The sequence below is a fragment of the Streptomyces sp. CC53 genome (assembly GCF_001865245.1).
Classification (GTDB): domain Bacteria; phylum Actinomycetota; class Actinomycetes; order Streptomycetales; family Streptomycetaceae; genus Streptomyces.
Map to the genome: position 1 here is coordinate 1 of NZ_MKXB01000148.1, position 56,965 is coordinate 56,965.

The 56,965-nt window shown below is 73.6% G+C and carries 51 protein-coding genes, 1 pseudogene and 1 riboswitch (1 of these 53 cut by a window edge); of the genes and pseudogenes, 33 read left to right on the forward strand and 19 right to left on the reverse strand.

The features are described from left to right. Positions 1–201: 201 nt before the first annotated feature. Positions 202–1,284: a nicotinate-nucleotide--dimethylbenzimidazole phosphoribosyltransferase gene (gene cobT / locus BJP40_RS15760; protein ID WP_177204397.1), complete on the reverse strand. Its 1,083-nt coding sequence runs from the start codon at positions 1,282–1,284 to the stop codon at positions 202–204. A 498-nt stretch (positions 1,285–1,782) separates the two neighbouring features. Then, positions 1,783–2,982: a bifunctional adenosylcobinamide kinase/adenosylcobinamide-phosphate guanylyltransferase gene (locus BJP40_RS15765; protein WP_071280916.1), complete on the reverse strand. Its 1,200-nt coding sequence runs from the start codon at positions 2,980–2,982 to the stop codon at positions 1,783–1,785. Positions 2,983–3,085: 103 nt separating this feature from the next. Between BJP40_RS15765 and BJP40_RS15770 the strand changes: the two genes are divergently transcribed. Further along, positions 3,086–3,292: a hypothetical protein gene (locus BJP40_RS15770; protein WP_071280917.1), complete on the forward strand. Its 207-nt coding sequence runs from the start codon at positions 3,086–3,088 to the stop codon at positions 3,290–3,292. A gap of 16 nt (positions 3,293–3,308) precedes the next feature. Here the strand turns inward: BJP40_RS15770 and BJP40_RS15775 are convergent, their stop codons facing one another. The 3 genes from BJP40_RS15775 to BJP40_RS15785 form a co-directional block, all read right to left on the reverse strand. Continuing rightward, positions 3,309–4,403 carry a S1C family serine protease gene (locus BJP40_RS15775; RefSeq protein ID WP_071280918.1) on the reverse strand — a complete coding sequence of 365 codons (1,095 nt, stop codon included), beginning with the start codon at positions 4,401–4,403 and terminating at the stop codon, positions 3,309–3,311. Positions 4,404–4,873: 470 nt separating this feature from the next. Beyond that, a complete protein-coding gene (locus BJP40_RS15780) occupies positions 4,874–5,626 on the reverse strand; it encodes a bifunctional 2-polyprenyl-6-hydroxyphenol methylase/3-demethylubiquinol 3-O-methyltransferase UbiG (protein ID WP_071280919.1) in 753 nt (250 codons plus the stop codon). Positions 5,627–5,667: 41 nt separating this feature from the next. After that, complete coding sequence (locus BJP40_RS15785; RefSeq protein ID WP_175499887.1) at positions 5,668–6,264, reverse strand: DUF3043 domain-containing protein; 597 nt, start codon at positions 6,262–6,264, stop codon at positions 5,668–5,670. Between the two features lie 255 nt (positions 6,265–6,519). Here BJP40_RS15785 and BJP40_RS15790 point away from each other — a divergent pair, with 255 nt between their 5' ends. The 4 genes from BJP40_RS15790 (at position 6,520) to BJP40_RS15805 (ending at position 9,835) form a co-directional block, all read left to right on the forward strand. Then, positions 6,520–7,320, forward strand: a complete 801-nt coding sequence (locus BJP40_RS15790) for a PspA/IM30 family protein (RefSeq protein ID WP_079171213.1) — start codon at positions 6,520–6,522, stop codon at positions 7,318–7,320. 28 nt (positions 7,321–7,348) lie between these two features. Beyond that, positions 7,349–7,630, forward strand: coding sequence for a hypothetical protein (locus BJP40_RS15795; RefSeq protein WP_071280921.1), 282 nt, complete (start codon positions 7,349–7,351; stop codon positions 7,628–7,630). A gap of 241 nt (positions 7,631–7,871) precedes the next feature. After that, positions 7,872–9,098 (forward strand): sensor histidine kinase, encoded by a 1,227-nt coding sequence (locus tag BJP40_RS15800; protein ID WP_071280922.1) that lies wholly within the window; start codon positions 7,872–7,874, stop codon positions 9,096–9,098. Then, a complete protein-coding gene (locus BJP40_RS15805) occupies positions 9,095–9,835 on the forward strand; it encodes a response regulator transcription factor (RefSeq protein ID WP_071280923.1) in 741 nt (246 codons plus the stop codon). The genes BJP40_RS15800 and BJP40_RS15805 overlap by 4 nt, the downstream gene beginning before the upstream one ends. A 360-nt stretch (positions 9,836–10,195) precedes the next feature. Here BJP40_RS15805 and nadA read toward each other — a convergent pair whose 3' ends face one another. Then, complete coding sequence (nadA, locus tag BJP40_RS15810; RefSeq protein WP_071280924.1) at positions 10,196–11,374, reverse strand: quinolinate synthase NadA; 1,179 nt, start codon at positions 11,372–11,374, stop codon at positions 10,196–10,198. 286 nt (positions 11,375–11,660) lie between these two features. Here nadA and BJP40_RS15815 point away from each other — a divergent pair, with 286 nt between their 5' ends. Next, positions 11,661–12,017: an iron-sulfur cluster assembly accessory protein gene (locus tag BJP40_RS15815; RefSeq protein WP_071267922.1), complete on the forward strand. Its 357-nt coding sequence runs from the start codon at positions 11,661–11,663 to the stop codon at positions 12,015–12,017. A 767-nt stretch (positions 12,018–12,784) separates the two neighbouring features. Here the strand turns inward: BJP40_RS15815 and BJP40_RS15820 are convergent. Next, a complete protein-coding gene (locus BJP40_RS15820) occupies positions 12,785–14,227 on the reverse strand; it encodes a hypothetical protein (RefSeq protein WP_071280925.1) in 1,443 nt (480 codons plus the stop codon). A gap of 148 nt (positions 14,228–14,375) precedes the next feature. Beyond that, entirely contained in the window at positions 14,376–14,582 is a 207-nt protein-coding gene (locus BJP40_RS15825) for a hypothetical protein (protein WP_071280926.1), read from the reverse strand. A 178-nt stretch (positions 14,583–14,760) separates the two neighbouring features. Here BJP40_RS15825 and BJP40_RS15830 point away from each other — a divergent pair, with 178 nt between their 5' ends. Then, on the forward strand, positions 14,761–15,735 hold the full coding sequence (locus tag BJP40_RS15830; RefSeq protein ID WP_071280927.1) for a carbohydrate kinase family protein: 975 nt from the start codon (positions 14,761–14,763) through the stop codon (positions 15,733–15,735). A gap of 344 nt (positions 15,736–16,079) precedes the next feature. On the opposite strand, the gene BJP40_RS15835 is transcribed toward BJP40_RS15830, so the two are convergent. After that, entirely contained in the window at positions 16,080–17,474 is a 1,395-nt protein-coding gene (locus BJP40_RS15835) for a cysteine desulfurase/sulfurtransferase TusA family protein (protein WP_071280928.1), read from the reverse strand. A 254-nt stretch (positions 17,475–17,728) separates the two neighbouring features. Between BJP40_RS15835 and coxB the strand changes: the two genes are divergently transcribed. The 4 genes from coxB (at position 17,729) to BJP40_RS15855 (ending at position 22,216) form a co-directional block, all read left to right on the forward strand. Then, positions 17,729–18,697, forward strand: a complete 969-nt coding sequence (gene coxB / locus BJP40_RS15840) for a cytochrome c oxidase subunit II (protein WP_071280929.1) — start codon at positions 17,729–17,731, stop codon at positions 18,695–18,697. Further along, complete coding sequence (ctaD, locus tag BJP40_RS15845; protein WP_071280930.1) at positions 18,694–20,442, forward strand: cytochrome c oxidase subunit I; 1,749 nt, start codon at positions 18,694–18,696, stop codon at positions 20,440–20,442. The genes coxB and ctaD overlap by 4 nt, the downstream gene beginning before the upstream one ends. Then, entirely contained in the window at positions 20,439–20,837 is a 399-nt protein-coding gene (locus BJP40_RS15850; protein ID WP_071280931.1) for a cytochrome c oxidase subunit 4, read from the forward strand. Before ctaD ends, BJP40_RS15850 begins: the two co-directional genes overlap by 4 nt. A 122-nt stretch (positions 20,838–20,959) precedes the next feature. Next, on the forward strand, positions 20,960–22,216 hold the full coding sequence (locus tag BJP40_RS15855; RefSeq protein ID WP_071267473.1) for an Ig-like domain-containing protein: 1,257 nt from the start codon (positions 20,960–20,962) through the stop codon (positions 22,214–22,216). Positions 22,217–22,270: 54 nt separating this feature from the next. Here the strand turns inward: BJP40_RS15855 and BJP40_RS15860 are convergent, their stop codons facing one another. Beyond that, a complete protein-coding gene (locus tag BJP40_RS15860) occupies positions 22,271–22,672 on the reverse strand; it encodes a response regulator transcription factor (protein WP_071280932.1) in 402 nt (133 codons plus the stop codon). A 217-nt stretch (positions 22,673–22,889) separates the two neighbouring features. On the opposite strand from BJP40_RS15860, the gene BJP40_RS15865 reads away from it, so the two are divergent. The 6 genes from BJP40_RS15865 to BJP40_RS15890 all read left to right on the forward strand — a co-directional run bounded on the left by BJP40_RS15865 (position 22,890) and on the right by BJP40_RS15890 (position 30,124). Continuing rightward, a complete protein-coding gene (locus tag BJP40_RS15865) occupies positions 22,890–23,510 on the forward strand; it encodes a heme-copper oxidase subunit III (protein WP_071267469.1) in 621 nt (206 codons plus the stop codon). A 63-nt stretch (positions 23,511–23,573) separates the two neighbouring features. Then, a complete protein-coding gene (locus BJP40_RS15870; RefSeq protein WP_071280933.1) occupies positions 23,574–24,383 on the forward strand; it encodes a c-type cytochrome in 810 nt (269 codons plus the stop codon). After that, entirely contained in the window at positions 24,380–25,429 is a 1,050-nt protein-coding gene (locus tag BJP40_RS15875; RefSeq protein WP_071267465.1) for a ubiquinol-cytochrome c reductase iron-sulfur subunit, read from the forward strand. The genes BJP40_RS15870 and BJP40_RS15875 overlap by 4 nt, the downstream gene beginning before the upstream one ends. Continuing rightward, positions 25,426–27,075, forward strand: coding sequence for a cytochrome bc complex cytochrome b subunit (locus BJP40_RS15880; protein WP_071267463.1), 1,650 nt, complete (start codon positions 25,426–25,428; stop codon positions 27,073–27,075). Before BJP40_RS15875 ends, BJP40_RS15880 begins: the two co-directional genes overlap by 4 nt. Positions 27,076–27,244: 169 nt before the next feature. After that, complete coding sequence (trpD, locus tag BJP40_RS15885) at positions 27,245–28,309, forward strand: anthranilate phosphoribosyltransferase (RefSeq protein ID WP_071280934.1); 1,065 nt, start codon at positions 27,245–27,247, stop codon at positions 28,307–28,309. Positions 28,310–28,452: 143 nt separating this feature from the next. Beyond that, a riboswitch (SAM riboswitch) is annotated at positions 28,453–28,570 on the forward strand. A 177-nt stretch (positions 28,571–28,747) separates the two neighbouring features. Next, entirely contained in the window at positions 28,748–30,124 is a 1,377-nt protein-coding gene (locus tag BJP40_RS15890; protein ID WP_071280935.1) for an aminotransferase class V-fold PLP-dependent enzyme, read from the forward strand. A 78-nt stretch (positions 30,125–30,202) separates the two neighbouring features. Here the strand turns inward: BJP40_RS15890 and BJP40_RS15895 are convergent, their stop codons facing one another. Both BJP40_RS15895 and BJP40_RS15900 read right to left on the reverse strand, forming a co-directional pair. Then, positions 30,203–30,484 (reverse strand): Lrp/AsnC family transcriptional regulator, encoded by a 282-nt coding sequence (locus tag BJP40_RS15895; protein WP_071267460.1) that lies wholly within the window; start codon positions 30,482–30,484, stop codon positions 30,203–30,205. Further along, positions 30,481–31,200 (reverse strand): rhomboid family intramembrane serine protease, encoded by a 720-nt coding sequence (locus tag BJP40_RS15900; protein WP_071280936.1) that lies wholly within the window; start codon positions 31,198–31,200, stop codon positions 30,481–30,483. The genes BJP40_RS15895 and BJP40_RS15900 overlap by 4 nt, the downstream gene beginning before the upstream one ends. 214 nt (positions 31,201–31,414) lie before the next feature. Between BJP40_RS15900 and BJP40_RS15905 the strand changes: the two genes are divergently transcribed. The 5 genes from BJP40_RS15905 (at position 31,415) to BJP40_RS15925 (ending at position 37,319) form a co-directional block, all read left to right on the forward strand. Further along, a complete protein-coding gene (locus BJP40_RS15905; protein WP_071267456.1) occupies positions 31,415–31,657 on the forward strand; it encodes a hypothetical protein in 243 nt (80 codons plus the stop codon). Positions 31,658–31,766: 109 nt separating this feature from the next. Beyond that, positions 31,767–33,131 (forward strand): NYN domain-containing protein, encoded by a 1,365-nt coding sequence (locus BJP40_RS15910; protein ID WP_071280937.1) that lies wholly within the window; start codon positions 31,767–31,769, stop codon positions 33,129–33,131. Between the two features lie 338 nt (positions 33,132–33,469). Then, entirely contained in the window at positions 33,470–34,522 is a 1,053-nt protein-coding gene (locus BJP40_RS15915; protein ID WP_071267491.1) for a C40 family peptidase, read from the forward strand. A gap of 444 nt (positions 34,523–34,966) precedes the next feature. Further along, a complete protein-coding gene (locus tag BJP40_RS15920) occupies positions 34,967–36,013 on the forward strand; it encodes a C40 family peptidase (RefSeq protein WP_071280938.1) in 1,047 nt (348 codons plus the stop codon). 55 nt (positions 36,014–36,068) lie between these two features. Further along, the gene (locus tag BJP40_RS15925) at positions 36,069–37,319 is read left to right on the forward strand and encodes a hypothetical protein (RefSeq protein WP_226962692.1); all 1,251 of its coding nucleotides are present in this window, start codon (positions 36,069–36,071) and stop codon (positions 37,317–37,319) included. On the opposite strand, the pseudogene BJP40_RS15930 reads toward BJP40_RS15925, so the two are convergent. Then, positions 37,289–38,543 (reverse strand): annotated as a pseudogene (locus BJP40_RS15930) (glycosyltransferase 87 family protein). The gene BJP40_RS15925 and the pseudogene BJP40_RS15930 overlap by 31 nt on opposite strands. 118 nt (positions 38,544–38,661) lie before the next feature. Between BJP40_RS15930 and BJP40_RS15935 the strand changes: the two are divergent. Beyond that, positions 38,662–39,804 carry a glycosyltransferase family 4 protein gene (locus BJP40_RS15935; protein WP_071280940.1) on the forward strand — a complete coding sequence of 381 codons (1,143 nt, stop codon included), beginning with the start codon at positions 38,662–38,664 and terminating at the stop codon, positions 39,802–39,804. A gap of 304 nt (positions 39,805–40,108) precedes the next feature. Here BJP40_RS15935 and BJP40_RS15940 read toward each other — a convergent pair whose 3' ends face one another. Then, entirely contained in the window at positions 40,109–41,914 is a 1,806-nt protein-coding gene (locus BJP40_RS15940; RefSeq protein ID WP_071280941.1) for a long-chain fatty acid--CoA ligase, read from the reverse strand. Between the two features lie 269 nt (positions 41,915–42,183). On the opposite strand from BJP40_RS15940, the gene BJP40_RS15945 reads away from it, so the two are divergent. The 6 genes from BJP40_RS15945 to BJP40_RS15970 all read left to right on the forward strand — a co-directional run bounded on the left by BJP40_RS15945 (position 42,184) and on the right by BJP40_RS15970 (position 47,457). Continuing rightward, positions 42,184–42,960, forward strand: a complete 777-nt coding sequence (locus BJP40_RS15945) for a metallophosphoesterase (protein ID WP_079171214.1) — start codon at positions 42,184–42,186, stop codon at positions 42,958–42,960. 57 nt (positions 42,961–43,017) lie between these two features. Continuing rightward, a complete protein-coding gene (locus tag BJP40_RS15950) occupies positions 43,018–43,461 on the forward strand; it encodes an SRPBCC family protein (protein WP_071267440.1) in 444 nt (147 codons plus the stop codon). Positions 43,462–43,947: 486 nt separating this feature from the next. After that, positions 43,948–45,078: an ArsA-related P-loop ATPase gene (locus tag BJP40_RS15955; protein WP_071280943.1), complete on the forward strand. Its 1,131-nt coding sequence runs from the start codon at positions 43,948–43,950 to the stop codon at positions 45,076–45,078. Positions 45,079–45,111: 33 nt separating this feature from the next. Further along, entirely contained in the window at positions 45,112–45,609 is a 498-nt protein-coding gene (locus tag BJP40_RS15960) for a DUF5304 domain-containing protein (protein ID WP_071280944.1), read from the forward strand. Between the two features lie 77 nt (positions 45,610–45,686). After that, a complete protein-coding gene (locus BJP40_RS15965) occupies positions 45,687–46,628 on the forward strand; it encodes an ROK family glucokinase (protein WP_071280945.1) in 942 nt (313 codons plus the stop codon). Positions 46,629–46,695: 67 nt separating this feature from the next. Continuing rightward, positions 46,696–47,457 (forward strand): endonuclease/exonuclease/phosphatase family protein, encoded by a 762-nt coding sequence (locus BJP40_RS15970; protein WP_071280946.1) that lies wholly within the window; start codon positions 46,696–46,698, stop codon positions 47,455–47,457. Between the two features lie 4 nt (positions 47,458–47,461). Here BJP40_RS15970 and BJP40_RS15975 read toward each other — a convergent pair whose 3' ends face one another. Beyond that, positions 47,462–48,187 (reverse strand): hypothetical protein, encoded by a 726-nt coding sequence (locus tag BJP40_RS15975; protein ID WP_371258644.1) that lies wholly within the window; start codon positions 48,185–48,187, stop codon positions 47,462–47,464. A gap of 70 nt (positions 48,188–48,257) precedes the next feature. Continuing rightward, complete coding sequence (locus tag BJP40_RS15980) at positions 48,258–49,037, reverse strand: carboxylesterase (protein ID WP_071274147.1); 780 nt, start codon at positions 49,035–49,037, stop codon at positions 48,258–48,260. A gap of 220 nt (positions 49,038–49,257) precedes the next feature. On the opposite strand from BJP40_RS15980, the gene BJP40_RS15985 reads away from it, so the two are divergent. From BJP40_RS15985 to BJP40_RS16000, 4 genes are all read left to right on the forward strand, one after another. Further along, positions 49,258–49,998 (forward strand): 1-acyl-sn-glycerol-3-phosphate acyltransferase, encoded by a 741-nt coding sequence (locus BJP40_RS15985; protein ID WP_071274180.1) that lies wholly within the window; start codon positions 49,258–49,260, stop codon positions 49,996–49,998. Positions 49,999–50,033: 35 nt separating this feature from the next. Continuing rightward, complete coding sequence (gene macS, locus BJP40_RS15990; protein ID WP_071280947.1) at positions 50,034–51,239, forward strand: MacS family sensor histidine kinase; 1,206 nt, start codon at positions 50,034–50,036, stop codon at positions 51,237–51,239. A 20-nt stretch (positions 51,240–51,259) separates the two neighbouring features. Further along, positions 51,260–51,901, forward strand: coding sequence for a response regulator transcription factor (locus tag BJP40_RS15995; protein ID WP_071274183.1), 642 nt, complete (start codon positions 51,260–51,262; stop codon positions 51,899–51,901). A 175-nt stretch (positions 51,902–52,076) separates the two neighbouring features. Then, on the forward strand, positions 52,077–53,075 hold the full coding sequence (locus BJP40_RS16000; protein ID WP_071280948.1) for a 2-hydroxyacid dehydrogenase: 999 nt from the start codon (positions 52,077–52,079) through the stop codon (positions 53,073–53,075). Here the strand turns inward: BJP40_RS16000 and BJP40_RS16005 are convergent. The 3 genes from BJP40_RS16005 to BJP40_RS16010 all read right to left on the reverse strand — a co-directional run. Beyond that, the gene (locus BJP40_RS16005) at positions 53,024–54,961 is read right to left on the reverse strand and encodes an anthranilate synthase family protein (RefSeq protein WP_071280949.1); all 1,938 of its coding nucleotides are present in this window, start codon (positions 54,959–54,961) and stop codon (positions 53,024–53,026) included. The two genes, BJP40_RS16000 and BJP40_RS16005, sit on opposite strands and share 52 nt — an antisense overlap. Positions 54,962–55,055: 94 nt before the next feature. After that, positions 55,056–55,130, reverse strand: a complete 75-nt coding sequence (locus BJP40_RS36330) for a trp operon leader peptide (protein WP_107408116.1) — start codon at positions 55,128–55,130, stop codon at positions 55,056–55,058. Positions 55,131–55,229: 99 nt separating this feature from the next. After that, positions 55,230–56,965 carry the 3' portion of an N-acetylmuramoyl-L-alanine amidase gene (locus BJP40_RS16010; RefSeq protein ID WP_071280950.1) on the reverse strand. 1,048 nt of this gene lie beyond the right edge of the window, so 1,736 of the gene's 2,784 nt are visible here — the last part of the coding sequence; the start codon falls outside the window, past its right edge; it ends in the stop codon at positions 55,230–55,232.

The following is a 56,965-nucleotide window of genomic DNA, read 5'->3' on the forward strand; positions in this document are numbered from 1 at the left end:
CCGGGCGGGAGCGCGGCGCCCCGGGGGGCGGTCCGGCGCGCACGGGCGGGAGCGCGGAGGCCCGGGGGCGGTCCGGTGCGTGCGCCGCCCTGCTGCGGGGCCGCGTCCGGCGCGGGTCGCGGTGCGGGTTCGTGCCGAGGCGGCCTGCCCGCCGTGCACGGTCGCGCGGCCCGCCGTCGGCGCGGAGGTCTCCCGGGGACCTCAGTCCGCTGCGCCTTCCGCCGGTGCACCGTCGTCCCGCGGCTCGTCGGGGCGCTCCGGAAGCTCCGCCGCGAGCGCCGCGGCGGCCTGGACGAGCGGCAGCGCGAGCAGCGCGCCGGCCCCCTCGCCGACGGTGACGCCGTGGTCCAGCAGCGGAACGAGAGCCATCCTGTCCAGCGCCTTCGCCTGAGCGGGCTCCCCGCCGACCTGCCCGGCCAGCCACCAGTCGGGCGCCCGGAACGCCGCCCGCTGCCCCACCAGGGCGCACGCCGCCGACACGACCCCGTCGAGGACCACCGGCATCCGCCGTACCGCCGCCTGCAGCAGGAACCCCGTCATCGCCGCGATGTCGGCCCCGCCCACGGCGGTCAGCAGCTCCATCTGATCGCCCAGCACCGGCCGGGCCCGGCGCAGCGCGTCCCGGATCGCCGCGCACTTGCGCATCCACGCCAGGTCGTCGATGCCCGCACCGCCGCGGCCGGTCACCACCGACGCGTCCGTCCCGCACAGCGCGGCGACGAGCGTGGCGGCGACCGTGGTGCCGCCCACGCTGAGGTCGCCCAGCACCACCAGATCGGTGCCGGAGTCGGCCTCCTCGTCGGCGACCGCCATTCCGAGCCGCACGGCCCGCTCCGTCTCCTCCGGCGTGAGGGCGTCCTCGACGTCGATCCGCCCGCTGCCGCGCCGCACCCGGTGCCGCACCACGTCCTGCGGCAGCAGCTCCGGATCGCAGTCGAGGCCCGCGTCCACCACCCGTACCGGCACGCCGGCCCGCCGCGCCAGCACGGCGACCGGGCTCGACCCGTCGAGCACGTCCCGCACCAACCGGTAGGCCGTTCCCGCGGGGCGCCCGGAGACGCCCAGCTCCGCCACGCCGTGGTCACCGGCGAAGAGGACGACCCGCGGCCGCTCCACCGGCCTGACCGGTACGGCCCCCTGGGCGGCGGCCAGCCACTCGCCCAGCTCGTCCAGGCGACCGAGCGCACCGGCCCGCACGGCCAGCCGCTCCCTCCGTTCCTCGGCGTCCCGGCGGACCGTGCTGTCGGGCCGCTCGATGAGGTCGGAGAAGTCGTCGAGATTCAGGCTGCTGCTCATTCGCGGAACAGTACCGGGCGGGTACGAACGCGGGCATGGCCGCAGGCCGGCCCCGGCGGCCCGCCTCCACCCGGCCGGCAGCCACCCGTCGGTCGCCGCCGCCTCCACCTGGTCAGCCGCCGTCTCCGTCCGCCCGCCTCCGCCTGGGCGGCCACCCGTCTCCGGCCGGCGGTCGTCCGTCCGCCTCGGCCCACAGTCGTCCGCCCGCCTCGTCCGGCAGTCACCGGTCTCCGGCCGGCGGTCGTCCGCCTCGGGGCCGGCAGCTGTTCGCCCGCTGTCCGTCCGCCCCGGAAGGCCCGGTACGGCGAGCTGCCGGGGCGGTCGCGCGGCCCGGCCCGGTCGGCGCGGGGCCACCGCCCGGCGCACACCGCGTAGGCGTGGCCCGGCGGGCACACCCGCACCCCTTCGCGCCGCCCGCCCCTCAGCCGCTCCTCAACCGCACGTCGAAGACCGGCGCCTGCCTGCCTGCCCGCCCGCGCCCGCCCGTCAGCCGCGCAGCACCAGCGCCTGCCCCGACACCACCAGCAGCACCTGCTCGCACTCGTCGGCGAACGCCGCGTTGAGCCGGCCCAGTTCGTCCCGGAAGCGCCGCCCCGCGGCCGTCGCGGGCACCACCCCCGCGCCGACCTCGTTGCTCACCGCCACGACGTTCCTGCGCGTGGCGCGCACCGCCCCCACCAGTTCCGCCACCCGCTCCCGCAGCGCTTTGCGGCCCTCCCGTGCCCACGTGTCGTCGTCCCAGGCCCCGACCCGGTCCATGGCGTCCGTCAGCCACAGCGACAGGCAGTCGATCAGCAGCGGCGGCCCGTCCTCCCGCAGCAGCGGCGCCAGTTCGCAGGTCTCCTCGGTACGCCAGGACCCCGGCCGCCGGTCCCGGTGGGTGCTCACGCGGTCGGCCCACTCGGCGTCCCCGTCCCGGGCGCCGCTCGTCGCCACGTACACGACGTCGGGGAAGGACGCGAGGCGCCGCTCGGCCTCCAGCGACTTCCCCGACCTGGCCCCGCCGGTGACCAGCGTGCGCCGCGGCACCGGCGGCACCTCGGGGGACGCGCCCGCCACCAGCGTCGTCCCGTCCGGTACGGCCCGCGCCCCGGCCGCCGCGAGCCGCCGTGCCGTCTCCGCGCCGGGCGGCACGTCGTGGTCCAGGTGGACGGCCACGACGTCCGTGTCCGGGCCGACCGCCCCCAGGGCCCGCAGCCGTGCGAGACCGTCGGGCCGGCCCACCACGTCGGCGACGACCGTGTCGTACGGGCGCGGCGGCGGCGCCATCCCTGCCGGGGCGCCCCCGCGCGGCAGGTACAGCAGCCGGCCGCCCTCCAGCGACACCACCTCGTACCCGGTGCCCGGCGCGTCCATCGGCACGGCCCGCACCTTGTGCCCGCTGATGAGGGTGAGCTCCCGCCCGTCCGGCACGCGCCCCGCGTCGGGCAGCCCGGCGGGCACCTCCACCGGCGGCCCGTCGGCGGGGTGCGTCAGCAGCACCTGCCGGACCCCGGACAGGCTGCGGCCGGCGCGGGCGGCGGCCAGGGCCGCACCCGGGGTCAGGTCCAGGAGCAGGGCGCCGTCCACGAGCAGCGAGGTCGCGGCCCGCGCGTCGGCGCCCCGGGCGGCGGCGCAGGCGGCACAGGGGCAGCCGGGGCGGGGCAGCCCCAGGGGCGCGCCGGTGCCGAGCAGAGTCAGTTCCACCCCCCGATCTTCCCGCGAGCCCTGCCGTGCTGCTCGCCCGGCTAGGCTGCGGGCAGGAATGGGCAGGAAGTCCCTGTAGGCACCGCAGCTCGGGAGGCGCACCATGACATGGACGTGGCGGTTCGAGAAGTCCGACGGCGCGGAGGTGGAACCGGCGGTCGCGCCCGAGGAGTTCACCACCCAGGGCGACGCGGAGTCCTGGATCGGGGAGGTCTGGCGCGACCTGCTGGACGGCGGCGCCGACCAGGTCACCCTGTTCGAGGACGGCACGAAGATCTACGGCCCCATGCCGCTGAACGCGGAGGCGTGACGGGGCCGCGGCGGCGTCACATCTCGCCCAGCGTCACCGTCGCCGACCGCGCCTTGCCCTCCCGCAGGTACCGGACCGTCACCTCGTCACCGGGCTTGCGGGAGGCGAGCGCCTCCAGGAGCGAGGTGATCGTGGTGATCGCGTCGTCGCCGAGGCGCGTGATGATGTCCCCGACCCTGAGGCCCGCCGCCGCGGCGGCCCCGTCCTCCAGGACGCGTTCCACCGCCACCCCGGCGGGCTGGTAGGCGTCGTCGAGGACCGTGCGGCCCGAGATGCCGAGCGCGGCCCGCCCGGACTCGCGCACCTCGCCGTACTTCACGATCTGGCCGGCCACCGTCTGCACCATCGAGACCGGGATGGCGAAGCCGATCCCGGAGGCCATGCCGGCGCCCAGCTCCGGGTCGGCCGCCGCCAGCGTGGGGATGCCGATGACCTCGCTGTCCAGGTTGACCAGCGCGCCCCCGCTGTTGCCGGGGTTGATGGGCGCGGACGTCTGCACCATGTTGCCGATCGTGGCGCCCGTGCCGCCGTCGGAGCCGTCCGCGCTGACGGTGCGCCCGATGGCGGACACGATGCCCTGCGTGACACTGCCGGACAGGCCCAGGGGTGAGCCCATGGCCAGGACGATCTGGCCGACCTCCACCTCCGAGGAGTTCCCGAACCGGGCCGGTCGCACCCCCTCCGGCAGGGCGCGGTCCAGCTTGATGACGGCCAGGTCCTGCTCGGGGTAGCTGGACACCAGCTTCGCCGTGAGCGGCTGTTCCCGGGTGGCGACGGTGACCCGGAAGGTCTGCTCGTCCCCGACGACGTGGGCGTTGGTCACGATGTGGCCCTCACCGTCGTAGACGATGCCGGAGCCGAGGCTCTGCCCCGCCTCGATGGTCACCACCGACGGCAGGACGTTCTTGATCACGGTCTGGTAGTCGCTCTGCAGGTCGTCCGCCTGCCGCCGCGGCGCCGCGGCCTGCGTGCTGGTGGCCCGCGCCTGGGCGCCCGGCCCGGCGGGCACGGCGGCCGGCACGGTCGAGCAGCCGGCCAGCAGGGCGGCCACGACCGCGGCACACGGGCCTGACCACCACGGCGTCGACGGGCGGTGGGGGAGGGCGTCCATGACGGGAGTATCCCCACGTGGGCCGTGCCCCGGCCTCCGGGACGCACCCGTTCAGGGGGTGGTCACCCGCCGCACCGGCGCCCTGCCGGGGAAGTCGTGTCCGGCGCCGTACGGGGGGTCGGGAAAGCCGCCGACCGGACTTGCCGCCGCCCGGCGCCGCCGTTCCCGGGCCCGTGTCCGCCGGGGCGCCGCCGCAGCCCGGGCACGCCGGGGCCCGCGCCTGCTGCGGGATCCCCGTCGTGACCCCAAGGCCGCCGTCCCGCCAGGTCGCCGGCCGGCTGCCCGGGTCCGCCGCCGTCGCTCCGCCCCTCAGGACGTGTACGGCGAGCCGGACCGCCGACGGTCCGCGCCGGGCCCACCCGGCCCGCCCCTCACGGCGCGAACGGCGGGCCGGCCCACCGCTCGGTGCGACCGGTCGGGTCCGCCCGCCGCAGCGCACGGACCGTGCCGGGGCCGGCCGGGCGCACGGTTCAGCCGCGCACTCCGCACAGGTGCAGCAGCGACGCCAGCCGCCGGTACGGTTCCGTGCGCCCCGCCCGGTCCTCCGCCGCCAGGAGCCGCTCCAGTTCCTCCGCGGGGGGCAGACCCTGCTCCGGGGGAACGTTGTCAGTGAACAGCCGCACCCCGTACCAGGCCTGGAGCGGCGCGGCGATGCCCGCCAGCGTGGCCGTCAGCGTGGCCAGCCGGTCCGCCCGCACGGGCCGCCCCGACCGGCCCGTGTACTGCTCCGACTCGAACGCCGCGAGGGCTCCCGACCAGTCCCCGGCCAGCCCCGGCCGCATGGCCAGGGCGTCCGCGTTCCGTACGACCAGGGACAGCAGACCCCCCGGGGCGAGCATGCGGGCGAGACCGGCCAGCAGCGCGTCCGGTTCGTCCACGTACATGAGCACCCCGTGGCACAGCACCACGTCGAAGCTGCCGGGAAGGAAGTGCACGCCGGTGTCCCGGCCGTCGCCCTCGATGAGCCGCACCCGGTCCCGGATGCCCGCGGGCTCCGAGGCCAGCGACTCCCGGGCGGCCTTCAGCATGTCGGGGTCGGACTCCATGCCCGTCACCGTGTGACCGGCGCGCGCCAGCCGCAGGGCCTGCGCGCCCTGCCCCATGCCGACGTCGAGTATCCGCAGCCGCTGCCCCACCGGGTAGCGGGCCGCGATCTGCTCGTCGAGCTGGCGGGCCACCAGCTCCTGACGGACCGTGTTGCGCAGTCCTCCGAGTCCGTCCATCCAGTCGGCCGGCGCCCCCAGAAACCCGGCAGACTCCGTGCTCAGGGTCGCTCTCCGCGTTTGACCTGCGGCTTCGGCAGCCGCAGGCGGCGGATCTGGAGCGTGCGCATCAGTCCGTACGCCACCGCGCCGCGCTTCGGCTCGTTCGGGAAGCGCTGGTTCAGCTGCTTCTTCAGGCGGACCACCAGGCCGATGGAGTCCACGACGATCATCACGATGACACCCAGCCACAGCAGGGTGGCGATGGTCTGCATCTGTCCGACGCGGATCACCGACAGGACGAGGATCACGACGGCCAGCGGCAGGAACAGCTCCGCGATGAAGAACCGCGAGTCGACGAAGTCCCGCACGAAACGGCGGACCGGCCCCTTGTCCCGGGGCGGCAGGTAGCGCTCGTCACCGCCGGCCAGCGCCTCGCGCTGACGGGCCATGTCGGCGCGGCGCGCCTCCCGCTGGCGGCGCATGGCCTCCTTGCGGTCGAGGGGCGGACTGACCGCGCGGCGGCGCTGGGACTGGGCCTCACTCCGCTTCGGGGTGGGCCGGCCCTTGGGAGCCTGCGGGTCACGGGGCTGCGTGGAGAGGTCCATGCCCGCCTGGTCGGCGGCGGCCTTCTCATCCTTCGAACGGCTACGGAACACAAAGCCCAAGGGTACGGGGTGCCGGGTGTGGACCCCACTCCGGTGGGGAACGATCCGGCAACGGCCCGCGTCCCCGAGGAGGACGGCTCCCTGAGCTCCCCTCTACTCCCTGGGCCGGAGACGGGCCGCCCGCAGTCGTCCTTGGGGAGGAGCACATCGGGGCTCGAACAGTGCGGTAATGGAAGCAGGGCCCGTACTGTGGGTTCTGTCGGAGAGCTGCAGCCAGACTCGGTCAGAAGGGGGCGCGCGAAGCCCATGAGCGGTGTGATGAAGCGTATGGGGATGATCTTCCGCGCGAAGGCGAACAAGGCCCTGGACCGGGCCGAGGACCCGCGCGAGACCCTCGACTACTCGTACCAGAAGCAGCTGGAGCTGCTCCAGAAGGTGCGGCGTGGCGTCGCCGACGTGGCGACCTCCCGCAAGCGGCTGGAGCTCCAGCTGAACCAGCTGCAGAGCCAGTCCGCCAAGCTGGAGGACCAGGGCCGCAAGGCGCTGGCGCTCGGCCGTGAGGACCTGGCCCGCGAAGCCCTGACCCGGCGCTCGGCGCTGCAGCAGCAGGTCACCGACCTGGAGACGCAGCACCAGACGCTCCAGGGCGAGGAGGAGAAGCTGACGCTGGCGGCGCAGCGGCTCCAGGCGAAGGTGGACGCCTTCCGCACGAAGAAGGAGACGATCAAGGCCACGTACACGGCGGCGCAGGCGCAGACCCGGATCGCCGAGTCCTTCTCCGGGATCTCGGAGGAGATGAGCGACGTCGGCGTCGCCATCCAGCGGGCCGAGGACCGCACCGCGCAGCTGCAGGCCCGCGCCGGGGCGATCGACGAGCTGCTGGCGTCCGGCGCGCTGGACGACCAGTCCGGGCTCGCCCGCGACGACATCCAGGCCGAGCTGGACCGGCTGTCCGGCGGCTCGGACGTGGAGCTGGAGATCCAGCGCATGAAGGCCGAGCTGGCGGGAGGCACGACACCGCAGCAGGCCATCGAGGGCGGCAACGGCACCCAGCAGGGGCAGCAGCAGTCCCCGCAGGAGTCCCGCCCGAGGTTCGACAAGAGCTGACCGCGAGCTGACCGAAGGGCGGCACGTCATGATCGTACGGATCATGGGGGAGGGCCAGGTGAGGCTGGCGGACAGCCACTTCGCCGAACTGAACGCGCTCGACGACGAGCTGCTCGCCGAACTGGAGAACGGCGACGGCCCCGGCTTCCGGCGCACGCTGCACGCGCTGCTCGACCGGATCCGCGACCTCGGCGAACCGCTGCCCGACGACTCCCTGGAGCCGTCGGAGCTGATCCTCCCCTCCCCGGACGCCACGCTGGACGAGGTCACCTCCCTCCTCTCCGACACGGGCCTCATCCCCCCGGCCTGACCCGGCCCCGCATCCGCCCGCCGCGCGGCACCGGACGCGGGGCCCGGCGTGCCTCCGGGCGCCCCCGGGCGGGAAGCCGCCCGGCCGCTGTCAGCACCGGTGCCCCCGCCCCGTACGGGCCGGCCCCGGGCCGTGCGGGCGGCCCGCAGCGACCGGTCGCCGTGCCGGCCGGCGCCGCTGCTCCCGCCGTCCGCCGCACACAGGGGAGAGCGGGGCCCGCGGGCGGCTTACGCTCGCGGGTGTGAGGTTTCCCGCCCGTGCCCGCGCCTGGCTGCGCGCCCACCCCCTGGCCGCCGACGGCGCCCTCGCCGCCGCCGTGCTCCTCGCGATGGTCCTCGGCTCCTTCGCGGACCCCCACGGCAGCCGCACCGGCCCCACCTTCGGCACCCGCGCCCCGGGCCCCGGGAGCGTCGCGCTGATGGTGCTGGGCGCCGCCGCGCTGGTGCCGCGGCGCCGCGCGCCCCTCCTCGCGCTCGCCGTCACCAGCGCCGTCACCGTCGCCGAGTTCGCGTCGGGGGACCCCGCCGCACCCGTCGCGATGAGCGCCGTCGTCGCCCTCTACACCGTCGCCTCCCGCACCGACCGCCCCACCACGTGGAGGGTCGGCCTGGCGACGATGACGGTGCTGACCGGTGCCGCCATGTGCTGCGGATCCGCCCCCTGGTACTCCCAGCAGAACCTGGGCGTCTTCGCCTGGACCGGCATGGCCGCGGCGGCGGGCGACGCCGTCCGCAGCCGCCGCGCCTTCGTCGACGCGATCCGCGAACGGGCCGAGCGCGCCGAACGCACCCGGGAGGAGGAGGCCCGCCGCCGCGTCGCCGAGGAGCGCCTCCGCATCGCCCGCGACCTGCACGACGTCGTCGCCCACCACATCGCCCTCGTCAACGTGCAGGCGGGCGTCGCCGCCCACGTCATGGACAAGCGGCCCGACCAGGCGAAGGAAGCCCTCGCCCACGTCAGGGAGGCGAGCCGCTCCGCGCTGGACGAGCTGCGCGCCACCGTCGGACTGCTGCGCCAGTCCGACGACCCGGAGGCCCCCACGGAACCGGCCCCCGGCCTGGCCCGCCTCGACGACCTGCTGGACTCGTTCCGGCGGGCCGGCCTCCCCGTCACCGTCGCCCGCACCGACCAGGGCGCGCAGCTGTCCGCGGCCGTCGACCTCGCCGCGTACCGGATCATCCAGGAGTCCCTGACGAACGTCCGCAAGCACGCCGGCCCGGACGCCACCGCCGAGGTCAGCGTGGTGCGGGTGGGCCGCACCATCGAGGTCACCGTGCTGGACAGCGGCAGCTCCGCCGCCGCGGCGCCCGGACCCGCCGCACCGGGCGGCCACGGCCTGCTCGGCATGCGGGAGCGCGCCACCGCCCTCGGCGGCGCCCTCACCACCGGGCCCCGCTTCGGCGGCGGCTTCCGGGTGCAGGCGATACTTCCGCTCACCGCAGGCACAGGGGAGGACGGGCCCGCATGACCATCGACGCCGCCGGCGCGCCGGAGCCGACGGAGCCCATCCGGGTGCTGCTCGCCGACGACCAGGCCCTGCTGCGCAGCGCGTTCCGCGTGCTGGTGGACTCCGAGCCGGACATGGTGGTCGTCGGGGAGGCCGCCGACGGCGCCGAAGCCCTCGCCCTCGCCCGCGCCACCGCACCGGACGTGGTGCTGATGGACATCCGCATGCCCGGCACCGACGGCCTCGCCGCCACGCGCGCCATCACCGCCGACCCGGCCCTGGACGGGGTGCACGTCGTCATGCTGACCACCTTCGAGGTCGACGACTACGTGGTGCAGTCGCTGCGGGCCGGCGCCTGCGGGTTCCTCGGCAAGGGCGCCGAACCGGACGAGCTGCTGGGCGCCATCCGGGTCGCCGCCGCGGGCGACGCCCTGCTGTCGCCCACCGCGACCAAGGGGCTCATCGCCCGCTTCCTGGCCCAGGGCGGTGACGGCACCGGGGACGGCGCGGGTGGTGGCGGGCCGTCGGCGGCCCGGCACGCGGAGCGCCTCGCCCCGCTCACCGGCCGCGAACGTGAGGTCCTCGCCCTCGTCGCGGGCGGACTGACCAACGACGAGATCGCCGAGCGGCTGACCGTCAGCCCGCTCACCGTGAAGACGCACGTCAACCGCACCATGGCCAAGCTCCGCGCCCGGGACCGCGCCCAACTCGTCGTCGCCGCCTACGAGACGGGCCTCGTCAGGCCCGGCGCGGACTGACCCCACCGGCCCCCTCCGGGCCGGGCACCGACCGCCCGTGCCGTGCCCGCCGTACTCCGTCCGGTGTACGCCGCCCGCCGGGAAAGAGACCTGGGGCGAGGGACACCGGCGGACGAGGCCCCGGCGGCCGGAGCGCCTGCCGCCCCGGCGAAGCCGGCCGCGGACGTGGAGGGCCCGGCGGTCCCCGCCCCCGCGTCCACCGACTAGGCCCGGGGCCCTGCCCGTGACCCGCCGGATGGGGCACGGGCAGGGCCGGGGCCCGGAACCCGGCCCCCTGCCGAGGAAGAGCCGAGGGGCGCCCCCCGTCGCGGGGGGCGCCCCTCAAGGCTTGCGGCGGCGGGCACGGCGGCCCGGCGCGCGCTACGGCAGCGCCAGCATCCGCTCCAGCGCCAGCTTCGCGTACTCCTCGGTCTCCCGGTCCACCTGGATCCGGTTGACCAGCTTGCCGTCCGCCAGGGACTCCAGCGCCCACACCAGGTGCGGCAGGTCGATGCGGTTCATCGTCGAGCAGAAGCAGACCGTCCGGTCGAGGAACGAGATCTCCTTGCCCTCGCCGGCGAAACGATTCGCCAGGCGCCGGACCAGGTTCAGCTCCGTGCCGATCGCCCACTTGGAGCCCGCCGGGGCGGCCTCCAGCGTCTTGATGATGTACTCGGTCGAGCCCACGTAGTCGGCAGCCGCCACGACCTCGTGCCGGCACTCGGGGTGGACCAGCACGTTCACGCCGGGGATGCGCTCGCGGACCTCGTTGACCGAGTCCAGCGAGAACCGGCCGTGCACCGAGCAGTGGCCGCGCCACAGGATCATCTTCGCGGCGCGCAGCGCCTCCGCCGTGAGGCCGCCGTTCGGCTTGTGCGGGTTGTAGACCACGCAGTCGTCCAGGGACATGCCCATGTCGCGGACCGCGGTGTTCCGGCCGAGATGCTGGTCCGGCAGGAAGAGGACCTTCTCGCCCTGCTCGAACGCCCAGTCCAGGGCACGCTCGGCGTTCGAGGACGTGCAGATGGTGCCGCCGTGCTTGCCGGTGAAGGCCTTGATGTCGGCGGAGGAGTTCATGTACGAGACGGGTACGGTCACGTCGGCGACGCCCGCCTCGGTCAGCACGTCCCAGCACTCGGCGACCTGCTCGGCCGTCGCCATGTCGGCCATCGAGCAGCCCGCGGCCAGGTCGGGCAGGACGACCTTCTGGTCGTCGCCGGTCAGGATGTCCGCGGACTCGGCCATGAAGTGCACGCCGCAGAAGACGATGTACTCGGCCTCCGGCCGTGCCGCCGCGTCCCGGGCGAGCTTGAAGGAGTCGCCCGTGACGTCCGCGAACTGGATGACCTCGTCGCGCTGGTAGTGGTGGCCGAGCACGAAGACCTTGTCTCCGAGCCGCTCCTTGGCCGCGCGGGCGCGCTCCACCAGGTCCGGGTCGGACGGCGCGGGCAGGTCGCCCGGGCACTCCACGCCGCGCTCGCTCTTCGGGTCGGCCTCGCGGCCGAGGAGAAGCAGCGCGAGCGGGGTCGGCTGGACGTCCAGGGGCTGGGCGGTGGTCACGTCACGCACCCTTTCTACTGAGCTTCACGTGGCAGGCACTGCGCCTTCTCGTCTAGATGACGCTATCTATCATATCCGGTTCACGTCACTTTGACGATGTCCATAGTGTCGATGTGACACATTCGCCTTCCCCGTGCCGGTGCTTGCCTGACGGCGGGTGTGCGAGCATGAGGAGGGACAAGAGGCAGACGAGAAAGACGAGCGCTCGGCCCGGAATGAATCCGCGGCCCCGCCGGTTGACCTGACCGTCGGCAAGCAGTCTTCGTACAACCCGGGAGAGAAGCAGATGTCCGTATCGGACGAGAAGACCACTGTCAGCGACGGCATCCTCCTGACGGACGCCGCCGCGGCGAAGGTCAAGGCCCTGCTCGACCAGGAAGGCCGCGACGACCTCGCCCTGCGGGTGGCCGTCCAGCCCGGTGGCTGCTCCGGCCTGCGCTACCAGCTCTTCTTCGACGAGCGCTCCCTCGACGGCGACGTGGAGAAGGACTTCGACGGCGTGAAGGTCGTCACCGACCGTATGAGCGCCCCGTACCTCGGCGGCGCCACCATCGACTTCGTGGACACGATCGAGAAGCAGGGCTTCACCATCGACAACCCGAACGCCACGGGTTCCTGCGCCTGCGGCGACTCCTTCAGCTGACGCCCGCAGGGCGTGACGGCGGCGGCCCCGGACCACCACGGTCCGGGGCCGCCGCCGTTCGCCCGGGACCAGCTCTCCGAAGCGGTCGGGCGCCCCGTCACCCGCCGCCCGGCCTCCCTGCACCACCGCCGTCCCGCTGCCTTGTGTCCGGCCGTCCGGAGTCTGCCACCGGGGTGCCGCACTCCCCGCGGGCGAGTCCCGCGGCAGGGGGCGCACGCCCCGCCCGCGTACCGCTTCCCGCGCCACACCCGCCGCTCCCGCCCTGCCCCCCCGCGTCTCGCGGGTGCGCACCGCTGCGGCAGCCGGCCCAAGAGGGCGCCGGGCCGTATCGCGCGGGTCCGGCGCGCGGCAGGTGACCGGGGCCGCCGCAGGCCCGTCACGGGCGGCAGGCCCGCCGCGGGCCCGTCCCGCCAGGCGCTGCCACGACGGGGTCCTCCTCGCTTCGACGGGTCCCCGCCCTCACCGCGGCCGCGCGGGCGCCCTGGGCCTTCCGCTCCCGAAGGCGCCGGTGTTGACCGGACGCTCCCCCGGGGCCCGCGCCGCCTGCTCCCCGTCCGCGCCCGTGCCGTTCCGGTCCGCCGCCCACCCTGTCCCGACGGGCAAGCCGAGCCCAGACCTGCCGGCGGGCGCGCGGCGGGTGACCGATCCGCCCGCCGCCGGCGCCCGTCGGCGGGTCCGCGGGCCGCCACCCCGCACGCCGTACGCGCCCGTGACCGGCCCCCGCCCACAGGCGACCAAGCGCGGCGGTGCCGCCCCGCCGTGCCCGGCTACTTCCGGGGCACCGGCTCGCCGCTCACCGCGTCCACGACCTCGCGGTCGCCCAGCGGGACCCGCAGCGTCACCGTGTCGCTCAGGTCCACGCCGAGCGCGATGCACGCCCGGTCCAGCTCGACCGGCGTCTCGTACAGCCGCACCTTCACCTGGGTGGCCGTCTCCTCGGCCCGCACCGTGTACCGGCTGCACACCCCGCCGGTGAACCACACCGTCAGCGTCCGGTCCCGCGCCTCGTACCGGTCGACCCGCAGATGGCCGCCCGCTTCGTCCGGCTCCGGCGCCAGCCGCTCCACCGGCACCGCCGGGTACGCGAACCGGTAGCGCTCGCCGTTCTCCCGCTCGGCGTCGAACAGCCAGGCCGGGACCAGCGCCGGAGCACCCTTCTCCAGCTGCCCCGCGAGACCGAAGGCCGCCCCGCGGATGGTCACCCGCTCCTTCGGCGGCAGCGGCGTGCGGCCCGGCTCGCACGGCGCGGCCGGGTCCGCACCGGTCGGCTCGGCTGCTCCGCCCATCACGTCCGGGGCCTGCGGACCGCCGTTCGGCACCGGTGTCGCGCAGCCGCCGATCCGGCCGTCCCGGTGGCCGACGGCCTCGTTCAGCTCCGCCACCGCCTCCTGCGCGGTCATCACCGGGTACTCCGCCGCCCGCACCGGCTCCAGCAGCCGCCCGCTGCCGCCGACGACCGCACCTCCCGAGCCCACCCTGATCCCCGTCGACCAGTCGTAGGTGGGCAGCCCGGCCACCACCGGATCGGCGTTCACCACCCGGACCCCGTCCATGACCTGCGAGGCGTCCAGCCGGGCGTCCGCCAGGCCGAGGCCCTCCAGCACCGGGGCCGCCGCCCGCTTCGCCGCGTCCTCGCCCACCGGCTTCCCGGACCCGCCGCCGTCCGGCGGGCACACCTTCTTCCCCTTCGGGCAGTTGTCCGTCACCGGCCCGCCCACGTGGTACGTCCAGGTCGCCGGCGCCTGCGCGTCCACCCGCAGCACCGCGCCCGACCCGTCCTTCTGCGGCCCGACGCGCCAGGCGCCGTGCTCCTCGACCGGTGTGCCCTCCACCCCGAGCAGGTCCGCGAGGCGCGCCACGTCGTCCGCGTCCACGGTCCCCTTCGGGCGGTAGGTGTGCGCCGTGCCGGGGCCGTCCGGCAGCGTGCCCGCCACGCGGTACGTCGCACCGCCCGGGTCCGGCTCGCCCGGGGCGATCCCCGGAGCCGTCGTGCCGCCGTCGCCCGCGGTCGGCGGCGGCGCCCCGCGGTTGTCCGCGACGGCCGCCTGCTCGGTGCCGCCCCGCTCGCCACCCGCCGCGGCCACGGCCAGGTACGTGCCCCCGCCCGCGAGCAGCACGGCCGCCGCCACCACGGAGACGGCGAGCGGCGAACGCCGCCGACCGGGGGTGACGTCGACCTGGCTGACGCCTGTGGGTTCGGTCTCGTTCACCGCAACGCTCCTTCGTCGGTCTCTCCCCTGTCGTATCTCCTTTTGACGGGAGACACCGTTGGGACGGAGCGGACGGGCGAGCGGTTCCGCACCTCCGGGGTACGGCGTGGCCCCCGGCCCCGGGGCGACCGCGGGGCCGGGGCGCCGCTCAGCCGCCGTACTCGGAGGCGGCGTCCATCATCCGCGCCGACGCGGGGGGCACCACCACGCCGTGGATCGCCGAGGGCGGCACGCGGCCGGGCGCGTCCACCGCGGGCACCACCCAGTGCGGGGCCATCCGCGCCGAGTTCCCGCACAGCTCGGCCAACGTCAACTCGGGCTCACGCCGCTCACGCGGCGACATGGTGTTCGACATAGGGGCACCGTACGCACGCCCGACCCGGCCGACAAAGAGCTACTATCGGGTAGTTTCCGCTGTTCTCCGTCCCCGGTCGCACCCGGTAGCGTGGACTGCCGCCCGTCGTCACCCGACGATCCCGTACGAGCGCCCTTCGCGCGTCCCGTCCAGCCGCCTCCCGCAGGAGCATCCCGCCGTGCGTATCGCAGTCACCGGCTCCATCGCCACCGACCACCTCATGACCTTCCCCGGCCGATTCGCCGACCAGCTCGTCGCCGATCAGCTGCACACGGTCTCCCTGTCCTTCCTGGTCGACAACCTCGACGTCCGCAGGGGAGGCGTCGGCGCCAACATCTGCTTCGGCATGGGCCAGCTCGGCGCCCGGCCGGTGCTGGTCGGCGCGGCGGGCTTCGACTTCGACGAGTACCGCGCCTGGCTCGACCGCCACGGGGTCGACACCGCCTCCGTGCGGATCTCCGAGGTGCTGCACACCGCGCGGTTCGTCTGCACCACGGACGCCGACCACAACCAGATCGGCTCCTTCTACACCGGCGCCATGAGCGAGGCCCGGCTCATCGAGCTCAAGGCCGTCGCCGACCGCGTCGGCGGTCTCGACCTCGTCCTGATCGGCGCCGACGACCCCGAGGCGATGCTCCGCCACACCGAGGAGTGCCGGACCCGGGGCATCCCGTTCGCCGCCGACTTCTCCCAGCAGATCGCGCGGATGGACGGCGAGGAGATCCGCACCCTCCTCGACGGCGCCACGTACCTCTTCTCCAACGAGTACGAGAAGGGGCTCATCGAGGCCAAGACCGGCTGGACCGACGAGGAGATCCTCGGCCGCGTCGGGCACCGCGTGACCACCCTCGGCTCGCGCGGTGTGCGCATCGAGCGCGTCGGCGACCCGGCCGTCGAGGTGGGCTGCCCGGAGGAGGACGCCAAGGTCGACCCGACCGGCGTCGGCGACGCTTTCCGCGCGGGCTTCCTGTCCGGCCTGTCCTGGGGCGTCGGCCTGGAGCGCGCCGCACAGGTCGGCTGCATGCTGGCCACGCTGGTCATCGAGACGCTCGGCACCCAGGAGTACACGCTGCGCCGCGCCCACTTCATGGAGCGCTTCACGAAGGCGTACGGCGACGAGGCCGCGGCCGAGGTGCAGGCGCACCTCTCCTGACACCCGCGCCACCCGCCCCGGAGCCCGCGGAGGACTCCGGGGCGGACCGCTGTCCCGGTGCGTGCCGCAAGCCTGCGCGCCCCCGTGCCGGGACCGCCCCGGTGTTCCCCGCGGTGATCACGCCTCCGCGCGCCGCGCCGGCCACCGGAGCAGCCCGCCCCCGCGGGCGATCCCGCACGACGGCGCCCGCCGCCGGCTCGTCGGCCTCCCGAGGCGGAGGTCCCACCCCCGCCCGACCGCGCCGCCCGTCCGGCGCGGCGGCCTCCGCGCGCTCCGGCGTGGACCACCCGGGCCGCCGCGCGGCTGCGGCGGGAGGCGCGCCGGCCCCGTACGTCCAGGAGGAGCTAGGTCCGGCGGCGGACCACGTACACCGCTCCGCGCTCCGCGGGTTCCTCGCCCACGTACTCCTGGTCGCGCATCCAGCACCACGCGCGGATGTCCAGCTCGGCCACCTCGTCGTCGGTGACGACACGGACCGTGCCGCCCACCGGGACCTCCCCGATGACCTTCGCGAGTTCGATCACGGGCACCGGACAGCGCTTTCCCAGCGCGTCGACCACGAGCTCCCCGGCCGTCCCCGCCGCGTCGGCCGTCCCCGCCGCGCCGGCTGTCGGAGCGCCCAACTGCTCCCGCACGCCGGCCACCACGCCCGGCAGCACGTCGAGGAAGCGCTCCACCTCCGCCTCCGCCACCCCGGCGGGGAGCGACACGCGGACGTTCCCCTCCGACAGCACGCCCATGGCGCGCAGCACATGGCTCGGGGTCAGCGTCGAGCTCGTGCAGGACGAACCGGAGGACACCGAGAAGCCCGCCCGGTCCAGTCCGTGCAGCAGCGCCTCGCCGTCCACGTACAGGCAGGAGAAGGTGACCAGGTGGGGGAGGCGCCGCACCGGGTCGCCCACCACCTCCACGTCCGCCACCCGTTCGGGGACCCGCACCCGGATCCGGTCCACGAGCTCCCGCAGCCGCTCCGCCTCCGTCGCGGCCTCCTCCCGCACCGCCCGCAGCGACGCCGCGGCGGCCACCACCGCCGGCAGGTTGGGGAAGCCGGGCGACCGCCCCGACTCGCGCTCGTCCGCCGGGCCGGGCGCGGCGAACCGCACCCCCTTGCGCACCGCCAGCAGACCCACTCCCGCAGGGCCGCCCCATTTGTGGGCGCTTCCGGTCAGTACGGACCAACTGGCCTCCACCGGGCCCCACGCGAGCGACTGCGCCGCGTCCACCAGCAGCGGCACCCCCGCCGCCCGGCACGCCTCGGCCACCTCGGCCACCGGCTGGACCGTGCCCACCTCGTGGTTGGCCGACTGGAGGCACGCCAGAGCGGTCTCCTCGCGCAGGGCCGACGCGTACGACGCGGGCAGCACCGCGCCCGTGCGCTCCACCGGAACCTCGGTCACCGTGCCCCCGCCCGCCTCGTGGGTGGCCGCCGCGTGCAGCAGGGACGAGTGCTCCACCGCCGACAGCACCAGATGCCGGCCCGTCCGCCGACGCCCCGCCAGCACGCCCGACACGCCCGTGTGCACCGCGTGCGTGCCCGAGGGGGTGAACGTGAGCTCGTCGGGGCGGCACCCCACCGCCTCCGCCGCGGCCTCCCGCGCCGCGTCGAGCAGCATCCGGGCACGCCTGCCCTCCCGGTACAGCCGCGCGGGGTCCGCCCAGCCCTCGTCCAGCGACGCCTGGAGCGCCTGCCGGGCGACCGGGTGCAGGGGTGCGGAGGAAGCAACGTCGAAGTAGGCCACATGGTCACGCTATCCCCCGCGGGCGGGTCCCGGAGAGGTACGGGACCGTGCCGCCCACGGGCCTCTCACCTGCGAACACAACCCGAAAGAGGGGCGTGGCGGCGCGTTGGGCACCCTCCCCGCGCGGCGCCAAATAGCGTCCAGTAGGGTTTGGTCCGCATAAACATCCAAACCCCTGCCCGCGTCAGGGCCGGCGACCGACCAGCGAGACGGCCGCAGCCGACCCGCGGGCGAGACTCTCGGGAAGGCGCTACGTGAGTCCCAACGGCTCCGACCGCTCGTCGCGGCGCCCGATGCGGCGGAAGCTGCCGCAGGTGCTGACTGCGGGCCTGATCCTGGCTACCGCCTCCGGTTGCTCTTACAACTGGGAGGACTTCCCCCGCCTCGGTATGCCCTATCCGGTGACGGAAGAGGCGCCGCGGATCCTCTCTCTCTGGCAGGGCTCGTGGGCGGCTGCGCTCGCCACGGGCGTGCTCGTGTGGGGTCTGATCCTGTGGAGCGTCTTCTTCCACCGGCGCAGCCGCACCAAGGTGGAGGTTCCTCCGCAGACCCGGTACAACATGCCGATCGAGGCGCTGTACACGGTCACTCCGCTCATCATCGTCTCGGTGCTCTTCTACTTCACCGCGCGTGACGAGTCCGAGCTCCTCAAGCTCTCCGAGAAGCCCACCCACACCATCAACGTGGTCGGTTACCAGTGGAGCTGGGGCTTCAACTACATCGAGAACGTGGACGGCGACGCCGCCACGGGCACCGAGGTCCCCGAGGAGCTCGGCGCCATTCCGGACAAGTTCCAGAAGCAGTTCCCGAAGGGTGCCGAGGGCGTCTACGACGCCGGCATCCCGGGCACGCGGGACCCGGAGACGAAGAACCCCGGCCCGACGCTGGTCCTGCCCAAGGGCGAGAAGGTCCGGTTCGTCCTGACCTCCCGCGACGTCATCCACTCCTTCTGGGTGGTGCCGTTCCTCATGAAGCAGGACGTCATCCCGGGTCACACGAACGCCTTCGAGGTGACCCCGAACCAGGAGGGCACCTTCCTGGGCAAGTGCGCCGAGCTCTGCGGCGTCGACCACTCCCGGATGCTCTTCAACGTCAAGGTCGTCTCCCCCGAGGAGTACCAGCAGCACCTGGAGAAGCTGGCGGAGAAGGGGCAGACCGGCTACATCCCGTCGGGCATCGAGCAGACGGACCCGGCCAGGAATGCGGAGAAGAACCAACTGTGAGCATCCTCAACGAACCCCAGGGTGCCGACAAGGCAGCTGACGGCTCGCGGGAGCCGTACGAGAACGAGCTGCCCGTCCGGCGCAGGCAGCCAGGCAACGTCGTCGTCAAGTGGCTGACCACCACGGACCACAAGACGATCGGCACGCTCTACCTGGTCACCTCGTTCGCCTTCTTCTGCATCGGCGGCCTCCTGGCGCTCTTCATGCGCGCCGAGCTGGCCCGGCCGGGTACGCAGCTCATGTCGAACGAGCAGTTCAACCAGGCGTTCACGATGCACGGCACGATCATGCTGCTGATGTTCGCGACGCCGCTGTTCGCCGGATTCGCGAACTGGATCATGCCGCTGCAGATCGGTGCGCCCGACGTGGCGTTCCCGCGGCTGAACATGTTCGCCTACTGGCTGTACCTGTTCGGCTCGCTCATCGCCGTGGCCGGCTTCCTGACCCCGCAGGGTGCGGCCGACTTCGGCTGGTTCGCGTACACCCCGCTGTCGGACGCGATCCGCTCGCCCGGTGTCGGCGCCGACATGTGGATCATGGGCCTCGCCTTCTCCGGCTTCGGCACCATCCTCGGCTCGGTCAACTTCATCACCACGATCATCTGCATGCGCGCCCCCGGCATGACGATGTTCCGCATGCCGATCTTCACGTGGAACGTGCTGCTGACCGGTGTCCTGGTCCTGCTCGCCTTCCCGGTCCTCGCCGCCGCGCTGTTCGCGCTGGAGTCGGACCGCAAGTTCGGCTCGCACATCTTCGACCCGGCCAACGGCGGCGCCCTGCTGTGGCAGCACCTCTTCTGGTTCTTCGGCCACCCCGAGGTGTACATCATCGCCCTGCCGTTCTTCGGCATCGTCTCGGAGATCGTCCCGGTCTTCAGCCGCAAGCCGATGTTCGGCTACATCGGCCTGATCGCCGCGACCATCGCCATCGCCGGCCTCTCGGTGACGGTGTGGGCGCACCACATGTACGTCACCGGTGGCGTACTGCTGCCGTTCTTCGCCTTCATGACGTTCCTCATCGCGGTGCCGACCGGTGTGAAGTTCTTCAACTGGATCGGCACGATGTGGAAGGGCTCACTGTCCTTCGAGACCCCGATGCTCTGGGTCGTCGGCTTCCTGATCACCTTCACCTTCGGTGGTCTGACCGGTGTGATCCTGGCGTCGCCCCCGATGGACTTCCACGTCTCGGACTCGTACTTCGTCGTCGCGCACTTCCACTACGTCGTCTTCGGCACCGTGGTCTTCGCGATGTTCGCCGGATTCCACTTCTGGTGGCCGAAGTTCACCGGCAAGATGCTGGACGAGCGCCTCGGCAAGATCACCTTCTGGACGCTGTTCATCGGCTTCCACGGCACGTTCCTCGTCCAGCACTGGCTGGGTGCCGAGGGCATGCCGCGCCGCTACGCCGACTACCTGGCCGCGGACGGCTTCACCGCGCTGAACACGATCTCCACGATCGCCTCGTTCCTGCTCGGCCTGTCGATCCTGCCGTTCTTCTACAACGTCTGGAAGACCGCCAAGTACGGCAAGAAGATCGAGGTCGACGACCCGTGGGGCTACGGCCGCTCCCTGGAGTGGGCCACCTCGTGCCCGCCGCCGCGGCACAACTTCCTCACGCTGCCGCGCATCCGCTCCGAATCGCCGGCGTTCGACCTGCACCACCCTGAGATCGCCGAGATCGACCAGCTGGAGAACCAGGGTCGTACGGAAACCGCGCTGGTCGGTGGCAAGGAGGCCGGCAAGTGAAGATCCAGGGCAAGATGTTCATCTGGCTGAGCTTCTTCATCCTCGCCATGGCCGTCCTGTACGGCGTGTGGGCGAAGGAGCCGGTCGGCACCACGGCGCTGTTCATGGCCTTCGGCCTGGCGATCATGGTCGGCTACTACCTGGCCTTCACGGCCCGGCGGGTGGACGCCCTGGCGCAGGACGACAAGGAGGCCGACGTCGCGGACGAGGCCGGTGAGGTCGGCTTCTTCTCGCCGCACAGCTGGCAGCCGCTCTCGCTCGCCCTCGGCGGTGCGCTCGCGTTCCTGGCGGTCGCCCTCGACTGGTGGCTCATCTACTTCTCCCTGCCGGTCATCCTGGTCGGCATCTGGGGATGGGTGTTCGAGTACTACCGGGGCGAGAACCAGAACCAGTAGGCGTCCCACGCCCGTGAAGGGGCCCGGCATCCTCCGGAAGGAGGGGCCGGGCCCCCTTTCGTGGTCATCCTTTTGCAGTCATCCGGCGTGCCGGGGTCGACAGCCGTTCCTACGGTGTGCTTATGAGCCACACGCCAAGCATGCGCACCGTTCTCAGCTGCTCCCTGCTGGTCGTCGTCGCGGGTGCGGGCGCGACCGGCTGCAACGGCCCGGAAGGGCACCCCCTGTCCGCCCGTCCCTACGACGCCGCGGACCAGATCACCTTCAACGGGCCGGGAGACGACCGCAAGGCGCCCCTGGACCGGCCCCTGGAGGTCACCAGCAAGGACGGCGGCGGCCGCATCACGGACGTCACGGCCGTCGACGAGGCAGGCCACTACCTGGCCGGCGAACTCGCCGCGGACGGCAGCCGCTGGCGCTCCACCGGCCCGCTGGCCGCGGAGGCCCGCTACACCGTCAGGGTCGCCACGGAGAACGGCGACGGCGCCCCCGGCGTCCGTGTGCTGACGTTCGAGACCGCGGCGGCCCGGCAGCGGATGAAGGTCGCGTTCGGGCCCGAACCGGGCACCTACGGCGTGGGACAGCCCCTCACGGCCGAACTCAGCCACCCCGTCACGACCAAGGAGGGCCGCGCCGCCGTCGAGCGGGGCCTCAAGGTCCGCTCCACGCCCGCGGTCACCGGCGCCTGGCACTGGGTCGACGACAAGAAGCTCCACTACCGGCCCAAGGACTACTGGCCGGCCGGCGCCCGGGTCAACCTCACCAGCAACCTCGCGGGTGTCCGCGTCGCCAAGGGCGTCTACGGCACCCCCACCGACCCGCTCGTCCTCACCATCGGGGACCGTGTCGAGGCCGTCACCGACGCCGCCACCCACCAGATGGTCTTCAAGCGGAACGGAAAGGTGATCAACACCATCCCCGTGACCACCGGCAAACCGGGCTTCTCCACCCGCAACGGCACCAAAGTCGTGCTGGAGAAGCAGTACTTCGTACGGATGCGCAGCACCACCGTCGGCATCGCCGAAGGCAGCAGCGAGTCCTACGACCTGCCGGTCTACTACGCGACGCGCGTCACCTGGAGCGGCGAGTACGTCCATGCCGCGCCCTGGTCCGTCGGTTCGCAGGGGTACGCCAACGTCAGCCACGGCTGCGTGGGCATGTCGACGGGCAACGCCGCCTGGTTCTTCGAGAACATCCGCCGCGGCGACCTGGTCACGGTCGTCAACAGCATCGGCCAGGACATGGCCCCGTTCGGGAACGGTTTCGGCGACTGGAACCTGCCCTGGGACCAGTGGCGCCAGGGCAGCGCCGTGCTGGGCGGCACGCCGGACGGCGCCACGCCCGCGGACGGCGCCCGCCTGAGGCCGCGCGCCGCATAGCCCCGCGGACGCCCGCAGGCACCGTCAGCCTGGCCCCGGAGCGGGGCCAGGCGGCTACGCCTCCACCGACAGGCGGCTGCGGACCAGTCCGGCCAGCGCGTCCGCCAGCTCCACCGGGTCCACAGGAAGGGTCACCGCCGCGTCCGCGCGGCTCCACGTGGCCAGCCACGCGTCCTGCGGACGCCCCATCAGCAGCAGCACCGGCGGGCAGTCGAAGACCTCGTCCTTGAGCTGGCGGCACACGCCCATCCCGCCCGCCGGCACGGCCTCGCCGTCCAGGACGCACACGTCGACCCCGCCCTGCTCCAGGCGCTCCAGCACCGCGGGCAGCGTCGCGCACTCGACGTACTGGACCGGGGGGACGTCGGCCGCCGGCCGCCTCCCCGCCGCCATCCGGACCTGCGCGCGGGTGTTCGCGTCGTCGCTGTAGACCAGTACGGTGGCGGTCGACTGCATGCTGGGTCCCTCCGAGTTTCGTACGACGTCGTACACGGTGAGTTGCTCGGTAACCGACGCCGCGGATGCTACTCCCTCCGGGGCCCCGTCAACACCGGTGAGACGGCTGTTCGAGGCGGTTCCGCTGGGCCGTTCGGGTCGAGCGCGGCCCCCCGCCGGAGGGGGGACACTCCGAACGGCACCCCCCGGAGTGAGGGCGAGATAAGCGACCGACATAATGTCGGTCGTGGCGACAGCAACGACAGTAGATACCGGGCACGCGCACCCGCCGGTCAATCGACCGAACCTCACCAGCGTCGGAACAGTCATCTGGCTGAGTTCCGAGCTGATGTTCTTCGCGGCCCTCTTCGCGATGTACTTCACCCTGCGTTCGGTGACGGGTCCCGAATACTGGGCCGAGCAGGCAGAACACCTGAACTTCTGGTTCGCGTTCTCCAACACCACGATCCTGGTGCTCTCCTCCCTCACCTGCCAGCTCGGCGTGTTCGCCGCCGAGCGCGGTGACGTGAAGAAGCTGCGTGCCTGGTTCATCGTGACCTTCATCATGGGCGCGGTCTTCATCGGCGGCCAGGTCCTGGAGTACACCGAGCTGGTCAAGGAGGCGGGCATGTCCCTGTCCTCCGGTCCGTACGGCTCCGTGTTCTACCTGACCACCGGCTTCCACGGCCTCCACGTGACGGGCGGCCTGATCGCGTTCCTCCTGGTACTCGGCCGGACGTACGCCGCGAAGCGGTTCACCCACGAGCAGGCGACGGCCGCCATCGTCGTGTCCTACTACTGGCACTTCGTCGACGTGGTCTGGATCGGCCTCTTCGCCACGATCTACATGATCAAGTAGTCGGGTCCCACCCGACACGTCCAGCAAGCATCGACGCAGAAGATCCTGACACCGGGGTAATCCGTGAAAAAGCTCTCCGCACGACGACGCCATCCGCTGGCGGCGCTCGTCGTCCTACTTCTCGCGCTGGCGGCCACAGGGGGGCTGTACGCCGCGTTCGCGCCCGCGGGCCAGGCACAGGCCGACGAGACCGCCCAGTCCCTCGCCATCGAGGAGGGCAAGAAGCTCTACACCGTCGGCTGCGCCACCTGTCACGGCACCAACGGTCAGGGCACCTCCGACGGTCCGTCCCTGATCGGTGTGGGCTCGGCCGCGGTGGACTTCCAGGTCGCCACCGGCCGCATGCCCGCCATGCAGCCGGGCGCGCAGGTACCGCGCAAGCCGAACATCTACACCCAGGCGCAGATCGACCAGCTGGCCGCGTACATCGCGTCGCTCGGTCCCGGCCCGGTCACGCCGACCGAGGAGCAGTACAGCCCGGAAGGCGCGGACATCGCCCGGGGTGGTGAGCTGTTCCGCAACAACTGCGCGCAGTGCCACAACTTCACCGGCGAGGGCGGCGCCCTCACCAAGGGCAAGTACGCCCCGAGCCTCGAAGGCGTCAGCGAGAAGCACATCTACGAGGCCATGCAGACCGGCCCGCAGAACATGCCCTCCTTCCCGGACACGATCATGCCGGAGCAGGAGAAGAAGGACATCATCGCGTACATCAAGGCCGTCAACGGTGATGAGACCCCGTCCCCCGGCGGTTTCGCACTGGGTGGCCTGGGACCGGTCGCCGAGGGCCTCTTCGGCTGGATCTTCGGTCTCGGTTCGCTGATCGCTGTCGCCGTCTGGGTCGCGGCCCACACCGCTAAGGCCAAGAAGTCATGAGTAGCCAAGAGATTTCCGAAGAGAGCCTGCCGAGCGGGCAGGACAGCGCGCACGGCAAGGCGGTAGCCGAGAACCCGTTCGCAGACCCGGGCCTCCCGCCCCACAAGCCCCGCATCCAGGACATCGACGAGCGGGCCGCCAAGCGCTCGGAGCGCACGGTCGCCCTGCTCTTCACGGTGTCGATGCTCGCCACGGTCGGCTTCATCGCGTCGTTCGTCGCCTTCGACGTCGACCAGATCGTGTACATCTGGCCGCTGGGCCACGTGAGCATCCTGCACGTGATGCTGGGTCTGACGCTGGGCATCGCCCTGTTCTGCATCGGCGCGGGCGCGGTCCACTGGGCCCGCACCCTGATGTCCGACGTGGAGGTCGCCGACGACCGCCACCCGATCGAGGCGAGCCCCGAGACCAAGGCCAAGGTCATGGCCGACTTCCGGGAGGGTGCCGCCGAGTCGGCGATCGGCCGCCGCAAGCTGATCCGCAACACGATGTTCGGCGCCCTCGCGATGGTGCCGCTCTCCGGTGTGGTGCTGCTGCGCGAGCTCGGCCCGCTGCCCGAGGACAAGCTGTTCAAGACGTCCTGGGCCAACGGCAAGCTGCTCATCAACATGAACACGAACGAGCCGCTGCGTCCCGAGGACGTGCCGGTCGGCTCGCTGACCTTCGCCAAGCCCGAGGGCCTGGAGGAGAGCGACCACGACTTCAACACCTTGATCGCCAAGGACGCCCTGATGATCGTCCGGATCCAGCCGGAGGACATCAAGGACAAGCGCGAGCTCGAGTGGTCCCACGAGGGCATCGTGGCCTTCTCCAAGATCTGCACCCACGTGGGCTGCCCGATCTCCCTGTACGAGCAGCAGACGCACCACGTCCTCTGCCCGTGCCACCAGTCCACCTTCGACCTCTCCGACGGCGCCCGCGTCATCTTCGGCCCTGCCGGCCACGCCCTCCCGCAGCTGCGGATCGGCGTGAATGACGAGGGCTTCCTCGAAGCGCTCGGCGACTTCGAGGAGCCGGTCGGTCCTGCATTCTGGGAGCGCGGATGAGCACCGCAAGTACGCACACATCAGGCGCTGACGCACCGGGACAGCAGAAGGCGCCCGCCGGTGAGCGGGTCGCGGACTGGGCCGACGGCCGGCTGGGGATCTACTCCCTGGCCAAGGCCAACATGCGGAAGATCTTCCCGGACCACTGGTCCTTCATGCTGGGTGAGGTCTGCCTCTACAGCTTCATCATCATCATCCTGACGGGTGTCTACCTGACACTGTTCTTCCACCCGTCGATGAACGAGATCGAGTACCACGGCGCCTACGTGCCGATGCACGGCGTCCGCATGACGGAGGCCTACGCCTCGACGCTGGACATCAGCTTCGACGTCCGCGGTGGTCTGCTGATCCGCCAGATCCACCACTGGGCGGCGCTGATCTTCATCGCCGGCATGTTCGTGCACATGATGCGCGTCTTCTTCACCGGCGCGTTCCGCAAGCCGCGTGAGATCAACTGGCTGTTCGGCTTCCTGCTGTTCGTCCTGGGCATGTTCACCGGCTTCACCGGCTACTCGCTCCCGGACGACCTGCTCTCCGGCACCGGTGTCCGCTTCACGCAGGGCGCGATCCTGGCGACGCCGATCGTCGGCACGTACCTCTCGATGTTCCTGTTCGGCGGCGAGTTCCCCGGCCACGACATGGTGGCCCGGTTCTACTCGATCCACATCCTGCTGCTGCCGGGCATCATGCTCGGCCTCGTGGTGGCGCACCTGATCCTGGTCTTCTACCACAAGCACACGCAGTTCCCCGGGCCCGGCCGGACCAACAAGAACGTCGTCGGCATGCCGCTGCTGCCGGTCTACATGGCCAAGGCGGGAGGCTTCTTCTTCCTGGTCTTCGGCGTCATCGCGATCATCTCGGCGCTGTTCACCATCAACCCGGTGTGGGCCCTCGGCCCGTACCGCCCGGACATGGTGTCCACCGGTGCCCAGCCCGACTGGTACATGGGCTTCGCCGAGGGTCTGATCCGCGCCATGCCCGGCTGGGAGATCAACCTGTGGGGCCACACCCTGGTCCTGGGCGTGTTCATCCCGCTGGTGCTCTTCGGCGTGATGCTGGCCGCCATCGCGGTCTACCCGTTCATCGAGTCGTGGATCACCGGCGACAAGCGCGAGCACCACATCCTGGACCGCCCGCGCAACGCGCCCACCCGCACCGCGCTGGGCGTCGCCTGGATCACGGCCTACATGATCATGCTGGTCGGTGGTGGCAACGACATCGTCGCCACGCACTTCCACCTGTCCATCAACGCGGTCACCTGGTTCGTCCGGATCTTCTTCTTCGTCGGACCGGTCATCGCCTTCGTGGTCACCAAGCGGATCTGCATGGGTCTCCAGCGCCGCGACCGCGACAAGGTGCTGCACGGCCGCGAGACCGGCATCATCAAGCGGCTGCCGCACGGTGAGTTCGTCGAGGTCCACGAGCCGCTCAGCCAGGCCAAGCTGCACACGCTCACCGCGCACGAGCAGTACGCGCCGGCCGAGATCGGCCCGACGGTCGACGAGAACGGCGTCGAGCGCAAGCCGGGCCGCCTGGAGAAGCTCCGCGCCAAGCTCAGCAAGGGCTACTACGGCGAGGACAACCAGGTCCCCAAGGCCACGGTCGAGGAGTACAAGGAGATCAGCGCCGGCCACGGCCACCACTGATCCCCTGACCGCCCGCCGGGAGACCTGACGCACAGGTCGCACCCGCGGCTCGCCACGGTGAGAGCCCCGTCCACACCACGGACGGGGCTCTTCGCCGTCCCTGGGGATGGATAGGCTGGGACGCGACGGAACCCTCACGCCGGTGAGGCCCCACGACCCAGGAGCGACCATGAGCGCTGTGACCCCCGCAGGAGGACCGACCGCGGCGGGCCACTCCTGGCCCCGGGTCCTGGACGCCCTGCTGACCGGGCAGGACCTCGACGCGGACGCCACGGCCTGGGCGATGGAGCGCATCCTCAGCGGCGAGGCCACCGACGCGCAGATCGCCGGGTTCGCGGTGGCGCTGCGCGCCAAGGGCGAGACCGTCGAGGAGATCACCGGCCTCGTGCGCACCATGTACGCGCACGCCCGCACCATCGAGGTGCCCGGCCCGTCCGTCGACATCGTCGGCACCGGCGGCGACGGCGCCAAGACCGTGAACATCTCCACGATGTCCGCGATCGTCGTCGCCGGCACGGGCGCCAAGGTCGTCAAGCACGGCAACCGGGCGGCGTCGTCCGCCTCGGGCGCCTCCGACGTCCTGGAGAAGCTCGGGGTCAACCTGGACCTCGCTCCGGGTCGGGTGGCCGAGGTCGCGGAGGAAGCGGGCGTCACCTTCTGCTTCGCCGTCAAGTTCCACCCCGCGCTGCGGCACGTGGCGGCGGCCCGCAAGGAGCTCGGCATCCGCACGACGTTCAACTTCCTGGGCCCGCTGACGAACCCCGCCCGGGTGCGGGCGCAGGCCACCGGGGTCGCCGACGCGCGGATGGCGCCCATCATGGCGGGCGTCCTCGCGGAACGGGGCTCCTCGGCGCTGGTGTTCCGCGGTGACGACGGCCTCGACGAACTGACCACCACGGCCACCTCCCGGGTGTGGGTCGTCCGTGACGGCGCCGTCCGGGAGGAGGCGTTCGACCCGCGGGAGGTGGGCATCGAGCTGGTCCCGGTGGAGGCGCTGCGCGGCGCCGACGCGTCGTACAACGCGGACGTGGCCCGCCGCATGCTGGCCGGGGAGACCGGGCCCGTGCGGGACGCGGTGCTGCTGAACTCGGCGGCGGCGCTGGCGGCCCTGGAGCCGTCGGACGCGCCCCTGGCGGAGCAGATCCGGGCGGGCATGGCGAAGGCGGCCGAGTCGATCGACTCGGGCGCGGCCCGGGAAGCCCTGGAGCGCTGGGTGGCCGCGAGCCACCGGTAGGCGGCCCCTGCACGCGCGGCTCCGCCCCCGGTCGGCCCCCTCGCAGGCGCCGGGGGCGGAGCCGTCCTGCTGCCGTGTGCGCCGTCCGGTATCCGGACCGGGGACTTGCGCCGCTGGGCGCGTGTGGCAAGATGCTGCACCAAGGTCATGAGTGACAGCGACCACGGCCCCGGCCCGCTGTCCGGCAACCCTCCGTCCGTGGCGGGGTGCCCCGGGTGAAGACCAGGCCGCAGGCAGCGAGGTCTGCGGCAAGCGCGGACCCCTGCGACACCCTGGGGTCCTGGTCCCGAGGAGTTGTCCCGTGAGCAAGCGAATGCGTTAGGGCCTGGCCCCTTCTTCGGGCCGAGGCCCTTTTCCGTACCCGCGTGCGGGCGCCCGTCCGGGCCGCCCCGCGGGCTTCCCCACCGTCGTTCGCCGTGCCTCCCAGGAGAGTTCGCCATGTCCGCGTACCCGCACACCGCCACCGCCCCCGCCGCCGGCACCTGTACCGAGCCGCTGCCCGTCCTCGGACGCGACGTCACCGTCCCGCTCGTCACCGGCGGTGAGGTGACCTACGCCCCGTTGGACTACGCGGCCAGCGCGCCCGCCCTCCAGCGGGTCTGGGACGACGTCGCCGCCTACGCGCCGTACTACGGCAGCGTGCACCGGGGCGCCGGGTACCTCTCGCAGCTGTCCACCGACCTGTTCGAGCGCAGCCGCAGCACCGTCCACGCGTTCCTCGGCTGCCGCCCCGGCGACCAGGTGGTCTTCACCCGGTCGACCACCGACTCGCTGAACCTGCTGGCCGGGGCGCTCCCCGACGGCTGCGAGGTGTTCGTCTTCGAGACCGAGCACCACGCCGCGCTGCTGCCGTGGCGCGGACACCGGGTGACCTGCCTGGACGCCCCGGGAACGCCGCGGGAGGCGGTCGAGTCCCTGGAGCGGGCGCTCGCTGCGCGCGAGCCGTACGGCCCCGCCCTGGTGTGTGTGACGGGCGCGTCGAACGTGACCGGTGAGCTCTGGCCCGTGCGGGAGCTGGCCGCCGCCGCGCACGCCCACGGGGCGCGCATCGTGCTGGACGCCGCGCAGCTCGCGCCGCACCGGCCGGTGGACGTGGCCGCGCTCGACGTGGACTGGGTGGCGCTGTCCGGGCACAAGCTGTACGCCCCGTTCGGCGCGGGCGTGCTGGCCGGGCGCGCCGACTGGCTGCGCGCGGCGGAGCCCTACCTGGCGGGCGGCGGGGCGTCCCGCAGCGTGGTGCGGCGTCCTGACGGCGGGCTGGAGGCGGATTGGCACGACACCGCGGCGCGGCACGAGGCCGGCTCCCCGAACGTCATCGGGGCGTACGCGCTGGCCTCCGCCTGCCGGACGCTCACCGAGGCCGGGTTCGAGGCGCTCGCGGCCCGGGAGCGGGAGCTGGTGGCCCGGCTGCGGGCGGGCCTCGCCGAGGTGCCGCAGGTGCGGGTGCTGTCGCTGTTCGGCGACGACGCCCCGCGGGTGGGGGTGGTGTCGTTCGTGGTGGACGGCTGGAACAGCTCGCACGTCGCGGCGGCGCTGTCCGCCGAGTACGGGATCGGCGTGCGCGACGGCCTGTTCTGCGCCCACCCGCTCGTGCGCAGGCTCCTGGGCGGCGCCCCGGAGGCTCCCGCGGAGTGCGGGGCGCCGGACCCCGCGCCGGGGGACGGGCCGCTGAACGCGGTCCGGGTCAGCTTCGGCGCGGGCACGCCGGACGAGCACGTCGACCGGTTCCTGCGGGCGGTCAAGGAGCTCGTCAGGGACGGGGCCCGATGGACGTACCGCACCGAGGACGGGCGCTGTGTGCCGGACCGTGGCTGAACTGCGTTCGCTCGTACGGGTGATTCGGCCCTCGTGGCGGAGGCGCGGTCGCGCCGTCCGCGTCGGGGCCGGGCGGTGCTACGCGTCGAGGCCGATCGCGAAGGCCGCCTCCAGGTCGTGCTGCGAGTAGGTGCGGAACGCCACGTGCGTGTCGGTGGCCTCCACCCCCGGGATCTTGCTGATGCGGCCCGGGATGACGTCCGCCAGGTCGTCGTGGCGGCCCACCCGCACCATGGCGATCAGGTCGTACGTCCCGGTGACCGAGAAGACCTCGCTGACGCAGTCGAGCGCGGCGATCTCCTCGGCGATCTCGGGGATGCGGTCCACGCTGGTCTTGATGAGCACGATCGCGGTGATCACGGCTGTCCCTCTCCCTCGGTGGCCGCTGCTGGCGCCTTCACTCTAATGCCCCGGTAGCGCGCCCACGCGTAGAGGAAGCCCAGGCCGAAGCCGATCAGGTGCGCCAGATAGGCCACGCCGGGCCCGCTGCCCGCGCCGCGCGCGGCCAGCCACTGCAGGGCGAACCAGAAGACGAGCACGATCCAGGCGGGAAAGCGCAGCGGCAGGAAGAAGAGGAAGGGGAACAGGCTCGTCACCCGGGCCCTCGGGAAGAGGTACAGGAAGGCGCCGAGGACCCCGGAGATGGCGCCGGACGCCCCCACGAGCGTCTGGTCGCTGCCCGCGTGCGCCAGCGCGTACCCGGACAGCGCGAGGTACCCGCAGCCCGCGTAGAACAGCCAGAACCGCAGGTGCCCCATCCGTTCCTCGGCCATCGCGCCGAACACGAACAGGAAGAGCATGTTGCCGAGCAGGTGCAGCCAGTTGCCGTGCACGAACAACGCGCTGAAGGGCGTGAGCAGCGCCCCGGGCGCCCCGCCGAGCAGTTCCGCCGGGATCACGCCCCAGCGCTCGAAGTAGGCGCTCTGCGCCGCGATGAGGGCGTCCCCGGTGCCGTAGGAGGTGCGCAGCCCGGAGGCCGGGCCGAGCACGAAGACCAGGGTGCACACCCCGATGACCCCGTAGGTCACCGAAGGGCCGGTGACGACCGCACGGACTGCTCCCCGCCAATCGATCATGCACAGATCATGACGTAAAGGGGGTGAGCGGGACAGAGCGCCTCGCCGGACCATCGCCGACCGCGGAGGCCGTAGGGTTACGGGCATGCCCTGGGCGGGCCCGACGGCCGCGTCCCGGGCGCCTCCGCAGTTCGACGGCGCACCGCGGAACCCCGCACCCGGCACGATACGGCCGGCCCGGCCCGGACCGATCACGAGAAGGACGACGGCACCCATGACGACGGTTCCCCTGCCGACGGACACCACCCGCTGGCGCTGCACGCTCTGCGGCAACCTGACACGCTTCGACGTGACGCGCTCCTCCAAGGTCGTGGAGTACGTCCATCTGGACCTGGCGGGCGAGCCCACGGTGGAGGAGCGCGAGGTGGTCTCTGAGACCATCGAGTCGGTCCGCTGCCGCTGGTGCAACGCGGTGGACCAGGTCGAACTGGTCGACCGGCCCGGAGCCGGTGCCTGATCGATACCTGATCGAGACCCGGGTGCGTGCGCACGGGTAGTACGCCTGATACGGCTGGAGCCGGTGATGTCGGCAGGCCGGGACGTGATGGGTAGTGGGGTGACGGATCGTGGCGGAGCCGGACAGCGGCGCCGAGTCGGCCGACGCGGCCGGTGACGCCGCCGAGGCGCTCGACCGCCCGCTTCCCGAGGCGGTGCGGCGCCGGGTCGTCGCCCTCGTGTCGGACGCGTTCGGCGGCCTGACGGTCGCCGAGCTCCCGGCGCAGCTGCGGCAGTACGCGCGCTTCACGCCGACCAGGCGCGCCCGGTTCGGCGGCAACGCGATGGCGGCCGCACTGGAGACCGACGCCGCGTTCCGCCGCCGGATCGCCGAGCGACTGCGCCGCGACCAGGCCGAGTTGGCCGACGCCGTCGAGTCGGGCACGCCCCCGGCCGCCGCCGACCCGGTGGACGTGGCCGCCGCGGCCTGCGTGCTGCGGCCTCCCGGCTGGGTGAAGCTGGTCGCCGCCGCGGGCGAGGAGGTGCAGCGGGCCGACGCCGAGCGCGCCGACGAGGAGGGCCGCCGCGAACTGGCCCGCCTGCGCGAGGAACTCGCCGAGGCGCGGGCCCACACCAAGGCGGAGACCGAGCGGCTGCGCACCGAACTGGACGCCGCGCGCAAGGAAGCGGAATCGCTTCACCGCAAGCTGCGCAGCGCCCAGAGCGACGTCAAGCGCGGTGAGGCCGCGCTGCGCCGGGTCCAGACGGAGGCCGAGGGCGCTAAAGCGGAGGCGGCGGCGCGGGTGTCGGCGGCCGAGAGCGAGACGCGCCGCCTCAAGACCCGGCTCGGGGAGGCCGAGGCCGCGCTGGAGGCCAGTCGCCGGGCCGTCCGCGAGGGCCGCTCGGTGGAGGACGTACGGCTGCGGCTGCTGCTGGACACGGTCCTGGAGGCGGCCCAGGGCCTGCGCCGCGAACTGGCGCTGCCACCGGTCTCCGTGCGGCCCGCCGACTCCGTCGAGGCGGTGGAGCCCGGCCGCCTCTCGCCCAAGGACGTCGCGGCCCGCGCGCTGTCCGAGACCGACCCGGCGCTCCTCGACCAGCTCCTCGCGCTGCCACAGGCCCATCTGGTCGTCGACGGCTACAACGTCACCAAGACCGGCTACCCGACGATGCCCCTGGAGAAGCAGCGGCTGCGGCTGCTCGGCGGGCTCTCCGCACTGGCCGCCCGCTCGGGCGCCGAGGTCACCTGCGTCTTCGACGGTGCGGAGTTGGCCGCCCCGGTGCTGCTGGCCCCGCCGCGCGGGGTGCGGGTGCTGTTCTCCAAGCCGGGGGTGACCGCCGACGAGCTCATCAGACAGCTCGTACGGGCGGAGCCGCCGGGCCGTCCCGTCGTCGTGGTCTCCAGCGACCGGGAGGTGGCCGACGGGGTCGCCAGGTCGGGCGCCAGGCCGGTGCCCTCGGTGATGCTGCTGAAGCGGCTTTCGCGGCTGACGTGACGTTCTCGCAGGGAAAGCAACTCCTGGCCCGGATGTCTGGTTTGGGGGAGCGTGTGAGGGACGGGGCGTCAACTCCTCATGACGCAGGGTGGGACGCGAGTAAAGAATGGTGTTCGGCGGCGAGATTTTTCCTATGAGGATTTGAACTGATCACAGCTTGGTCACTAGGGTCTGGCCTCGAACCTTCGCGCGGTTGACCGCTCACCCGGAGCGGCAGCGAAGGAACCGCCTAATCCGTGCAGTCCGGACGAGTTCGCGGGGGATCCGGACGCGATGCACGGAGCCGGGGCGCGACCCCAGCCCGGCCGGCGGCGTTGAGGAAGAAGGAGCTCGCCTCCGTGGCGTCCCACCGTCGACCCAAGCAGCCGAGCCGCGCCCGCGTGACCGTGCTCACCGCGACCGCCGCAGCGGCCGTCGCGCTCACCTCCCAGACCGCGTCGGCCACCCCGAAGCCGGCCGTGGAGGAGGTCAAGGCCAAGGTCGACAAGCTCCACCACGAGGCCGAGGAAGCCACCGAGCAGTACAACCAGGCCGACGAGCGCCGCGAGAAGCTCCAGGAGGAGATCGGCGCGCTCCAGGACCAGGTGGCCCGCGGCCAGGAGGAGCTCAACACCCTCCGCGACGGCATCGGTTCGGTCGCCGCCGCGCAGTACCGGGGCGGCGGTCTCGACCCGGCCCTCCAGCTCTTCCTCTCCTCCAACCCGGACGACTACCTCGACAAGGCGTCCGCGGTCGACCAGCTCACCGCCAAGCAGGCCGAGACCCTGGAGTCCATCCAGGTCAAGCAGCGGACCCTCGCCCAGCAGCGCGCCGAGGCCACCGCGAAGCTCGCCGACCTGGAGGACGTCCGCAAGACCCTCGGCGAGAAGAAGAAGAAGTTCCAGGGCAAGCTCGCCGAGGCACAGAAGCTCCTCAACACGCTCACCGCCGAGGAGCGGCGGAAGATGCAGGAGGAGGAGGACCGCAAGGCCCGGGAGGCGCAGCAGCGCGCCAGCCGCGCCACCGGCGGCGACCGTCCCGAGCTCGGCAACGAGGTGCCCGCCTCCCAGCGCGGAGCCGCCGCCCTCAACGCCGCCGCCACGCAGGTCGGCAAGCCCTACGTCTCCGGTGCCGAGGGCCCCAACTCGTACGACTGCTCCGGTCTCACCCAGTGGGCCTACCGCCAGGCCGGCGTCAGCATCTCGCGCACCACCTACACCCAGCACAACGACGGTGTGAAGATCGGCCGCAGCCAGCTCAAGCCCGGCGACCTGGTCTTCTTCAACAACCTCGCGCACGTCGGCCTGTACGCGGGCAACAACACCGTCCTGCACGCCCCGAAGCCCGGCGCGAACGTCCGCTACGAGTCGATGAACTACCTCGGTACGTTCCAGTTCGGCGTCCGCATCTGACGCGGCGCGGCCGGGCCGCCGTCGACCGGGGCGCCCGGCTCCGTGCCGGAGGCCGGGAGCCTGCCGTACGGGGCCGCACGACCCCACCGGACGGGTGGAGCAAGGACCGTCTGTGCTGCGCCCGTCCGGGAGCGGTGCCGCGGCGCCCCTGTCGCCCGGCGCACGCCGTACGGTCGGCGGGCGCCCCGTGGCCGTACCCGCGCATCTGATATGCGCGGTGCGTGCTCCGGACGCGCGAACCGCCCGCCACACGCGCCCGATCGGGGGAAATGCCCGCCTCCGAAGTGACGCCCCGCCCCGCCGGTGACCTGTGTTTCCCGGCGGGGCGTCACTTTGTGCCCATTCCGAGGTCTTTGGCCCGGGCGTCACCGCCCGGCTACTGTCTGCCGCGCACCAGCCCGCACCAGGCAACCCGCCTGCGTACCGCTGAAGGGAGCGCGGTTCGTGGCGTCCCATCGCCGTACCTCACCCTCGGGCCTCGCCCAGAGCGCCAAGGCCGCCAGGGTCACCGTCCTGTCCGCGGCCGCGGCCACCGCGGCCGCCGCTCTCGGCGCCACCCCCGTGGCGGCGGAACCGGCCGAGCCCTCCGCCGACGCGACCCGGGCCCGTGTCGACCGGCTCTACGCCGAAGCCGAACAGGCCACCGAGAACTTCAACAAGGCCGGCGAACGCACCGCCGAACTCCGCTCCCAGGTCTCCAGGGCCCAGGACAGCGTGGCCCGCGGCCAGGAGCGCATCAACCACATGCGGGGCGCGCTCGGCGCCGTGGCCGGCGCCCAGTACCGCTCGGGGGGCCTCGACCCGACGCTGGCGCTGCTGCTGTCCAAGGACCCCGAGACGTTCCTGGACCGGGCCGCGGCCCTCGACCGGATGAGCGAACGCCAGAGCGGCGCCCTCGTCGAACTCCGCCGCGCCCAGCAGCGGCTGGACCAGGAGCGCGCCGAGGCGACCCGCGCCCTCGGCGAACTGGAGCGCAGCCGCGCCGCCGTGGCCCGCCACAAACGCGCCGTCGAGAAGAAGCTCGCCGAGGCCCGCGCCCTCCTCAACTCACTGACCAGCGAGGAGCGCGCGGACTACGACCGCGCCTCCCGCTCAGGCGACCGCGGCGACGGCCCCCTGCCCGCCCCCTCCGGCGCCGCGGCCTCCTCGCGGGCCGCCCTCGCCGTCCAGGCCGCCCGCTCCGCGCTCGGCAAGCCGTACGTCTGGGGCGCCAACGGCCCCAACGGCTTCGACTGCTCCGGCCTCATGCAGTGGTCGTACGCCCAGGCCGGCGTCGGTCTGCCGCGCACCTCCCAGGGGCAGCGCAACGCCGGCCGGCACGTCCCGCTGTCCGAGGCCCGCCCCGGCGACCTCGTCACCTACCGCTCCGACGCCAGCCACGTCGCGATGTACATGGGCAACGGCCAGGTCATCCACGCCCCTTACCCGGGCGCGCCGGTCCGCTACGACCCGGTCGGCATGATGCCGGTCTCGGCGGTCACCCGCGTCTGACGCCGGTGTCCGGCTCCGGGCCCCGGGCGGCCCGCCGGGACCGTACGATCGGGGCGTGGCAGGCCGGGAACACGGAGGTGGTGGCGGAGTGCGCCGACGACGGCTCGCGGTGCTGCTCGCCGCGCTGCTGTGCCTGACCGCCGCCCTGGGACTGGGTGCCTGCACGGCACCGGGCACGGCTCCCGGGCGGGACGCCGCCGACCGCGAGGGCGTGCAGGCCGCACTCGACCGGCGGGGCGCCGACGTGCTCGCCGGCCGCGTGGCGCCCGACGACCCCGCCGCCCACGAGTTCGCCAACCTCTCCGGGGTGCCCCTCGGCTCCTGGTCGTACCGGGTCCTGCGGGTGTGCCGGGACGGGCCCGACACCGCCGCCGTCCGGGCGGAGCTGGGCTACACCCTGCAGGGCCACGACACGGCCGGCCCCGTCACCGCGGAACGCGACCTGGAGCTGCGCCGCGACGCGGACGGCACCTGGCAGGTCCGGGAGGACCGGCGGGCCGGGGGAACGGCCGCCCTCCTGTGGGAGCAGGGGCGCGTCGACGTGGTGCGCGGCGCACGCAGCCTGGTGCTCGGCGTCGGTCACGACAAGGCCCGGCTGCGGGAGATCGCCGCCGAAGCCGACCGCGCCGTCCCCCGGGTCGCCGACGCCTGGCCCGAGCCGTGGGACCGGCGGGTCGTCGTGCTGGTGCCGCCGTCGCTCGACGGGATGGGGGAGCTGCTGGGACAGCCGGCCGACGGCTACCGCGGCACCGCCGCCGTCACGACGGGCCGCACCGGGGACCGGGGCACCGCGCCCGCCGACCGCGTGGTCGTCAACCCCGAGGCGTACGCGTCACTCGGGGCCTTCGGCAGGCGCTTCGTCCTCACCCACGAGACCGCCCACGTGGCGACCCGGGCGCACACCTCGGCGGCCACGCCGCTGTGGCTGTCGGAGGGCTTCGCCGACTGGACCGCGCAACGGGGCGGCGACCGGGCGGCCGCGGACATCGCGCCCGCGCTGCGGCGCGCGGTCCGGGCGGGGGACGTGCCCGACGGACTGCCCGCCGACGCGGACTTCGCCTTCGGCGGCGACCAGGACACCGTCGCCCGCGCCTACGAAGGCGCCTGGCTGGCCTGCGCGCTGATCGCCGACCGGTGGGGGGAGGCGGAGCTCGCCGCGTTCTACCGGGCGGTGGGCGCCCACCCGCAGCGGGAGGGAGCCGTCGAGGAGGCCCTGCGCACGGTCCTGGCCACCACGCCCGAGGCGTTCACCCGCGCCTGGCAGGACCGGATGCGTCAGGACTTCAGCAGTTCCGCGTCCCGCTGAGCCGCCGCCTGCACGGGCACGGCGGCCGCCGCCTCCCGCAGCGCCGGCTCGGTCACGGTCTGCCGCCACAGCGCACGGCACGCCAGCAAGGAGGCAGCCACCAGCAGCCCGTTGCGCACCAGCAGCAGGAGCAGCCCGAGGGCGTCGCTGGCCACCACGTGGGAGAACCAGACAGGGAACTCCAGGAGCGTCACCCCGGTCGCCACGAGCACCAGCACCGCGGGCCGCCGCATCCGGCTCCCCCGCCACACCAGGCACGCCGCCGCCAGGCCCACCAGCCACAGCATGTACTGCGGGCTGATCACCCGGCTCGTCGTGGTGAACAGCAGCACCGCCACGAACGCCGCGTCGCTCAGCGTCGTCCTGCCGAACTCCCGCGCCCGCAGCCGCCACAGCACCAGCCATGCGAACGCCAGCACCGTCAGCGCCAGCGCTCCCCTGCTCACCAGCGGCACGTACGGGCCGAGGAACTCCACCGACCCGTAGTTGAGCCGCACCTCGCCGTCCCAGGCGCCGAGGAACCGCGCCACGTGGAACACCAGCGCGCCCAGCGACTCCACTTCGGTGCCGCGGTCCCGCTGGAAGGTGAGGAACGCCAGCGCCCCGGGGGCCGCGGCCATGCAGGCCAGCAGCACGGCCGCACCCGACGCGGCGGCAGCCGCCCACGAGGTGCGGGTCACCCGGCCGCGGGCCGTGCCCACCAGCAGCAGTGCCGGCCACACCTAGCAGCGCACCGAACCCGGCGAGCGCGCCCAGGGCGCCCGGGCGGCGGACGCCCGCCAGCAGCGCCGCCACGGCCACCCCGGTCACCATCACGTCGTACCGGGCGTACGAGGTCGGTCCGAGCAGCGGCAGGCCGACCACCCACACCCACGCGCCCGCCCGGCTCTTGCCGGGCCGCCCGCCCGCGTACATCAGCAGCCCGAACACCGCCGCGTCGCAGACCAGCGCCAGCACGAAGAACGCGTGCGCGTACTCCAGGAACGGCAGCAGGGCGGGGGAGAGGATCGCGAGCGCGGCGGCCGGCGGGGACTGCCACGTCACGTCGTCCATCGGGTACGTGCCGCGCTGGAGCACCTCGAACCACTGGTGGTAGATCACCGACACGTCCGTGGTGACGTCCGGGCCCGGCACGAACACGACCCGGAAGGTGTAGAGCAGCAGCACAGCTCGGGAGGCGAGCCACAGGGCTACGGGGAGCCGTCGTCCGCTCGTGTGCGTCATCGGTACCTCGTCCGGGTTCGGTTCGTGCTGATCGGCGGTCTCAGGGTGCCTTGCGGGGCGCCGCGGTGCGCGAGCGGTGTGCCGGGCCGTGCGGTCCTTCGGTACTGTTTCGGCCACGATGCACAAGACGCTGATCGTAACCAACGACTTCCCGCCGAGGCCCGGCGGGATCCAGGCATTCCTGCACAACATGGCGCTGCGGCTGGATCCCGAACAGGTCGTCGTCTACGCCTCCACGTGGAAGCGGGACGCGGAGGGCGTCCGGGCCACGGCCGCGTTCGACGCGCAGCAGCCCTTCCCGGTCGTGCGCGACCGCACGACCATGCTGCTGCCGACGCCCCGGGCCACCGCCCGCGCGGTGTCCCTGCTGCGGGAGCACGGCTGCTCCTCCGTGTGGTTCGGGGCGGCCGCGCCGCTCGGGCTGATGGCGCCCGCGCTGCGCCGGGCCGGGGCCCGCAGGATCGTCGCCACCACCCACGGCCACGAGGCGGGCTGGGCGCAGCTCCCCGGCTCGCGGCAGTTGCTGCACCGCATCGGGGAGGCCACGGACACGATCACCTACCTCGGTGAGTACACCCGCTCCCGGATCGCCCCGGCCCTGAGCCCGCAGGCGGCCGCGCGCATGGTCCAACTGCCGCCGGGCGTCGACGAGAAGAGCTTCCACCCCGACTCGGGCGGAGCCGACGTGCGCGCCCGCCTCGGACTCACCGACCGCCCCGTCGTCGTCTGCGTGTCCCGGCTGGTGCCGCGCAAGGGCCAGGACACTCTGATCGCCGCCATGCCCCGCATCCTCGCGCAGGTGCCGGACGCCGTCCTGCTGATCGTGGGCGGCGGCCCGTACGCGAAGACGCTGCGCCGCCTCGCCGACGAGACCGGAGTGGCCGGTTCGGTGCGGTTCACCGGTGCCGTGCCGTGGGAGGAGCTGCCCGCGCACTACGGGGCGGGGGACGTCTTCGCCATGCCGTGCCGCACCCGGCGCGGCGGGCTGGACGTCGAGGGGCTCGGCATCGTCTACCTGGAGGCGTCCGCGACCGGCCTGCCCGTCGTCGCCGGTGACTCGGGCGGAGCCCCCGACACGGTCGTGGAGGGCGAGACGGGCTGGGTGGTCCGCGGCGGTTCTCCCGAGGAGGCCGCGGCGCGGATCGTCCCGCTGCTGAAGGACCCCGCTCTGTGCCGCCGCATGGGCGAGCGGGGCCGGGCCTGGGTGGAGGAGCGCTGGCGCTGGGACCTGCTGGCGGACCGCCTGAAGGACCTGTTGTAGGGCAACGGGCGTGCCCGGCGCCCGCGTTCCGGCCCGCCCGGCACGGGGTGCGGCGCCCCGCCGGTGCCCACGTGGCGGGCGGGGCGCGGACTGCGCCGAGGCGGCGGCCCGCCGTGCGGCCGTCTCCGCGGCGGGGACGCTGCCCCGGCGGTGCGGACTCGCCTCCGTGGTGCGGGCGCTGCCTCGTGGCGGGGACGCTGCCTCCGCGGTACGGGCTCGCCCCCCGGTGCGGACCCGTCTGCGCGGTGGGGACGCCGTCGCGCTGCGGCCCGCCCCGCCGCGAGGGGGGGGCGGGGGCGGGGCGCTACGAGCGGTAGATCGCCTCGATCTCGTCGGCGAAGTCCTTCGCCACCACGTTGCGCTTCAGCTTCAGCGACGGCGTGATGTGCCCGGCCTCCTCCGTGAACTGGGCGGGCAGGATACGGAACTTCCGTACCGACTCCGCCTTCGACACGGCGGCGTTGCCGTCGTCCACGGCCTTCTGCACCTCGGCCAGCAGCTCGGGGTCGTCCCGCAGCGACGCCGCCGTCGACCCGGCCGGCTTGCCGCGGTCGGCGGCCCAGCGGCCCAGGAACTCCTCGTCCAGCGTGACCAGCGCGCCGACGAACGGCCGCCCGTCGCCCACCACCATGCACTCCGCGACCAGGGCGTGACCGCGGATCCGGTCCTCGATCACCGCCGGGGCGACGTTCTTGCCGCCCGCCGTGACCAGGATCTCCTTCTTCCGGCCGGTGATGGCCAGGTAGCCGTCCTCGTCCAGCGTGCCGATGTCACCGGTGTGGAACCAGCCGTCCGTCAGCGCCTCGGCCGTCGCGGCCTCGTTCTTCCAGTAGCCCGTGAAGATGTGCTCACCGTGCAGCAGCACCTCGCCGTCGTCGTCGATGCGCACCTTCGAGCCCGGCAGCGGCTGTCCGACCGTGCCGATCTTCTGCCGGTCCCACGGGTTGAAGGCGGTCGCCGCACAGGACTCCGTGAGGCCGTAGCCCTCCAGGACCGTGAAACCGATGCCGCTGTAGAAGTGGCCGAGCCGCTCGCCCAGCGGGGCGCCGCCGGAGATCGCGTACTGGCAGCGGCCGCCGAGCACGGCGCGCAGCTTGCCGTAGACCAGCACGTCGAAGAGCTTGTGCTTCAGCCGCAGGCCCAGCGAGGGGCCGCCCGGCCGGCTCTTGGCACGGCTGTAGTCGATCGCCGTCTGCGCGGCCCGGTCGAAGATCCGGCCCTTGCCGTCGGCCTGGGCCTTGGCCCGCGCCGAGTTGTACACCTTCTCGAAGACCCGCGGCACGCCCAGGATCAGCGTGGGGCGGAACGACGCCAGGTCGTCGGTGAGGTTCTTGATGTCCGGGACGCAGCCGAGCCTGATCGGCGCCAGCACCGACGCGACCTCGACCATCCGCCCGAAGACGTGGGCCGCGGGCAGGAAGAGCAGCACGGACGACTCGCCCGTCCGGAACAGCGGCTTCAGCCGCTCCACGACGTTGCCGCACTCCGCGAAGAAGCTGCGGTGGGTGAGCATGCAGCCCTTGGGGCGGCCCGTCGTGCCCGACGTGTAGACGATGGTGGCCAGGTCGTCCGCCTTCGCGGTGGACCCGGCCGCGTCCACGGCCTCGTCGGAGACCTCCGCGCCGGCCGCGGTCAGCTCCGCCACGGCGTCGCCCTCGATGACCCACACGTGCTTCAGCTCCGGCAGCTCCGCCTGCACGGAGGCCACCGCCTTGGCGTGCGCGTCGCCCTCCACGATCGCCGCGACGGCGCCGGAGTCGCCGAGGATCCACTGGATCTGCTCGGGCGAGCTCGTCTCGTACACCGGCACGGTGACCGCGCCCGCGCTCCAGATCGCGAAGTCGAGCTGCACCCACTCGTAGCGGGTGCGGGAGATCAGGGCCACGCGGTCGCCCGGCCGGACGCCCCGGGCGATGAGGCCCTTCGCGGCGGCCCGCACCTCCTCCAGGAAGCGGGCGGCGGTGACGTCCGTCCACGACCCGCCCGCCGCGTCCTCCTTGCGGGCCATCACGGCGACATCTGGGTGCTGCGCGGCGTTCCGGCGGATGAGATCCGTCAGGTTGCCGTCCGCGGGGACCTCGTACAGGGCCGGAAGGCTGAACTCGCGCAAGACTGCTGCTCCTCATCGGGCGCCGACGCCACGGCTCTGTGTGAGTGCGCCGGTTTGCGGTCCTTGACAGGCCGCGCTCAGTGGGGGTGAGCACGACTGGACTGCCCGGACGTTACCCAGCAGTAGGCGGTTCCCGATAGGGGGTCCTGGCCAGATGTTCCGTGCGTCACACGTGGTGGTCGTACTGCGCGCACAGTAGTCCACACCGGTCACAACGGAAAAGTAACCGCAGGTCCGGCCGTGCGCGCGCACCCGTAAGGTGAGGCGGCATGCGACTTCATGTGGTCAGTGACGTGCACGGCAACGCCCGGGACCTGGCCAAGGCGGGGGACGGCGCCGACGCCCTGGTCTGCCTCGGCGACCTCGTCCTCTTCCTCGACTACGCCGACCACTCCCGCGGCATCTTCCCCCAGCTCTTCGGCGAGGCGAACGCCGACCGGATCGTCGAGCTCCGCACCGCCCGCCGCTTCGAGGAGGCCCGCGCCTTCGCCCGCGGGCTGTGGGCCGAGCTGGCCGAGCGGGGCGTCGAACGGGCCACGGCCATCGAGTCGGCCGTCCGCGCCCAGTACGCCGAACTCTTCGCCGCCTTCCCCACCCCCACGTACGCCACCTACGGGAACGTGGACATACCGGCGCTGTGGCCCGAGTACACACAGGAGGGGACGACGGTCCTCGACGGCGAGCGGGTGGAGATCGGCGGCCTCGTCCTCGGCTTCGTCGGCGGCGGCCTCCCCTCCCCGATGCGCACCCCGTACGAGATCCCCGAGGAGGAGTACGCGGCGAAGGTGGAGGCCCTGGGCGAGGTCGACATCCTGTGCTCGCACATCCCGCCGGACGTCCCGGAACTCACCTACGACACGGTGGCCCGCCGCTTCGAACGGGGCAGCGGTGCCCTGCTCGACGCCATCCACCGCGTGCGGCCTCGCTACGCGCTCTTCGGCCACGTCCACCAGCCGCTGGTGCGGCGCATGCGGGTGGGGGCGACGGAGTGCGTGAACGTGGGCCACTTCGCCTCCTCCGGGACGCCCTGGGCCCTGGAGTGGTGACGCAGGGCCACGCGGTAGCCTTCCCCCACGTACCGAGCCCCCGGAGGAGCCACAGCGATGGCCGAACACACCAGCTCAAGCATCACGATCGAGGCCGCACCGGCCGACGTCATGGGCGTGATCGCCGACTTCGCGCGCTACCCGGAGTGGACGGGTGAGGTGCAGGAGGCCGAGGTCCTGTCCCAGGACGGCGGCGGCCGCGCCGAACAGGTGCGCCTGGTGCTGGACGCGGGGGCCATCCGCGACGACCACACGCTGGCCTACACGTGGAGCGGGGACCGCGAGGTGAGCTGGACGCTGGTCAAGTCGCAGATGCTGCGCGGCCTCGACGGCTCCTACCGGCTGGCCCCGCTGGACGGCGGCGCCCGCACCGAGGTCACGTACCAGCTGACGGTCGACGTCAAGATCCCGATGCTCGGCATGATCAAGCGCAAGGCGGAGAAGGTCATCATCGACCGGGCGCTGGCGGGCCTGAAGAAGCGCGTCGAGTCCCACCCGTAGCGCCCACCCCGCCCACCGAGGCGGACCCCGCCCACCCTCCCTCGCCGGCCTCCGCCATCGGTACGCGGCGGACCCGCACGGGCGCCTCGGCGATGTCGTCGAGCGCGGTCGGCCCCAGCGGCGAAGCCCGCGGGCTCGGTGAAGGCGACGGGGAAGGCCGGCCGCGGTGGCCCGTCCGCCCCGGCACGCGCCCGGCCGGGCGGGGCTCCGCCGCCGGGCCGCGGCCGGGGCTCAGCTCCGGACGGCCTCGGGCCCCGTCGGTGGCCCGCCCCCGCGCCTCGACGACGGTCTCCTCGCCCGGTCCCGCCGGGCCGGGCGCCGCGCCCTGTGGCCGACGGCGCCGTGGCCCGGCACGGCACACACCCCCGGCCGGACGCCGCAGGCCCGACCGGCCGGACACCACACCCCCGGCCGGACACCGCGGGTCCGGTCGGAGGGGGAAAGGGCCCGGACCGGCGGGCGCCGGACGGCCGGTAGCGTGCCGTCATGCGCATGCTCCTCGTCACCGGGACCGGCGGCGCCGGCCGCACCACGCACGCCGCCGCCACCGCCCTCGCCGCCGCCCGCCGGGGCCACAAGGTCCTGCTCGTGTGCGGCGACCCGATCGACTGGCTGCCGCAGCAGCACGGGCTCGACGTCCGCCGCGTCGACCCCGGCGCTCACTTCCGCGCCGAACTCCTCGCCCTCCAGGAGCACGCCGCCCCCGCCCTCGACCTGCTCGGCGCCGCCCGACTCGACGGCGAGGAGCTCACCGAACTCCCCGGCAGCGACCGGTACGCCTTCCTCAAGGCCCTGCGCGAGGCGGCCGACGCCGACGCGGACCTCGCCGTCGTCGACCTCCCGCCCCTCCACGACGCCGTGGCCCTGCTCGCGCTGCCCGGACAGCTGCGCCGCTACCTGCGCCGGCTCCTGCCGGCCGAGCGCCAGGCCGCCCGGGCGCTGCGCCCCATGCTGGCGCAGCTCGCCGGCGTGCCCATGCCCGCCGAGTGGCTCTACCGCACCGCCGCCCGCTGGGACGCCGACCTCGCCACCGTGCAGCAGCTCGTCGACGCCCCCGGCACGGGCGTGCGGCTCGTCGTCGAACCCGGGCCCGCCGCCGCCGCGGCCCTGCGCGCGGCCTCCGCCGGACTCGCCCTGCACCGGTTGCGCCTCGACGCGGTCGTCGCCAACCGCGTCCTGCCCACCGCCTCCGCCGACCCGTGGCTCGCCGCCCTCGCCGCCCGCCAGCAGGCCCACCTCCAGGAGCTGCGCGACACCCACGACGCGCTGCACGAGGTGCCCCACACCGGGCACGACCCGCGCACCCCTGACGAGCTCGCCGCGCTCGGGCACCTCCCGGGTCCGGCGGCCGCCCCCCGCGCCGAGTGGACCGTCGAGGACCGGCGGGCCGACGACGGCGTCCTCGTGTGGCGCATTCCGCTCCCCGGCGCCGCCAGGAGCGACCTGGGGCTGGTCCGCCGCGGCGACGAACTCGTCCTCACCGTCGGCCGGTTCCGGCACATCGCCCCGCTGCCGTCCGCGCTGCGCCGCTGCACCGTCTCCGGCGCCGCCCTGCGCGACGGCGTCCTGAGCGTCCGCTTCACGCCGGACCCGGGGCTGTGGCCCCGCACCCCCTGAACGGCGCCCCGCCGTTCGGGTACCGTCGAGGGCATGAGCGACCCCACGACCGACCGCCCCGGCCCCGACGCGCAGCCCGACGCGGACGCCTGGGCGCGGGCCTGCGCCGAGGACCTGGCCGCCGAGCGCGCCCGGCGCCGGGAGAACGGGACGCCGCCGCCCGGCACCGCGGCCGAGGAACTGCGCAGGCTCGTCGACGCCGTCGCCGGCAAGGTGGCCTCCCTGGGCGGCCCGCTGCTCGGCGAGGGGGCCCAGGGCGCCGTACGGCACTTCGTGGACCAGGCGAAGTCCGCCGTCGAGCCCGTCATCGAGCGGAACCCGCAGGTCTTCGACCACCTGGCGGCCGCCGGCAGCGAACTGCTCGCGGCCTACCGCTCCGCGGTGCAGGGCCACGAGCACCGCTGGACCCACGGCACCACCGGAGCCACAGGCCCCGCGGGCGCCCCCGGGGCCTCGGGCACCACCCCAGGGGGCAAGGACGACGGGAACGGCGAAGCCCCCTCCGGCAACGAACGGATCGACCTCGACTGAACCCGCGGGGAACAGGGCTGCGCCCGCCCTCCGGTACGGTTGGGCATAGCGGGGCTCGACCGAATACTGAGGGACACATGGGACTCACCATCGGCGTCGACATCGGCGGTACGAAGATCGCGGCCGGCGTGGTCGACGAAGAGGGCACCATTCTCGACATCCACCGGGTGCCCACCCCGCCGACGTCCGAGGGCATCGTCGACGCGATCTGCACGGCCGTCTCCGAGGCGGGCAGGGGCCACGACGTCGAAGCCGTCGGCATCGGCGCGGCCGGCTACGTCGACGACAAGCGCGCCACCGTCCTCTTCGCACCCAACATCCACTGGCGGCACGAGCCGCTCAAGGACAAGGTCGAGCAGCGCACCGGCCTGCCCGTCGTCGTCGAGAACGACGCCAACGCCGCCGCGTGGGGCGAATACCGCTTCGGCGCCGGCCAGGGCCACGACGACGTCATCTGCATCACGCTCGGCACCGGCCTCGGCGGCGGCATCATCATCGGCAACAAGCTGCGCCGCGGCCGCTTCGGCGTCGCCGCGGAGTTCGGCCACATCCGCGTCGTCCCCGACGGCCTGCTGTGCGGTTGCGGCAGCCAGGGCTGCTGGGAGCAGTACGCCTCCGGGCGCGCCCTCGTCCGGTACGCCAGGCAGCGCGCCAACGCCACCCCCGAGAACGCCGCCATCCTGCTCGGCCTCGGCGACGGCACCCCCGAAGGCATCCAGGGCAAGCACATCAGCGACGCCGCCCGCCAGGGCGACCCGGTGGCCGTCGACTCGTTCCGCGAGCTGGCCCGCTGGGCGGGCGCCGGCCTCGCGGACCTCGCCTCCCTGTTCGACCCGTCCGCGTTCATCGTCGGCGGCGGCGTCTCCGACGAGGGCGAACTCGTCCTCGACCCCATCCGCAAGTCGTTCCGCCGCTGGCTCGTGGGGGGCAACTACCGTCCGCAGGCCCAGGTGCTCGCGGCCCAGCTCGGCGGCAAGGCCGGCCTCGTCGGCGCCGCGGACCTGGCCCGCCAGGGCTGAGGACACGCTGCTCCGCGCCCGCCGCGCCCCCACGGGACGCGGCGGGCGCTGCCGTATCGTGCCCGGCATGGCGTCGCCGCTCCCCCCGCTGCCCGACTCCCGCACCGAACCCGACGGTTCGGCCGTGATCCGCGTCCTCGGCTACAACGTCCGGTCCCTGCACGACGACGAGGACGCCCTCGCCCGGGTCATCCGCGCCTGCGCACCGGACGTGGTCTTCGTCCAGGAGGCGCCCCGCTTCTTCCGCTGGCGCAAGCACGCCGCCCGGCTCGCCGCCAAGAGCGGGCTGCTCGTGCTGGGCGGCGGCGCCACCGCGGCCGGGCCGCTGCTGCTGTGCTCGCTGCGCGTCACCGTCGAACGGGCCGAGGACGTGCTGCTGCCCCTCACCCCGGGCCTGCACCGCCGCGGCCTCGCCACCGCCGTAGTCCGGATCGGAGGCGCCCGGCTGGGCCTGGTCTCCTGCCACCTGAGCCTGCGCCGCGACGAGCGGTACGCCCAGGCCGGTCTGCTGCTCGACCGGCTGGCCGCACTCGACGTGCCGCACGCCGTCGTGGGCGGCGACATCAACGAGCGGCCCGGCGGTCCCGCCTTCCGGCGGCTGGCCGGCGAACTCCAGGACTGCCGGGCCGTACGGCCCTGGGGAGGCGAGCACACCTGGCCCGCGCACGCCCCCGACCGGCGGATCGACGCGCTCTACGCCACCAAGGGCGTCGAGGTGCTCGGCTGCGGCGTGCCCGCGGGCCTGCCGGGCGTCACCGGCACGGACCTGGCGGCCGCCACCGACCACCTGCCCGTACTGGCCGCCCTCCGCGTCCCCGCGGCGCCCTGAACCGCTACACGACCGCGCCGCGCCCCGGGTCGTCGTACTCGTCGTCGTCGCCGTGCTTCATCCGGGCCACCAGGGTCGCGAAGCCGCCCAGGAAGCCGACCACGCACAGCGTGGTCAGCCACCACGTCATCTCCCACTGGAGCAGCACCGCGAGCAGCATGAGCACCGGACCGCCCACCACGCCCAGCCAGCCGAACTTGGTGGTGGCGTCCGCCTCCGGCAGCGGCGGCGGCTCCGGCGGCACGAAGTGGCCCTCGTCGCCCTCGCCGCCCGGGCCGGGGCCGTCCTCCTCCCGCTCCTCCGCCAGCTCGTAGTCGCGCGGTCCCGCGGGGCCCACGCCCGGTGCGAACACGACCGAACTGCCCGGTGCGGGCTTCCCGCCGCCCGGTGCGCCGCCGTCCCCGCCGCCGTGCCGGTCGCCGTCACGGCCCTCCGGGTCGTCGTCCTCCAGCAGCGCCAGGTCCTCCACCGAGCGGAACGGCCGGGCGCCCGGCGGGTCCGGCGGCTCCTGCCCGTAAGCCGCCACGATCGCGGCCCAGGCGGCGTCCTCGTCCAACGGCGAACCTCCGGAGCCCTCGCCCGCCTTCCCCGGGGGCTTGCCCGCGGGCTTCGCGGCGGACAGCCCGGCTGACTCCGCGGCGGAGCGGTCCTCACCCTCGCTCGGGGGCCCGCCCTCGGCCCGGGCACCGCTCTCCGGCTGCGCCCCGCCCCGGGGCTGGGAACCGCCCACGGCGGGGGTGGTCTCGCCGCCCTCCACGCGGTCCTCCCCGCGGTCCTCGTCGCGGTCCGCGCCGTGCTGCTCAGACAACGCTCTCGTTCCCCTCGCGGTTCGCGCCCGCGCAGAGGCGCTCGATGAAGGCGTGGCTCTCCTCGAAGATCCGCTCGGCGTCGTGGTCGAGGGTCGCCACGTGGTAGCTGCGCTCCAGGAGGATCTCCGTGACATCCGTCGACGAGATGCGGCTGAGGATGCGGGCCGAGTCGGCGGGCGGCACGACGTGGTCCTGGGGGCTGTGCAGCAGCAGCACCGGCTGCGTCACCTGCGGCAGCTCGCCGTCGACCAGCCGGAAGAACTGCCGCAGCGAGTGCGCGGCGTGCAGCGGCACCCGGTCGTAGCCGACCTCCTGCACGCCCTCCTTCGCGATGTCGCTGGCGATCCCCTCGGTGGACGCCACGAAGTGCCGCACCACCGGCAGCGCGTGCGCCATCACGCCGTGCACCTTGTTGCCCGGGTTGACCACCGCGATGCCGGAGACCGCGTCGCCGTGCCTGGCCGCCAGCCGCAGGGTGAGCGCCCCGCCCATGGAGAGGCCGAAGACGAACACCCGGCTGCACCGCTCCAGCAGCACGCGCAGCTCGCGGTCCACCTCGGCGTACCAGTCCTGCCAGCTGGTGACCTGCATGTCCTGCCAGCGCGTGCCGTGCCCGGGCAGGAGGGGCAGCGACACGGTCAGACCGCGCTCCGCGAGGTACTCGGCCCAGGGGCGCAGCGACTGCGGCGAACCGGTGAAGCCGTGGCAGAGGAGCACGCCGACGTCTCCGCCCTCGTGGCGGTACGGCTCGGCTCCGGGGAGGAGCGGCACGGGGGTCTCCTGTCGGGGTCGATGGACGGTCGGTGGACGGGGAACGTCCGGGGCTGTCCGGGGACTACGGGAAACGGGAACTGTGTGGTTCACCGTACGCGACCGCGCTGACACCGACCAGGTCCGTCGCCCCGCCCCGGCGGGCGGGGGCCACCGGAGGGGTTATGGTCTGATCGACGGACCAGAGGACGAAGAGGGACCCCAGTTGATCTACGGCGCCATGAAGTTCTCCATCGGGGGGCCGCTGAAGCTCGCCTTCAGACCCTGGGTGGAGGGCCTGGAGAACATCCCTGCCGAGGGTCCGGCGATCCTCGCGAGCAACCACCTCTCGTTCTCCGACTCCTTCTTCCTGCCCGCGGTCCTCGACCGCAAGGTGACCTTCATCGCCAAGGCCGAGTACTTCACGACGCCCGGGGTGAAGGGCAGGCTCACCGCCGCCTTCTTCAAGGGCGTCGGCCAGCTGCCGGTGGACCGGTCCGGTGCCCGCGGCGCCGGGGAGGCGGCCGTCCGCAGCGGCATCGAGGTCGTCGAGCGGGGCGAACTGTTCGGCATCTACCCCGAGGGCACCCGCTCACCGGACGGCCGCCTCTACCGGGGGAAGCCCGGCGGTCTCGCCCGCGTGGCGCTGGCCACCGGCGCGCCCGTCATCCCGATCGCCATGATCGACACCGAGAAGATCCAGCCGCCCGGCAAGGTCGTCCCCAAGCTGATGCGCCCCGGCATCCGGATCGGCAAGCCCCTCGACTTCAGCCGCTACCAGGGCATGGACGGCGACCGCTTCATCCTGCGCTCGGTCACCGACGAGGTCATGTACGAGATCATGAAGCTGTCCGGGCAGGAGTACGTCGACATCTACGCGACGGTCGCGAAGCGGCAGATCACGGAGGCGCAGAAGGCCGCCAAGGAAGCCGCGAAGGGGCGCACGGCCAAGGGCGTCGGCGACACGCCCTCCGGCGCCTGACCGGGTCCGCGTCCGCAGGACGGAGTGGGGGGCTGATGGCCAGGCGCGAGCATGTCGTGCGCATGTCGGTGGAGCAGCCGCTGTGGCGCGCGCTGACCGGCTACCGCGTCCTCACCACGGGGTACGCGGTCCTCATCCACGTCCTCGGCCGGGACCAGCTCGAACGGCCGTGGCTCGCCTACGCCTTCCTCGCGGTGCTGGCTGTCTGGACCCTGGCCACCCTGCCCTGCGTGTCGAGCGCCGCCCGGTGCACGAAGCGGTTCCTCGTCGCCGACCTGGCGATCGCCCTCACCGGCATCCTCCTCACCCCGCTCGCCGACGCCCACGCGCAGCTGGAGGACCGGCCCACGCTGCCGAGCATCTGGACGGCCGGCGCGGTCCTCGCGTACGCGATCAGGGGCGGCTGGCGCTGGGCGGGCTTCGCCTCCTCCCTGGTCGCCGTCGCCAACCTGATCGCGCGCGGCGCGCCCACCGCGGACACCGTCCACAACGTCCTGCTCGTGTGGGTCGCCTCCATCGCCATCGGCTACGTCGTGGAGGTCGCCCGGGCCTCCGAGCGCACCCTGGCCCGGGCCCTGGAGATCGAGGCGGCGACCCGCGAGCGGGAGCGGCTGGCCCGGGACATCCACGACTCGGTCCTCCAGGTGCTGGCCATGGTGCAGCGCCGGGGCACCGCCCTGGGCGGGGAGGCGGCCGAGCTCGGGCGCATGGCGGGCGAGCAGGAGGTGGCCCTGCGCGCCCTGGTGGCCGGCGGCCTGGACCGCCCGTCGCCGGCCCCGCCCGCGGGGGTGCCCGCCCCCCGGCGGGACGCGGCGGCCCGGGAGGCGGACGACGCGGCCGAACTGGACCTGCGCACCCTGCTCACCGCCCACGCGGGCTCCCGCGTGACCTTCGCCGAGCCGGGCGCACCGGTCCTGCTGCCCGGCCGGGCGGCTCGGGAGGTGGAGGCCGCCGTCGGCGCCGCCCTGGACAACGTCCGCAGGCACGCGGGGGCGGACGCCAGGGCGTGGATCCTGGTCGAGGACTGGACCGACGAGGTGACGGTGACCGTGCGGGACGACGGGCCGGGCATCCCCGAGGGCCGCCTCGCGCAGGCGGAGAGCGAAGGACGCCTCGGCGTCGCCCAGTCCATCCGCGGACGCCTCCGCGACCTGGGCGGCACGGCCGAGTGGATCTCGGTGCCCGGGCAGGGCACGGAGGTGGAGTTGAAGGTCCCACGGGGGAAGGCGGCGCAGCAGTGACCGAACAGCCGATCAAGGTGATGGTGGTCGACGACCACCCCATGTGGCGGGACGCCGTGGCGCGCGACCTGGCCGAGGCCGGATTCGACGTGGTCGCCACGGCCGGCGACGGCGAGCAGGCCGTGCGGCGGGCCCGCGCGGCCTCCCCCGACGTGCTGGTCCTCGACCTGAACCTGCCGGCCAAGCCGGGCGTCCAGGTGTGCAAGGAACTCGTCGGTCCCGGCTCCGGGCCGCGGGTCCTCGTGCTGTCCGCGAGCGGGGAGCACGCGGACGTGCTGGAGGCGGTCAAGTCAGGGGCGACCGGGTACCTGCTGAAGTCCGCGAGCACCCAGGAGCTGCAGGACGCGGTGCGGCGCACCGCCGTGGGCGACCCCGTCTTCACGCCGGGGCTGGCCGGTCTGGTCCTCGGCGAGTACCGCCGGCTGGCCTCGGAGCCCGCCCCGACCCCCGACCAGCCGAAGGCCCCGCACCTCACCGAGCGGGAGACCGAGGTGCTGCGGCTGGTCGCCAAGGGCCTCAGCTACAAGCAGATCGCGGAGCGCCTGGTCATCTCGCACCGCACGGTCCAGAACCACGTGCAGAACACGCTCGGCAAGCTCCAGCTCCACAACCGCGTGGAGCTGGTCCGCTACGCGATCGAACGCGGACTGGACGACGTGTAGCGGCTGCCCGCACCCGCGGTGGTCCGCCGGCGGGGGCGGCGCGGGGCACCGGGCAGGACGGGGCCCCGGCGGCCGGGCGGCGGGGGACCTTCGGTCCCGGGCGGGGAGCGCGCCGGAGACCTATAGTCGGGCGCGTCGGTGTATCGCGCAGGCCCGGCCCTCAGGAGGAGCCCCCGTGGACGTGCTCGCGTTCGGTGTGCAGGCCGATGAGAAGCCGCTGCTCGAAGGGGTGTTCGCGGGACGGCATTCCGTGCACTGCCTCGACGTGTTCCTCACCGCGGACACCGCCCCCATCGCGGCCGGCCGCGAAGCCGTGTCCACCAGCGTCAACGCCGACCTGAGCGCCCCCGTCCTGCGGGCCCTCGCCGCGGGCGGCACGCGACTGGTCGCGCAGCGGTCGACCGGCTTCAACAACATCGACCTCGACGTGGCCCGCGACCTCGGTCTCACCGTGGCCCGGGTGCGGTCCTACTCGCCGTACTCCGTCGCCGAGTTCGCCTGGGCGCTCGCGATGGCGGTGAACCGCCGGATCGTACGGGCCGCCACCCGCACCCGCGACTTCGACTTCCGGCTCGACGGCCTGCTCGGCCGGGACATGCGCGGCCGCACCGTCGGGGTGCTCGGCACCGGCAGGATCGGCACCGCGTTCGCCCGGATCGCCCACGGCTTCGGGATGCGGCTGCTCGGCTGGGACATCGCCCCCGATCCCGACTGCCTGGAGCTGGGCATGGCGTACGTGGAGAAGGAGGAGCTGTTCCGCGAGGCGGACCTCGTCAGCCTGCACGTGCCCCTGCTGCCCGAGACGCACCACCTCGTGGGCGCCGACGCGCTGCGGTCCATGAAGGACGACGCCATCCTCGTGAACTCCAGCCGCGGCGGCCTCGTCGACACCGACGCGCTCGTCGCCGAGCTGCGCGCCGGGAGGTTCCGCGGCGTCGGGCTCGACGTCTACGAGGCGGAGGCCGGCCTGTTCTACCAGGACCGGTCCCTGCAGGGCGTCGACGACGACACGCTGGCACGGCTGATGACCTTCCCGCACGTGCTGGTCACCTCGCACCAGGCGTACTACACCGTCGAGGCGCTGACCGAGATCATCGCCACGACGGTGCAGAACGTCACGGACTACGCGGAGGGCCGCCGCAGCGGCAACGTGCTCGTGCCCGCCGGGGCCTGAGCGGCCGTCCCCGCCAGCAACTCCCGCACGAGCGCGGCACCGTCCAGCGTCAGCACCGACTCGGGGTGGAACTGCACGGACGCGAAGCCCGCCCCGCGCAGCGCGTGCACGTCGCCGGTCGCGGCGTCCCGGCTGACCTCCACCCCGCGCGCGGTGAGTCCCCGGGCCGCCGCGTCGTCGCAGCGCGCCACGAAGCTGTTGTAGAAACCGACGGTCTCGGTGCGGCCGAACAGGTCCACGGCCGTCTGCGCGCCCTGGCAGGGGACCTCCCGGCGGACGATGGGCAGGCCCAGCTCCGCCGCGATCAGCTCGTGCCCCAGGCACACCCCCAGCACCCCGTGGCGGTGGCCGGCCAGCACCTCGGCGGTCAGCCCGCGCAGGAACCGCATCCGGGCCGACGCCAGGTCCCCGGGGTCCCCGGGCCCCGGCCCGAGCACGACGGGCCCGTTGTGCGCCGCCACCGCCTCCCGCAGCCCAGGCTCGTCGTACCGCCGCACCGCCACCTCCAGGCCCGCCGCGCGCAGCACGTGCGCCAGCATCGAGGTGAAGGTGTCCTCACAGTCCACGACCAGGGCCTGCCCGCGCAGCCCCGTGCCCGGCTCCTGCATCCGCAGCCAGAACGGCGCCAGGTCCGCCCGCCGCGCGTCCAGCGCCGCCCGCACCCGCGGGTCGTCCGCCAGCCGGGCCCCTCCGGACCCGGCCCGGGCCGCAGGCGGGCCCGGCCGCACGCCGAGCGCCGCGAGCACGCCCGCCGCCTTGGCGTGGGTCTCGGCCACCTCGCTCCCGGGGTCGGAGTGCCGCACCAGCGTCGCTCCGACCGGCACCCGCAGGGACCCGTCGGCGCCGATGTCGGCGGTGCGGATGAGGATGGGGGAGTCCAGGGTCTGGGCACCGCCGTCGCCGGTGCCCAGGAGGGCCAGCGCGCCCGCGTAGTAGCCGCGGCCGCCGCGCTCGTGGCGGCCGATGACCCGGCACGCGTTCTCGACGGGGGAGCCGGTCACCGTCGCGGCGAACATCGTCTCGCGCAGCACCTCCCGCACGTCCAGCGTGGACCGGCCGCGCAGCTCGTACTCGGTGTGCGCCAGGTGGGCCATCTCCCGCAGCCGCGGCCCGACGACCACCCCGCCCCGGTCGCCGACGGTGCACATCATCTTCAGTTCCTCGTCGACGACCATGGACAACTCGTCGGTCTCCTTGCGGTCGGCGAGGAAGTCCAGCAGGCCCTCGACCGTCGGGCCTCCCGCCGGGTAGCGGTACGTACCGCTGATCGGGTTCATGACGACGGTGCCGCCGGACATCCGCACGTGCACCTCGGGGCTGGCCCCGACGAGGGTGCGGTCGCCGGTGTGCACGACGAACGTCCAGTACGCGCCCCGCTCCCCGGCCAGCAGCCGCCGGAACAGCGCCAGCGCGTCGGCCCGCCCGAAGCCGGGGATCCGGCCGCCGTAGGTCCGGCGGATCACGAAGTTGGCGCCCTCGCCGTGCCCGATCTCGTCCTCGACGACCCGCCGCACTACCCGGGCGTACTCCTCGTCCGGCACGTCGAAGCCGCCGCCCTCCACCTGCACGTCGTGCGGGGGAAGCTGGTCGAGGACGTCGGCGAGCGGCAGCTCGCACATCTCCTCCGCGACCAGCACGGACAGCGGGGTGCCGTCGTCCCGCACGTCGAAACCGCGTTCGCGGAGCTGCCGGAACGGTACGAGGGCGAGCGCCGGGCGTCCGGCGGCACCGCCGGCGGGGAGGTCGGCCAGGTGCTCCACCTCCCGGACGGGTCCGGTGAGGACCTCGACCGTGTCGTGGTCCCGGCCGGGGGTGCGGCGGCGCAGCAGGGCGAAGGGCTGCCGCCCCCGCGGCGAGCGCGGGTCGAGCAGATCGCTGAGGTGCATCCGTGGTGTTCCTTCCGAGTGGGGAGGAACGGCCCGCGCACAGCAGGAAGGCCGCCCCTCGGGCGGCCTTCGCGATGTCAGTGGGTACGCGCGATCAGTGGGCCGCCGGATGAGCGGTCCACCACCAGTTCTGGGTCGTCTGCGCGAACACGGGGGGATCGTAACGCACCCGCCCGCGGCGCGGGGCGCGTCCCGGATACCGGGACGGCCGCCGTGCCGCGGGCGGGCGGTGCCTGGAGCGCCAGGCGCGGTCGCTGACCGGGCCGGATCAGATGACCAGGTCGTACAGGTTCCAGCCGTCGGCGAACTTCGTGCCGTTGGTGAGGGGCGTGGTCGCGTCGCCGGTGCCCGGGTAGAGCCACATGCCGCCGTTCGCGTCGCGGGCGACCACGTCGGGCCTGCCGTCGCCGGTGAGGTCGCTCGGCCCGACCAGCGAGGTGAACCCCTGCCAGCCGCTGCCGATCTTCCTGCCCTTGGTGAGCGGCGTCGTCGCGCTGCCGCTGCCCGGGTAGATCAGCAGGCTGCCGTCGGCCGAGCGGGCGAGCATGTCTGGAATGCCGTCACCGGACAGGTCGCCGACGGGGAAGAGCGCGGTGTAGCCCTGCCAGCCGCTGCCGATCTTCGTGCCCCGGGTGAACGGCGTCGTCCGGTCCCCGGTCGCCTTGTACAGCCACAGGCTGCCGTCGGAGGCGCGGGCGATGATGTCGGGGTGGCCGTCGCCCGTGAGGTCCCGGGCCCCGGTGAGCAGGGTCCAGGTCTGCCAGCCGCTGCCGATCGAGACGCGCGAGCGGAAGGGTGCGTCCGGGTTGCCGGTGCCCCAGTAGATCCAGAGCGTGCCGGCGCTGTCACGGGCCACCAGGTCGCCGGTGCCGTCCGCCCGCAGCACGGACAGCGGCGTCACGTCGTAGCCCTTCCAGCCGCTGCCGACCCGGTAGCGACTGAGCAGGGGCGCCGCGGCGTCTCCCGTGCCCTGGTACTGCCACAGCACACCGGAGGAGTCGCGGGCGACCATGTTGTAGCGGCCCTCGGTGCTGACGGGGGCGACGGAGGGAACCTCCACGATGTCGCTCTGCTTCACCCAGGTGATCTTGTGGTGGAAGCGGATCGGCACGAACGTCGTGCTGCCGATGACGTTCTTCTGGGCGGAGCCGAACCAGTCGTCGCCCTTCACCGCGGGGCCGGCCTTCGCATACGACTGGCCGGAGGCGAAGGTGAACTTCGACAGCGGGTCGTTCTCGTCACCCGGGGCGTCCAGCCCGGCCGCGGTGTAGGCGGCGGTCTCGGGGAAGGAGCGGCCGAAGACCTTGGCCGAGGCCAGGCCCGACCTCAGCTTCACGGCTGTGGCGCCGGCCACCGGCACGGTGTACTGCCCGCCCGGGTTGTGGAACCAGGCCTTCTGGCCCGCGTACCAGATCGCCGTCCAGTCCTTGCGGGCCTCGGCGACCACGTACCTGCCGCCGGCGCGGACCTTGTTCCCGTAGTTCGAGCCCTCCGTCCACAGCGAGGTGAAGTACGGGTCCTTCAGGGTGCTCGCGCTGGTCGAGGGTGACGTGTAGAGGTAGCCGAAGTTCGACGGGCGCGGTGCGACGGCGTTCCCGCCGACGGTCAGCTTCGGCTGGTTCGCCGTGGTGAAGGGCGGCACCACGCGGACCACCTGGCCGGCCTTGAGCAGGCCGCCCGAGCCCTGGTCGCCCTGCGGGGCGCCCAGCAGCTTCATGTAGTGGTTCCAGTCCCAGTACGGCCCGGCGTCCCAGTGGAGCTTGCTGACGCCCTTGTCCGTCTGGAGTGCCACCTCGTCGTGGCCGATGATGTGCTCACGGTCAAGCGGCACGTCGTACTCGGCGGCCAGGAACTTCACGAGTTCGGCGGAGGACTGGTACTGGGACTCGGTGTACCACTTGCCCTCCTTGATCGCGTAGCCCTCGTGCTCCACGCCGATCGAGTGCATGTTGTGGGTCCAGTTGCCCGCGTGCCACGCCAGGTGCTTGTTCTCGATCATCTGGG

Excerpts from the sequence above, each read along its gene's own strand:
- BJP40_RS15770 (WP_071280917.1), top strand. The coding sequence starts at position 3,086 with ATGACATGGACGTGGCGGTTCGAGAAGTCCGACGGCGCGGAGGTGGAA.
- BJP40_RS15775 (WP_071280918.1), bottom strand. The coding sequence starts at position 4,403 with ATGGACGCCCTCCCCCACCGCCCGTCGACGCCGTGGTGGTCAGGCCCG.
- BJP40_RS15780 (WP_071280919.1), bottom strand. The coding sequence starts at position 5,626 with ATGGACGGACTCGGAGGACTGCGCAACACGGTCCGTCAGGAGCTGGTG.
- BJP40_RS15790 (WP_079171213.1), top strand. The coding sequence starts at position 6,520 with ATGAGCGGTGTGATGAAGCGTATGGGGATGATCTTCCGCGCGAAGGCG.
- BJP40_RS15795 (WP_071280921.1), top strand. The coding sequence starts at position 7,349 with ATGATCGTACGGATCATGGGGGAGGGCCAGGTGAGGCTGGCGGACAGC.
- BJP40_RS15805 (WP_071280923.1), top strand. The coding sequence starts at position 9,095 with ATGACCATCGACGCCGCCGGCGCGCCGGAGCCGACGGAGCCCATCCGG.
- BJP40_RS15815 (WP_071267922.1), top strand. The coding sequence starts at position 11,661 with ATGTCCGTATCGGACGAGAAGACCACTGTCAGCGACGGCATCCTCCTG.
- BJP40_RS15825 (WP_071280926.1), bottom strand. The coding sequence starts at position 14,582 with ATGTCGAACACCATGTCGCCGCGTGAGCGGCGTGAGCCCGAGTTGACG.
- BJP40_RS15855 (WP_071267473.1), top strand. The coding sequence starts at position 20,960 with ATGAGCCACACGCCAAGCATGCGCACCGTTCTCAGCTGCTCCCTGCTG.
- BJP40_RS15860 (WP_071280932.1), bottom strand. The coding sequence starts at position 22,672 with ATGCAGTCGACCGCCACCGTACTGGTCTACAGCGACGACGCGAACACC.
- BJP40_RS15865 (WP_071267469.1), top strand. The coding sequence starts at position 22,890 with ATGTCGGTCGTGGCGACAGCAACGACAGTAGATACCGGGCACGCGCAC.
- BJP40_RS15875 (WP_071267465.1), top strand. The coding sequence starts at position 24,380 with ATGAGTAGCCAAGAGATTTCCGAAGAGAGCCTGCCGAGCGGGCAGGAC.
- BJP40_RS15880 (WP_071267463.1), top strand. The coding sequence starts at position 25,426 with ATGAGCACCGCAAGTACGCACACATCAGGCGCTGACGCACCGGGACAG.
- trpD (WP_071280934.1), top strand. The coding sequence starts at position 27,245 with ATGAGCGCTGTGACCCCCGCAGGAGGACCGACCGCGGCGGGCCACTCC.
- BJP40_RS15890 (WP_071280935.1), top strand. The coding sequence starts at position 28,748 with ATGTCCGCGTACCCGCACACCGCCACCGCCCCCGCCGCCGGCACCTGT.
- BJP40_RS15900 (WP_071280936.1), bottom strand. The coding sequence starts at position 31,200 with ATGATCGATTGGCGGGGAGCAGTCCGTGCGGTCGTCACCGGCCCTTCG.
- BJP40_RS15905 (WP_071267456.1), top strand. The coding sequence starts at position 31,415 with ATGACGACGGTTCCCCTGCCGACGGACACCACCCGCTGGCGCTGCACG.
- BJP40_RS15935 (WP_071280940.1), top strand. The coding sequence starts at position 38,662 with ATGCACAAGACGCTGATCGTAACCAACGACTTCCCGCCGAGGCCCGGC.
- BJP40_RS15945 (WP_079171214.1), top strand. The coding sequence starts at position 42,184 with ATGCGACTTCATGTGGTCAGTGACGTGCACGGCAACGCCCGGGACCTG.
- BJP40_RS15950 (WP_071267440.1), top strand. The coding sequence starts at position 43,018 with ATGGCCGAACACACCAGCTCAAGCATCACGATCGAGGCCGCACCGGCC.
- BJP40_RS15955 (WP_071280943.1), top strand. The coding sequence starts at position 43,948 with ATGCGCATGCTCCTCGTCACCGGGACCGGCGGCGCCGGCCGCACCACG.
- BJP40_RS15960 (WP_071280944.1), top strand. The coding sequence starts at position 45,112 with ATGAGCGACCCCACGACCGACCGCCCCGGCCCCGACGCGCAGCCCGAC.
- BJP40_RS15965 (WP_071280945.1), top strand. The coding sequence starts at position 45,687 with ATGGGACTCACCATCGGCGTCGACATCGGCGGTACGAAGATCGCGGCC.
- BJP40_RS15970 (WP_071280946.1), top strand. The coding sequence starts at position 46,696 with ATGGCGTCGCCGCTCCCCCCGCTGCCCGACTCCCGCACCGAACCCGAC.
- BJP40_RS15985 (WP_071274180.1), top strand. The coding sequence starts at position 49,258 with ATGAAGTTCTCCATCGGGGGGCCGCTGAAGCTCGCCTTCAGACCCTGG.
- macS (WP_071280947.1), top strand. The coding sequence starts at position 50,034 with ATGGCCAGGCGCGAGCATGTCGTGCGCATGTCGGTGGAGCAGCCGCTG.
- BJP40_RS15995 (WP_071274183.1), top strand. The coding sequence starts at position 51,260 with ATGGTGGTCGACGACCACCCCATGTGGCGGGACGCCGTGGCGCGCGAC.
- BJP40_RS16005 (WP_071280949.1), bottom strand. The coding sequence starts at position 54,961 with ATGCACCTCAGCGATCTGCTCGACCCGCGCTCGCCGCGGGGGCGGCAG.